This is a genomic window from Rhizobium sp. ZX09, assembly GCF_017357485.1.
Taxonomy (GTDB): Bacteria; Pseudomonadota; Alphaproteobacteria; order Rhizobiales; family Rhizobiaceae; genus Agrobacterium; species Agrobacterium pusense.
The window spans coordinates 2911429-2966457 of the sequence record NZ_CP031363.1 but is presented as its reverse complement, the minus strand read 5'-3'; the positions used below and the strand labels follow the sequence as shown (position 1 = coordinate 2966457).

General features: G+C 58.6%; 61 protein-coding genes (1 of these 61 only partly in view). 38 read left to right on the top strand and 23 right to left on the bottom strand.

The genetic code is table 11. The annotated features are described in order from the left end of the window. The 12 genes from queG to guaA form a co-directional block, all read left to right on the top strand. Window positions 1–711, top strand: the 3' portion of a protein-coding gene (gene queG / locus BTN45_RS14495; RefSeq protein WP_207589753.1) for a tRNA epoxyqueuosine(34) reductase QueG. It extends 441 nt beyond the left edge of the window; 711 of the gene's 1152 nt are visible here — the last part of the coding sequence; its start codon lies beyond the left edge, outside the window; it ends in the stop codon at window positions 709–711. Between the two features lie 3 nt (window positions 712–714). After that, on the top strand, window positions 715–1587 hold the full coding sequence (locus BTN45_RS14490; protein WP_207588420.1) for an SDR family oxidoreductase: 873 nt from the start codon (window positions 715–717) through the stop codon (window positions 1585–1587). 428 nt (window positions 1588–2015) lie between these two features. Then, window positions 2016–2381 (top strand): septal ring lytic transglycosylase RlpA family protein, encoded by a 366-nt coding sequence (locus tag BTN45_RS14485; protein WP_004439454.1) that lies wholly within the window; start codon window positions 2016–2018, stop codon window positions 2379–2381. Window positions 2382–2442: 61 nt separating this feature from the next. Next, window positions 2443–3732, top strand: a complete 1290-nt coding sequence (locus BTN45_RS14480; protein ID WP_006699706.1) for an RsmB/NOP family class I SAM-dependent RNA methyltransferase — start codon at window positions 2443–2445, stop codon at window positions 3730–3732. 154 nt (window positions 3733–3886) lie between these two features. After that, window positions 3887–5164, top strand: coding sequence for an imelysin family protein (locus tag BTN45_RS14475; protein ID WP_207588418.1), 1278 nt, complete (start codon window positions 3887–3889; stop codon window positions 5162–5164). A gap of 61 nt (window positions 5165–5225) precedes the next feature. After that, the gene (locus BTN45_RS14470) at window positions 5226–6749 is read left to right on the top strand and encodes a di-heme oxidoredictase family protein (protein WP_207588416.1); all 1524 of its coding nucleotides are present in this window, start codon (window positions 5226–5228) and stop codon (window positions 6747–6749) included. Beyond that, on the top strand, window positions 6749–7870 hold the full coding sequence (locus BTN45_RS14465) for an imelysin family protein (protein ID WP_022555474.1): 1122 nt from the start codon (window positions 6749–6751) through the stop codon (window positions 7868–7870). The genes BTN45_RS14470 and BTN45_RS14465 overlap by 1 nt, the downstream gene beginning before the upstream one ends. Window positions 7871–7874: 4 nt before the next feature. Next, window positions 7875–8969 carry a DUF1513 domain-containing protein gene (locus tag BTN45_RS14460; RefSeq protein WP_048902770.1) on the top strand — a complete coding sequence of 365 codons (1095 nt, stop codon included), beginning with the start codon at window positions 7875–7877 and terminating at the stop codon, window positions 8967–8969. A gap of 51 nt (window positions 8970–9020) precedes the next feature. Then, entirely contained in the window at window positions 9021–9473 is a 453-nt protein-coding gene (locus BTN45_RS14455; RefSeq protein ID WP_004439437.1) for a TspO/MBR family protein, read from the top strand. A 133-nt stretch (window positions 9474–9606) separates the two neighbouring features. Beyond that, window positions 9607–10056: a PaaI family thioesterase gene (locus BTN45_RS14450; RefSeq protein WP_003520131.1), complete on the top strand. Its 450-nt coding sequence runs from the start codon at window positions 9607–9609 to the stop codon at window positions 10054–10056. Next, window positions 10053–10691 (top strand): 5'-methylthioadenosine/S-adenosylhomocysteine nucleosidase, encoded by a 639-nt coding sequence (locus tag BTN45_RS14445; RefSeq protein WP_045533017.1) that lies wholly within the window; start codon window positions 10053–10055, stop codon window positions 10689–10691. The genes BTN45_RS14450 and BTN45_RS14445 overlap by 4 nt, the downstream gene beginning before the upstream one ends. 82 nt (window positions 10692–10773) lie before the next feature. Next, complete coding sequence (guaA, locus tag BTN45_RS14440) at window positions 10774–12351, top strand: glutamine-hydrolyzing GMP synthase (protein ID WP_022555471.1); 1578 nt, start codon at window positions 10774–10776, stop codon at window positions 12349–12351. 70 nt (window positions 12352–12421) lie between these two features. On the opposite strand, the gene BTN45_RS14435 is transcribed toward guaA, so the two are convergent. Then, a complete protein-coding gene (locus tag BTN45_RS14435) occupies window positions 12422–12910 on the bottom strand; it encodes a hypothetical protein (RefSeq protein WP_006699713.1) in 489 nt (162 codons plus the stop codon). A gap of 139 nt (window positions 12911–13049) precedes the next feature. Next, window positions 13050–13628 (bottom strand): TetR/AcrR family transcriptional regulator, encoded by a 579-nt coding sequence (locus BTN45_RS14430; RefSeq protein WP_207588413.1) that lies wholly within the window; start codon window positions 13626–13628, stop codon window positions 13050–13052. A gap of 414 nt (window positions 13629–14042) precedes the next feature. Between BTN45_RS14430 and BTN45_RS14425 the strand changes: the two genes are divergently transcribed. Then, complete coding sequence (locus tag BTN45_RS14425) at window positions 14043–14759, top strand: 2'-5' RNA ligase family protein (protein WP_022555468.1); 717 nt, start codon at window positions 14043–14045, stop codon at window positions 14757–14759. Between the two features lie 169 nt (window positions 14760–14928). Here the strand turns inward: BTN45_RS14425 and BTN45_RS14420 are convergent, their stop codons facing one another. Beyond that, a complete protein-coding gene (locus BTN45_RS14420; RefSeq protein WP_003503889.1) occupies window positions 14929–15096 on the bottom strand; it encodes a hypothetical protein in 168 nt (55 codons plus the stop codon). A 234-nt stretch (window positions 15097–15330) separates the two neighbouring features. Between BTN45_RS14420 and BTN45_RS14415 the strand changes: the two genes are divergently transcribed. The 3 genes from BTN45_RS14415 (at window position 15331) to BTN45_RS14405 (ending at window position 17493) form a co-directional block, all read left to right on the top strand. Next, complete coding sequence (locus tag BTN45_RS14415) at window positions 15331–15678, top strand: ArsC family reductase (RefSeq protein WP_207588411.1); 348 nt, start codon at window positions 15331–15333, stop codon at window positions 15676–15678. 12 nt (window positions 15679–15690) lie between these two features. Continuing rightward, window positions 15691–16167, top strand: coding sequence for a Cys-tRNA(Pro) deacylase (gene ybaK, locus BTN45_RS14410; protein WP_142182006.1), 477 nt, complete (start codon window positions 15691–15693; stop codon window positions 16165–16167). A gap of 87 nt (window positions 16168–16254) precedes the next feature. Next, the gene (locus tag BTN45_RS14405) at window positions 16255–17493 is read left to right on the top strand and encodes an aminopeptidase (RefSeq protein WP_207588409.1); all 1239 of its coding nucleotides are present in this window, start codon (window positions 16255–16257) and stop codon (window positions 17491–17493) included. Between the two features lie 6 nt (window positions 17494–17499). Here the strand turns inward: BTN45_RS14405 and BTN45_RS14400 are convergent, their stop codons facing one another. Beyond that, window positions 17500–18363: an EamA family transporter gene (locus BTN45_RS14400; RefSeq protein ID WP_207588407.1), complete on the bottom strand. Its 864-nt coding sequence runs from the start codon at window positions 18361–18363 to the stop codon at window positions 17500–17502. Between the two features lie 81 nt (window positions 18364–18444). Between BTN45_RS14400 and BTN45_RS14395 the strand changes: the two genes are divergently transcribed. From BTN45_RS14395 to BTN45_RS14385, 3 genes are all read left to right on the top strand, one after another. Beyond that, a complete protein-coding gene (locus tag BTN45_RS14395; RefSeq protein WP_207588404.1) occupies window positions 18445–18945 on the top strand; it encodes a MarR family transcriptional regulator in 501 nt (166 codons plus the stop codon). Between the two features lie 104 nt (window positions 18946–19049). After that, window positions 19050–19757 carry a FadR/GntR family transcriptional regulator gene (locus BTN45_RS14390; protein ID WP_004439405.1) on the top strand — a complete coding sequence of 236 codons (708 nt, stop codon included), beginning with the start codon at window positions 19050–19052 and terminating at the stop codon, window positions 19755–19757. Window positions 19758–19810: 53 nt separating this feature from the next. Further along, entirely contained in the window at window positions 19811–21013 is a 1203-nt protein-coding gene (locus BTN45_RS14385; protein WP_004439403.1) for a mandelate racemase/muconate lactonizing enzyme family protein, read from the top strand. Here BTN45_RS14385 and xseA read toward each other — a convergent pair whose 3' ends face one another. Then, window positions 21014–22612 carry an exodeoxyribonuclease VII large subunit gene (gene xseA, locus BTN45_RS14380; RefSeq protein ID WP_184285168.1) on the bottom strand — a complete coding sequence of 533 codons (1599 nt, stop codon included), beginning with the start codon at window positions 22610–22612 and terminating at the stop codon, window positions 21014–21016. A gap of 188 nt (window positions 22613–22800) precedes the next feature. On the opposite strand from xseA, the gene BTN45_RS14375 reads away from it, so the two are divergent. Both BTN45_RS14375 and BTN45_RS14370 read left to right on the top strand, forming a co-directional pair. Beyond that, window positions 22801–23043, top strand: a complete 243-nt coding sequence (locus BTN45_RS14375; RefSeq protein ID WP_184285167.1) for a hypothetical protein — start codon at window positions 22801–22803, stop codon at window positions 23041–23043. Between the two features lie 12 nt (window positions 23044–23055). Continuing rightward, window positions 23056–23427, top strand: a complete 372-nt coding sequence (locus BTN45_RS14370; RefSeq protein WP_048902645.1) for a hypothetical protein — start codon at window positions 23056–23058, stop codon at window positions 23425–23427. Here the strand turns inward: BTN45_RS14370 and BTN45_RS14365 are convergent. Then, window positions 23424–24407, bottom strand: coding sequence for a Gfo/Idh/MocA family oxidoreductase (locus BTN45_RS14365; RefSeq protein ID WP_022555462.1), 984 nt, complete (start codon window positions 24405–24407; stop codon window positions 23424–23426). The genes BTN45_RS14370 and BTN45_RS14365 overlap by 4 nt on opposite strands. A gap of 178 nt (window positions 24408–24585) precedes the next feature. Between BTN45_RS14365 and BTN45_RS14360 the strand changes: the two genes are divergently transcribed. The 4 genes from BTN45_RS14360 to BTN45_RS14345 all read left to right on the top strand — a co-directional run bounded on the left by BTN45_RS14360 (window position 24586) and on the right by BTN45_RS14345 (window position 27631). Continuing rightward, window positions 24586–25146, top strand: a complete 561-nt coding sequence (locus BTN45_RS14360; protein WP_048902644.1) for an isochorismatase family protein — start codon at window positions 24586–24588, stop codon at window positions 25144–25146. Then, the gene (locus BTN45_RS14355) at window positions 25146–26129 is read left to right on the top strand and encodes a GlxA family transcriptional regulator (protein WP_112556011.1); all 984 of its coding nucleotides are present in this window, start codon (window positions 25146–25148) and stop codon (window positions 26127–26129) included. Before BTN45_RS14360 ends, BTN45_RS14355 begins: the two co-directional genes overlap by 1 nt. Before the next feature lie 107 nt (window positions 26130–26236). Further along, window positions 26237–27187, top strand: a complete 951-nt coding sequence (locus BTN45_RS14350) for an aldo/keto reductase (protein WP_207588402.1) — start codon at window positions 26237–26239, stop codon at window positions 27185–27187. Next, the gene (locus tag BTN45_RS14345) at window positions 27188–27631 is read left to right on the top strand and encodes a GNAT family N-acetyltransferase (RefSeq protein ID WP_112766062.1); all 444 of its coding nucleotides are present in this window, start codon (window positions 27188–27190) and stop codon (window positions 27629–27631) included. Here the strand turns inward: BTN45_RS14345 and BTN45_RS14340 are convergent, their stop codons facing one another. Continuing rightward, window positions 27632–28522, bottom strand: a complete 891-nt coding sequence (locus BTN45_RS14340) for a LysR family transcriptional regulator (RefSeq protein WP_004439376.1) — start codon at window positions 28520–28522, stop codon at window positions 27632–27634. It abuts the gene before it with no gap. 116 nt (window positions 28523–28638) lie between these two features. Between BTN45_RS14340 and BTN45_RS14335 the strand changes: the two genes are divergently transcribed. Beyond that, window positions 28639–29640 carry an aldo/keto reductase gene (locus BTN45_RS14335; RefSeq protein WP_044459966.1) on the top strand — a complete coding sequence of 334 codons (1002 nt, stop codon included), beginning with the start codon at window positions 28639–28641 and terminating at the stop codon, window positions 29638–29640. Window positions 29641–29693: 53 nt separating this feature from the next. Here the strand turns inward: BTN45_RS14335 and pheT are convergent, their stop codons facing one another. The 6 genes from pheT to infC all read right to left on the bottom strand — a co-directional run bounded on the left by pheT (window position 29694) and on the right by infC (window position 35627). After that, window positions 29694–32117, bottom strand: a complete 2424-nt coding sequence (pheT, locus tag BTN45_RS14330; protein WP_207588400.1) for a phenylalanine--tRNA ligase subunit beta — start codon at window positions 32115–32117, stop codon at window positions 29694–29696. 24 nt (window positions 32118–32141) lie between these two features. Beyond that, the gene (pheS, locus tag BTN45_RS14325) at window positions 32142–33224 is read right to left on the bottom strand and encodes a phenylalanine--tRNA ligase subunit alpha (protein ID WP_004439367.1); all 1083 of its coding nucleotides are present in this window, start codon (window positions 33222–33224) and stop codon (window positions 32142–32144) included. Continuing rightward, window positions 33217–34095 (bottom strand): lipopolysaccharide kinase InaA family protein, encoded by an 879-nt coding sequence (locus tag BTN45_RS14320; protein ID WP_207588398.1) that lies wholly within the window; start codon window positions 34093–34095, stop codon window positions 33217–33219. Before BTN45_RS14320 ends, pheS begins: the two co-directional genes overlap by 8 nt. A 162-nt stretch (window positions 34096–34257) precedes the next feature. Continuing rightward, window positions 34258–34662 carry a 50S ribosomal protein L20 gene (rplT, locus tag BTN45_RS14315; protein WP_003493358.1) on the bottom strand — a complete coding sequence of 135 codons (405 nt, stop codon included), beginning with the start codon at window positions 34660–34662 and terminating at the stop codon, window positions 34258–34260. A gap of 40 nt (window positions 34663–34702) precedes the next feature. Continuing rightward, window positions 34703–34906: a 50S ribosomal protein L35 gene (gene rpmI / locus BTN45_RS14310; protein WP_003493355.1), complete on the bottom strand. Its 204-nt coding sequence runs from the start codon at window positions 34904–34906 to the stop codon at window positions 34703–34705. A 184-nt stretch (window positions 34907–35090) separates the two neighbouring features. Continuing rightward, a complete protein-coding gene (gene infC, locus BTN45_RS14305) occupies window positions 35091–35627 on the bottom strand; it encodes a translation initiation factor IF-3 (RefSeq protein ID WP_004439353.1) in 537 nt (178 codons plus the stop codon). Window positions 35628–35814: 187 nt separating this feature from the next. Here infC and BTN45_RS14300 point away from each other — a divergent pair, with 187 nt between their 5' ends. After that, the gene (locus BTN45_RS14300; protein ID WP_022555455.1) at window positions 35815–36603 is read left to right on the top strand and encodes an alpha/beta hydrolase; all 789 of its coding nucleotides are present in this window, start codon (window positions 35815–35817) and stop codon (window positions 36601–36603) included. A 118-nt stretch (window positions 36604–36721) separates the two neighbouring features. Further along, complete coding sequence (locus tag BTN45_RS14295; protein ID WP_004439350.1) at window positions 36722–37336, top strand: transglutaminase-like cysteine peptidase; 615 nt, start codon at window positions 36722–36724, stop codon at window positions 37334–37336. Window positions 37337–37393: 57 nt separating this feature from the next. Here the strand turns inward: BTN45_RS14295 and mbfA are convergent, their stop codons facing one another. Beyond that, complete coding sequence (gene mbfA, locus BTN45_RS14290) at window positions 37394–38377, bottom strand: iron exporter MbfA (RefSeq protein ID WP_207588396.1); 984 nt, start codon at window positions 38375–38377, stop codon at window positions 37394–37396. Between the two features lie 140 nt (window positions 38378–38517). Between mbfA and BTN45_RS14285 the strand changes: the two genes are divergently transcribed. Both BTN45_RS14285 and BTN45_RS14280 read left to right on the top strand, forming a co-directional pair. Further along, window positions 38518–38991 (top strand): truncated hemoglobin, encoded by a 474-nt coding sequence (locus BTN45_RS14285; protein WP_207589751.1) that lies wholly within the window; start codon window positions 38518–38520, stop codon window positions 38989–38991. A gap of 185 nt (window positions 38992–39176) precedes the next feature. Beyond that, window positions 39177–40280 (top strand): TRAP transporter substrate-binding protein, encoded by a 1104-nt coding sequence (locus BTN45_RS14280; RefSeq protein WP_004439343.1) that lies wholly within the window; start codon window positions 39177–39179, stop codon window positions 40278–40280. A 7-nt stretch (window positions 40281–40287) separates the two neighbouring features. On the opposite strand, the gene BTN45_RS14275 is transcribed toward BTN45_RS14280, so the two are convergent. Next, entirely contained in the window at window positions 40288–41382 is a 1095-nt protein-coding gene (locus tag BTN45_RS14275) for an AraC family transcriptional regulator (protein WP_207588393.1), read from the bottom strand. Between the two features lie 140 nt (window positions 41383–41522). Here BTN45_RS14275 and BTN45_RS14270 point away from each other — a divergent pair, with 140 nt between their 5' ends. Further along, complete coding sequence (locus tag BTN45_RS14270) at window positions 41523–42596, top strand: alpha/beta hydrolase (protein ID WP_207588391.1); 1074 nt, start codon at window positions 41523–41525, stop codon at window positions 42594–42596. Between the two features lie 18 nt (window positions 42597–42614). On the opposite strand, the gene BTN45_RS14265 is transcribed toward BTN45_RS14270, so the two are convergent. From BTN45_RS14265 to BTN45_RS14255, 3 genes are all read right to left on the bottom strand, one after another. Then, window positions 42615–43133 carry a GNAT family N-acetyltransferase gene (locus BTN45_RS14265; RefSeq protein WP_045533045.1) on the bottom strand — a complete coding sequence of 173 codons (519 nt, stop codon included), beginning with the start codon at window positions 43131–43133 and terminating at the stop codon, window positions 42615–42617. A gap of 19 nt (window positions 43134–43152) precedes the next feature. Further along, a complete protein-coding gene (locus tag BTN45_RS14260) occupies window positions 43153–43731 on the bottom strand; it encodes a helix-turn-helix domain-containing protein (protein ID WP_175477663.1) in 579 nt (192 codons plus the stop codon). 91 nt (window positions 43732–43822) lie between these two features. Next, window positions 43823–44224, bottom strand: coding sequence for a ketosteroid isomerase-related protein (locus tag BTN45_RS14255; protein ID WP_045533046.1), 402 nt, complete (start codon window positions 44222–44224; stop codon window positions 43823–43825). Between the two features lie 72 nt (window positions 44225–44296). Here BTN45_RS14255 and BTN45_RS14250 point away from each other — a divergent pair, with 72 nt between their 5' ends. The 3 genes from BTN45_RS14250 (at window position 44297) to lepA (ending at window position 47671) form a co-directional block, all read left to right on the top strand. Further along, window positions 44297–44905, top strand: a complete 609-nt coding sequence (locus BTN45_RS14250) for a GNAT family N-acetyltransferase (RefSeq protein WP_174150593.1) — start codon at window positions 44297–44299, stop codon at window positions 44903–44905. Next, window positions 44902–45771 carry a carbon-nitrogen hydrolase family protein gene (locus BTN45_RS14245; protein WP_173614955.1) on the top strand — a complete coding sequence of 290 codons (870 nt, stop codon included), beginning with the start codon at window positions 44902–44904 and terminating at the stop codon, window positions 45769–45771. The genes BTN45_RS14250 and BTN45_RS14245 overlap by 4 nt, the downstream gene beginning before the upstream one ends. Window positions 45772–45832: 61 nt before the next feature. After that, window positions 45833–47671 carry a translation elongation factor 4 gene (gene lepA / locus BTN45_RS14240; RefSeq protein ID WP_045533051.1) on the top strand — a complete coding sequence of 613 codons (1839 nt, stop codon included), beginning with the start codon at window positions 45833–45835 and terminating at the stop codon, window positions 47669–47671. Between the two features lie 101 nt (window positions 47672–47772). Here lepA and BTN45_RS14235 read toward each other — a convergent pair whose 3' ends face one another. Then, window positions 47773–48327, bottom strand: coding sequence for a hypothetical protein (locus BTN45_RS14235; RefSeq protein WP_173614432.1), 555 nt, complete (start codon window positions 48325–48327; stop codon window positions 47773–47775). Window positions 48328–48899: 572 nt separating this feature from the next. On the opposite strand from BTN45_RS14235, the gene BTN45_RS14230 reads away from it, so the two are divergent. Beyond that, complete coding sequence (locus BTN45_RS14230; RefSeq protein ID WP_173614954.1) at window positions 48900–49097, top strand: hypothetical protein; 198 nt, start codon at window positions 48900–48902, stop codon at window positions 49095–49097. A gap of 15 nt (window positions 49098–49112) precedes the next feature. Then, window positions 49113–49340, top strand: a complete 228-nt coding sequence (locus BTN45_RS14225) for a DUF2188 domain-containing protein (protein ID WP_207588388.1) — start codon at window positions 49113–49115, stop codon at window positions 49338–49340. 63 nt (window positions 49341–49403) lie between these two features. Here the strand turns inward: BTN45_RS14225 and BTN45_RS14220 are convergent, their stop codons facing one another. Further along, window positions 49404–50294, bottom strand: a complete 891-nt coding sequence (locus tag BTN45_RS14220) for an NAD(P)/FAD-dependent oxidoreductase (protein ID WP_173614952.1) — start codon at window positions 50292–50294, stop codon at window positions 49404–49406. A 152-nt stretch (window positions 50295–50446) separates the two neighbouring features. On the opposite strand from BTN45_RS14220, the gene BTN45_RS14215 reads away from it, so the two are divergent. Then, window positions 50447–50905, top strand: coding sequence for an Rrf2 family transcriptional regulator (locus BTN45_RS14215; protein ID WP_006699744.1), 459 nt, complete (start codon window positions 50447–50449; stop codon window positions 50903–50905). A gap of 77 nt (window positions 50906–50982) precedes the next feature. Here BTN45_RS14215 and BTN45_RS14210 read toward each other — a convergent pair whose 3' ends face one another. Both BTN45_RS14210 and BTN45_RS14205 read right to left on the bottom strand, forming a co-directional pair. Continuing rightward, window positions 50983–51300 (bottom strand): hypothetical protein, encoded by a 318-nt coding sequence (locus tag BTN45_RS14210; protein WP_004439319.1) that lies wholly within the window; start codon window positions 51298–51300, stop codon window positions 50983–50985. A gap of 73 nt (window positions 51301–51373) precedes the next feature. Then, the gene (locus BTN45_RS14205; RefSeq protein WP_207589749.1) at window positions 51374–52816 is read right to left on the bottom strand and encodes a PLP-dependent aminotransferase family protein; all 1443 of its coding nucleotides are present in this window, start codon (window positions 52814–52816) and stop codon (window positions 51374–51376) included. 104 nt (window positions 52817–52920) lie between these two features. On the opposite strand from BTN45_RS14205, the gene BTN45_RS14200 reads away from it, so the two are divergent. Next, the gene (locus BTN45_RS14200) at window positions 52921–53796 is read left to right on the top strand and encodes a DMT family transporter (RefSeq protein WP_207589746.1); all 876 of its coding nucleotides are present in this window, start codon (window positions 52921–52923) and stop codon (window positions 53794–53796) included. Window positions 53797–53809: 13 nt separating this feature from the next. Here the strand turns inward: BTN45_RS14200 and BTN45_RS14195 are convergent, their stop codons facing one another. After that, on the bottom strand, window positions 53810–54907 hold the full coding sequence (locus BTN45_RS14195) for a GH25 family lysozyme (protein ID WP_207588386.1): 1098 nt from the start codon (window positions 54905–54907) through the stop codon (window positions 53810–53812). Between the last annotated feature and the right edge of the window lie 122 nt (window positions 54908–55029).

The following is a 55029-nucleotide window of genomic DNA, read 5'->3' as shown; positions in this document are numbered from 1 at the left end:
ATGGAAAAACCGCTCGCCGCCGCCGCCGGTCTTGGCTGGCAGGGCAAACACACGAACCTCGTCAGCCGCAGCCATGGTTCCTGGCTGTTCCTCGGCAGCATGTTCACCACCGCTGATCTCTGTCTCGATGAGGCCGAGAAGGATCATTGCGGCTCCTGCCGGGCCTGTCTTGATGCCTGTCCAACGGCGGCCTTTCCCGCCCCCCATCAACTCGACGCCCGTCGCTGCATCTCCTATCTCACCATCGAGCACAAGGGGCCAATTCCGCATGAGTTTCGGCCGATGATGGGCAATCGCATCTACGGCTGTGACGATTGCCTCGCCGCCTGCCCATGGAACAAGTTCGCGGCCAGCGCCTCGGAAATGAAATTGCAGGCGCGCGAGGATCTGAAAGAACCGTCCATCGATTTCCTCCTGACATTGGATGATGCTGCCTTCCGCAGCTTTTTCAGTGGCTCTCCCGTCAAACGCATCGGCCGTAGCCGATTTATCCGCAATGTGCTGATTGCGGCCGGCAACTCCGGAAACCGGCAGTTCGTGGAACGATGCAAGGCTCTTGCCGAAATGGACCCTTCGCCGGAGGTACGCGGCATGGCCGCGTGGGCTTTATCGCGGCTTATGGACAGGCAGGAATTCCGTACATACTCTGCCACGCGCGCACCGGAGACTGATCCGGAGGCGGAAATGGAATGGCAATTGGCAGAGGCGTGAACCATGCATGTGATGATTTTTGGCGCGGGTTATTCGGGGAAAGCCATTGCCAACGCGCTGAAATCCCAAGCAGCAGGGATCTCCGGCACCACGCGCAGTCAGGACAAATTCTCTGGCCTCGCCAGCGCACAGATGACGCCCTTGCTCTTTGACGGCGTCCAGCTCAATGATGAGCTCGTCGCTGCAATGGACAATGTCACGCATCTCATACAATCCGTCGCGCCGGGCAAGGATGGCGATCCTCTCCTTCCGCTTCTGGGCGGCGACTTGAAAAAGCTCCTGCCCAATCTGGCATGGATCGCTTACCTTTCCACCGTGGGTGTTTATGGCGACCACGGCGGCGCTTGGGTGGACGAGACAACACCCTGCCGCCCCGTTTCCCCACGTTCTGTGGAGCGGGTAGCGGCTGAGGCCGCATGGACTGAAGCGGCCCGCGACGCCGACGCGCCGCTTTCCATCCTGCGTCTATCCGGAATTTATGGCCCGGGGCGCAATGCCTTCATGAATTTCGAGAAGGGAACGGCGCGGCGGCTGGTGAAGAAGGACCAGGTATTCAATCGCATCCGCGTGGAGGATATCGGCGCGGCGGTTGCCTTCCTGGCACAAAAACACGAAGGCGGCATCTTCAACGTGACCGATGATGAACCCTGCCCCCCGCAGGATGTGGTAAGCTTCGCCGCAGCGCTGATGGGAGTGGAACCACCACCCGAACAGGCCTTTGAAACTGCCGATCTAACACCGATGGCGCGCTCTTTTTATGGCGAGAACAAGCGCGTTTCCAACGCCAGAATTCGCGATCTGGGCTTCGATTTTCGCTTCCCGGAGTACAGGGTCTCGCTTCGACAATTATGGGAAAACGGCCTCTGGCGAGGCTGAAAAATGCCATCTCCAAAAGCGATGAAAAATCCTTCCAATCCCGCTTTTGCGGATGGTTTTCGTCTTATTTCAGCCAATTAGGATTTTATTAACCAAGCCGAAATCACTAAAATCGTAGTCATTAGAAAAATATTTCACTCACATTTCGTGAAGCGGATTCACGAAGCCGTGACTTGCAACAGCATTCCCATTGAGCATTGATTCTGCGTTATTTTTTCCGCTTCTTCAAACGGGCGCGGCAATGGCAGCTTCCGGCCGATGATCACGAATGTTACAGTCTGTAACGGTTCGTGATTTGAGATCAGCTTTTTTTCGCCATTTTTCCCTCGCCCTACAATCTCGCATCAAAAGGCGTTCAGGCCAGTTCATGGCCGTTTAGCAAGGGCACAATCAATCGGCGCGGGGCCGATTTTCAGGGAAGCACTGTTTTGAATATCCGTCGTATAACTTTCACCGCTGCAACTATCGCCGCCTGTTCCATCATCGCGCCTCTTCAGGCGAATGCGGCAAATGGTTGTGGAGGCGCATCGTGGTATGCGTTGACCTCCAAGACTGCTTCTGGCGAGCGTATGAACGCCGCCAACCTGACCGCCGCCCACCGCTCCCTGCGGTTCGGCACCAAGGTCAAGGTAACCAACGCGCGCAACGGCAAGGCCGTTGTCGTTCGCATCAATGACCGCGGGCCATTTATCAAGGGTCGCGTTCTCGATCTTTCCAAGGCTGCGGCCAAAAACATCGGCATGATCAACTCCGGCACTGCCAAGGTCTGCTACGAGGTCGTCAAAGCCGATTGAGCCTTGCCCTCGCCGCCATTCGCGTCTACCAACCGGACTTATCAGGAAAACGAGGTAGACAATGCGATTAGGCGGGCGTTTGGCCGGAGCAATCGAAGTATTGGCGGATATTGAGGGACGCAGGCGTCCCGTCGCCGATGCTCTGAAGGACTGGGGCCTTGCCCATCGTTTCGCCGGCTCGGGCGACAGGGCCGCGATCGGCAACATTGTCTATGATGCGTTGCGCATGAAACTGTCGCACGCCTGGCTGATGGATGACGACAGCGCCACCTCACTCGGCTACGCCGTTCTGTTGCGTCAATGGGGCAAGAGCTTCACGGAACTGGCAGCGGAATTCGACGGTGACAAATTCGCGCCTGCCGCACCGGACGCTGAAAGACAGCAGGCATTTCTCTCCCGTTCCCTTGCCGAGGCGCCGGCCCATGTTCAGGGCGACATTCCCGATTGGGTGCAATCTTCCTTCGAGACCGCATTCGGGGAGCGCTGGCTGACTGAGGCTCAGGCGCTCAATGAGCGCCCTACTCTCGATCTGCGTGCCAACACCTTGAAGGCGACCCGTGAAAAGGTTTTGAAGGTTCTTGAGGAAAGCGGCGCGGAGGCCACGCACATCGCCCGTCAGGGTGTTCGCATTCCCGCAGGCGAAGGCCCATCCCGCCTGCCGAACGTCACCGCCGAACTCTCCTTTCAGAAGGGCTGGTTCGAAGTGCAGGACGAGGGGTCGCAGATCGTCGCCGATCTCGCCGGTGCGCATGAGGGTGATCAGATCCTCGATTATTGCGCAGGCGGCGGCGGCAAGACGCTGGCCATGGCTGCCAGCATGAACAACAAGGGTCAGGTCCACGCCTTCGACGCCGACCGCAAGCGCCTTGCGCCGATCATCGAACGGCTGAAGCGGGCCGGCACGCGTAATGTGCAGGTTCATGACCGCGCATCGGGCCTTACGCCGTTTCAGGAAAAATTCGACCGCGTTCTCGTCGATGCCCCCTGCACCGGAACCGGAACATGGCGGCGGCGCCCCGACACCAAATGGCGGCTGACCGCGCGCAATCTGGAAGAGCGCGTGCAACAGCAGGGCGAGGCACTTTCGCAGGCCAAGGGATTCGTGCGCCCGGGCGGAGAGCTGCTCTATGTAACCTGTTCGGTGCTTCCCGAAGAAAACGAACAGCAGGTCCGTCGTTTCTGCGAGCAAAATCCAGATTTTGCCATTGGTTCGGCGTTGGAGCGGTGGCAAACGACTTTCGGTAGCAATGCCAACAAACCGCATTCTTCCGACGGCAAGACAGTGACGCTCACGCCTGCAACCACAGATACGGACGGTTTCTTCTTCTGCCTGATGAAACGCAGAGCATAAAAGCATTTTGCATCCAGGGATTTTACCTGGGAAATACAGCACGGGCTTGTTTCAAAGCATTCTAAACTAGAATGTTTGACACAAGTTTGTGATTCGGTCAGAACTCGCTTGCCGCAGCGTGAAGTTATTTCATGCCTGCTCAAGGAGAGGGATCATGATCCGCAAAACCATTCTCAGCGCTTCTTTCGCGCTTCTTGCCGCATCGGCGGCTTTCACCGCGGTTCCTGCAAAGGCTGCCACCGACGCGGCCGCTGTTGTCAAGCACTATGCCGATGTCGCACATGCGAAATACGAGGATTCGCTGATCACAGCGAAGGCGCTGGATAAGGCCGTCGACGCATTGATCGCCACACCGAGCGAAGAAACGTTAAAGGCCGCGCGGGAAGCCTGGATCAAGGCACGTGTTCCCTATCAACAGTCGGAAGTCTATCGTTTCGGCAACCCGATCGTTGACGATTGGGAAGGCAAGGTGAACGCCTGGCCGCTGGACGAAGGCCTGATCGACTACGTCGACGGTGCCTATGGTACGGAAAGCGACGAAAACGAGCTTTATGTTGCGAATATCATCGCCAACCCGAAGATCAAGATCAGCGGTGAAGAGGTCGACGCCTCCAAGATCACCCCGGAACTCATCGAAAGCCTGCACGAGGCGGGCGATGTCGAAGCCAATGTGACGACCGGATACCACGCCATCGAATTCCTGCTCTGGGGCCAGGATCTGAACGGCACCGGGCCGGGCGCAGGCAACCGCCCTTACACCGATTATGACAAGGCGAATTGCACGAACGGCAATTGCGATCGCCGTGCCGATTATCTGAAATCCGCCTCCACCCTGCTGATCAAGGATCTGCAGGAGATGGTCGACGCCTGGGCGCCGGAAGGCGAAGCTACCAAAACGCTGGAAGGCGATCCGAAGGCAGGCCTCACCGCCATTCTCACCGGCATGGGCTCGCTCTCCTATGGTGAATTGGCCGGCGAACGCATGAAACTTGGCCTTTTGCTGCACGATCCGGAAGAGGAACATGATTGCTTCTCCGACAATACCTATAATTCGCATCTCAATGACGCGATCGGCATCGCCTCGGCGTATACCGGCGACTATACCCGTGTGGACGGAACGAAGATGACTGGCGCGTCGCTCTCGGAACTGGTCGGCGCCAAAGACAAGGCGTTGAACGACGAGATGCTGGCGAAGCTGGACAAGACGCTCAATGCCATGCACGCGATGGAAAAGCGCGCTCAGACGGTTGAGGCCTACGATCAGATGATTGGCGAGGGCAACAAGGAAGGCAACGCCGTGGTTCAGGCCGCCATCGATGGCCTCCTCGACCAGACGAAGTCGGTCGAACGCGTCATTGCAGCGCTCGATCTCGGCAAGATTGACCTCGAAGGATCCGACAGCCTCGATAATCCGAACGCCGTTTTCAAATAAACGGCAAGAACGAGCCGCAGGGAGACTGCGGCCCGTTCCTCCCCACACGCGTTTGACTTTCATGGAAATGTCTCTGTCGCCGATCCGTAGGCCGTTCTTATTCGCCGGGGCAGCCTGCCTTTTGGCGACGGCGACGCTTGCCGCATCCTTGCGTGACGATCTGACGGAAAATGACAGAAACCGCGTTCTTGCCGTAACCGCTCCGGCGATCGATTTTACCGGCCCGGAGCCTTTCGAGGCCATGTCTGGCGGGGCGTCGACCAATACCAACAGAACTGACAGTAACGCGTTTTCCCAGCCTTCAGCCACCATGCCCCCGAAGCGGAGGCAGGATTTTAAGCTCGGCAACGCGCTGTTTCAGAAATTGTGGGTTTCTTCTCCTTCTTCCACGCAGGCTTCAGACGGTTTGGGGCCGCTCTTCAACGCCCGATCCTGCCAGACGTGCCACGTAAAGGATGGCAGGGGCCGTCCGCCTCTTGCCGGCGAAGACGCCGTCTCCCTGTTTCTACGGCTGGCAAGGCCGGCTCGAGACGAGGCGGAACGGACGGCGATAGCGCGCCATGAAGTGTTGAATTTTCCTGATGACACCTATGGACGGCAGCTTCAGAATCTTGCCATTCCCGGCCTTGAGGCCGAGGGCAAGGCTGTCATCACCTATACGGAAAAGCGGGTGTCCCTGGCGGATGGCGAGATGGTGACGTTGCGCCAGCCTGATTATGCCGTGGCAGAGTTGAAATATGGCCCGCTCAGCGCCGATACTTCGCTGTCAGCACGCATTGCCATGCCGACCCTTGGGCTTGGCTTGATAGAAGCTATCAGCGACACCGATATTCTGGCCAACGCCGATCCGGACGACAAGAATGGGGACGGCATTCAAGGGCGTCCCGCTTGGGTCAAGGATCATCGCACCGGCGAAACGAAAATCGGGAGGTTTGGTTGGAAAGCTCAGAACGCGAGCGTACGCGACCAGAGCGCAAGCGCTTTCTCCCACGATATCGGCATCTCCACACCGGATGCGCCGAATGCCTATGGCGACTGTACCGACAGGCAGAAAAAATGTCTCGCCATGCCAACGGGCGTGCAACCGCGGCTCGGGCCGGTGGAGGCGCCGGATCAGGTTCTCGATCTCGTGACCTTCTACACTGAAAACCTCGCCGTGCCGCAACGGCGTGATGTCGGTGAGCCGATGGTGCTGCGGGGCAAGCAACTCTTTTACGCATCGGGCTGCACGGCCTGCCACTCCCCCAAATTCGTCACCCGACGCGATGCCGCCGATCCGATGCATGCGTTTCAGCTTATCTGGCCCTATTCCGATTTTCTGCTGCATGACATGGGAGAGGAGCTTGCCGATGGCCAACAGGTGGGCGAAGCAAGCGGACGACACTGGCGGACCCAGCCTCTCTGGGGCATAGGTCTGACAGAACGCGTGAATGGCAATGGTTTTTACCTGCATGACGGGCGCGCGCGCAGCCTGACGGAAGCGATATTATGGCATGGCGGCGAAGGTCAGAAAGCGCGCGACGCCTTTGCCGTCTTGAAAAAATCCGACCGGCAGGCTTTGCTGGCCTTTCTGGAGTCTCTTTAATGAAAAAAGCCATGCGAAAAATCTCCGGCCTCATATCCATGCTGATGCTTTTGACGACACAGCCGGCCATGGCCCAGGATGTGGAACTGATGCCGCCGCCACCGCTCGACCCCGCACAGGTGCGCGGCGTCATGGAAAAGGCAGTGAACGGCTTCATCCGACCCGGCTACGACCACTTCCGACGCTCGGCAGAGACGCTGGAGGACAGCATGAAGGCTTTCTGCGCGGCGCCTTCTGCTACGACGGAGAAGACGGCGAAGGACGCCTTTGCCGATGCGGTCTCAAGCTGGTCGACCATAGAGATCGTGCGTGTCGGCCCTGTCATCGAACAGAACCGTTTCGAGCGCGTCCTTTATTATCCCGACAAGAAGGGGCTAGGGCTGAAACAGGTTCAGCGTTACCTTTCCGACAAGGATGAAAGCGTTACCACCGCCGAAGGCCTGAGTGGCAAGAGCGTTGCCGCACAGGGGCTGGGCGCCCTGGAATTCATTCTCTACGGCACCGGCGCGAACGAACTTCTTGATAAGAAGGGCGATTTCCGCTGCCGTTTCGGAGCCGCCATTGCCGGCAATATCGCCGATGTCGCGGCAGAGCTTTCCGATAGCTGGAACGCGGCCGATGGCGCACAGAAAAACTGGACGCAGCCGGGGCCTGATAACCCCGTCTTCCGCGACGAACGAGAGGCGCTGGTTGCCCTGCTCGGCATTCTGGTGCACGGCGCCGAGGCGATCCGCGACCAGCGGATCGAGACCTTTTACAAGGGGCCGGACAAGGCGACGTTTCCCCGCACCGCCATTTACTGGCGGTCTGGCCTGACATGGAGAAGCATCTCCACAAACATCAAGGCCATTCAGACACTGCTGCATACCGCCGATATGGCCGAACTCGTCCCCCCCGACCAACGCTCCATCGTAAATTCCATCGACTTCATTGCCAAATCGATGATCCGCGTGGCCGGGACAATCGATGCAGATGTGCAAAAGGCGCTGGATCAGGACGATCAGCGAGCGAAGGTGGATTATCTTCTGCTGAACGGCAAAGACCTTATCTACCGGTTAAACGATCAATATGGCGGCGCGATTGGCCTCAGTTCCGGCTTTTCTTTCGCCGATGGGGATTGAGCCGATGATCTCCGGCACCAGGCGGACACTGATAGATCGGCGCAGCTTCATCAAAGCGGCGGGAGTTTCCTTCCTCACCGCCTTGGCTCCCCGTTCACTTTATGCGCTTGAGCGGACAGACGCGGTCTTTGCTTCTGCCTTCCGCGCCCGTGACGGGTCCTACGGCATTGCGACGGTGAGCGAGGGCGGCGAGATCATCGACCGCGTCACGCTTCCTGCCCGCGCCCATGGAATGGCGACGAGCCGCGCGACCGGCATGACCGTGGCCTTTGCCCGCCGGCCGGGGACATTCTTTATGGCCTTCGACCCCGGGGGGCATCGCGAACCGATCGTGATGCACACGCCGGAAAACCGCCATTTCTACGGTCATGGACAGTTTTCGCCAGATGGGTCGATCCTCTATGCCAGCGAAAACGACTTCGACGGCAATCGTGGCGTTATCGGGCTCTATGACGCCAGAAACGGCTTCATACGCATCGGCGAATATGACGCGCATGGCGTCGGCACGCATGACATGACGGTGAGCGACGACGGGCGAACGATCATCATCGCCAATGGTGGTATCGAAACCCATCCGGATTTCGGCCGCACCAAGCTCAACGTCGACAGGATGCAACCTTCTCTCGTGCTGCTGGACGCAGCAACCGGCCATTTGATTCAGAAACACGCGATGCCGAACGGACTGCGGCAGCTATCCACACGTCATGTCGATATCGGGGATGACGGGCGCATCTGGTTCGCCTGCCAGTATGAAGGACCGCGCAACGATCTTCCGCCACTTGTCGGCCATTTCTCTAGGGGTGAGGATGTAACCTTTGTGGATCTACCGGAAGAAACAACGGTCCGCCTTGCCAATTATGTGGGTGCCATCGCCGTCAACCGACGCGATCAGCTGGTTGGCCTGACCTCGCCCAACGGCAACGCCGCCGTGACGCTGGATGCAAAAACCGGGCGTGTGGTTTCCGAGACGACAGTGCGGGACGCGGCAGGTGTTGCGCCCGCCTTAAGAGGCATCGCGGTTTCGTCCTATCAGGGGTTTTTCGGAACCCGGCGCAGCGATGTGGCATGGGACCAGCACATCGTGCGGCTATCCAGCTAAAATATTGAAAAAACAGGGGAACAAAAGCCCAGCCGGCGCATTGGACCGATCATGAGAAATCTTGCGATCTATATTGTCTTTGTGGTTGTCGTTGTTGCCGTAGGGGCGTTGATCGGCGTCAACAATGTACCCGGCGAATGGTATCAATCGCTGCAGAAGCCTTTCTTCAATCCGCCCAACTGGATTTTCGGGCCTGTCTGGACCGCGCTTTACGTGCTGATCGGCGTTGCTGGCGCGCGGACATGGATTCGCAGGCCGATGGGAACGCGCATGCGGCTCTGGTTCACCCAGATGGTACTGAACTTTCTGTGGTCGCCGATCTTTTTCGGCATGCAAAGTCCAGCTGGCGCATTGATTGTCATCATCCCGATGCTGATCAGCATCGTCGCCTTTATAGCGCTTTCCTATCGTCGTGACCGCATATCAATGTGGCTTTTCGTACCCTATGCCGTATGGGTCGCCTTTGCGACGGTGCTCAACGCAAGCATCGGCATGCTTAACTAAAGTGCTTGCGCATTTCCAAAGGAAAAGCGCGCTGGATTTTTCCTAATTTCTCTAATTTGCCGCATCGCCCTTGTCTTGCCTGCCGCCCCGCGCCATGTCAGTTTGCGATGAGGCAGAAGCAGGCAGGCAGGCCATGGAGATCACTGATCCCGGCGATTTTCGTCAGCGGATAGAAAGAAGCTTTGCGCGGCAGGGCGTGGTTCAGGCGATTAACGCCGAAATCAGCCGTATCGAACACCGGCTGGTGGAAATCGAACTCCCTTTTCATGAAAAGCTGACGCAGCAGCACGGCATACTGCATGCGGGTGTCATCGCCGCCGGTCTGGATACCGCCTGCACCTATGCCGCCTATACGATCATTGAGCCGGAAGCCTCGCTGCTGACCATCGAGTTCAAGGTGAACCTCATGTCGCCGGGACGCGGCGAGCGGTTTCTGTTTCGCGGCGAGATCATCAAGCCCGGCAATAATCTTATCGTCGCCGATGGTCGCGCCTATGCCCTGTCCGATGGGCCGGCAAAGCTGATCGCCTCAATGACGGGCACGATGATGGTGGTTAAAGGACGCGAGGATATTACCGGATGAGCTACCGGCTTATGCATGTCGCGGATAAATCACTCCTGTTCGTCATGGCGGCTTCCGCCGAATACGGTCCCCACCTGCAGGCACGCATCACACCGCTGATGACCGGTGTTGGACCCGTCGAAGCGGCTATTGCGGTCACGACCGTTCTTGCCGGTCTCGATACGGCGGGCCATCTGCCAGACCTCGTTGTGTCGCTCGGCTCCGCCGGTTCCCGCACGCTCGAACAGACCGCAATCTACCAGGCAGTGTCGGTTTCTTATCGTGACATGGATGCCTCTCCCTTCGGTTTTGCGAAGGGTTGCACACCGTTTCTCGACCTGCCGGCGGAGGTGGCCTTGCCATTGCGGATACCCGACGTTGCCGGGGCGCGGCTTTCCACCGGCGCCAACGTCGTTTCCGGCGAGGCCTATGGGCTGATCGACGCCGATATGGTGGAAATGGAGACATATGCAGTTTTAAGAGCATGCCAGCGTTTCGGTTTACCGCTGATTGGCCTGCGCGGTATTTCCGACGGCAAGGCCGATGTGAAAAACGTGAATGACTGGACCGAGTATCTGCACATCATCGATGAAAAACTGGCGGATGCCGTTGACCGGCTCTGTCGCGCTATCGAAGACGGCGCGATAGCCCTCTGAACCTTGCGATTTTCGCGATTTTCTACCGTTTGCCACCCGCTTCCGGGTTGCCTAAAGCCGCCATTTTCTTTAAAGGCTCGCCATGACCCAGATAGCCCATCCCGACAGCATTCTCATCATCGATTTCGGCAGCCAGGTGACGCAGCTGATTGCGCGCCGCATCCGCGAAGCCGGGGTCTATTGCGAAATCCACCCGTTCCAGAATGCCGCAGAGGCGTTTGAGAAACTTCAGCCCAAGGGCGTGATCTTCTCCGGCGGCCCCGCATCTGTCACGGCGGAAGGAAGCCCGCGCGCGCCGCAGGCAGTGTTCGACAGCAAGGTACCGATCCTCGGCATCTGCTATGGCCAGCAGACACTGTGCACACAGCTCGGCGGCGTTGTCGAGGGCGGCCATGCGGCGGAATTCGGCCGCGCCGATATCGACATCAAGAAGGCTAGCCCGCTGTTCGAAGGCTTCTGGGAGCAAGGCAAAAGCTACCCGGTGTGGATGAGCCATGGCGACCGCGTGACGAAGCTGCCGGAAGGCTTCGAGGTCATCGCAACCTCCGAAAACGCACCGTTCGCCATCGCAGCGGACGAGAAGCGCCACTATTACTCCACCATGTTCCATCCGGAAGTGGTGCATACGCCCGATGGCGGCAAGCTGCTGTCAAACTTCGTGCACAAGATCGTTGGTCTGAAATCCGACTGGACGATGGCGGCCTATCGCGCCGAGATGATCCGCAAGATCCGCGAGCAGGTCGGCACCGGCCGGGTGCTCTGTGCACTTTCAGGCGGCGTCGATTCTTCGGTTGCAGCTATTCTCATTCATGAGGCTATCGGCGACCAGCTGACCTGCGTTTACGTCGATCATGGGCTGATGCGGCTTGGGGAAAGCGAACAGGTCGTCGGCATGTTCCGCGACCACTACAATATTCCGCTTGTTCATGTGGATGCATCCGACCTGTTCCTCGGCGAACTCTCCGGCGTTTCCGATCCGGAAGTGAAGCGCAAGACCATCGGCCGTCTGTTCATCGAGGTTTTCGAGGCCGAAGCGGCCAAGATTGCCGCCGATGGCAAGGGGGCTCCGAACTTCCTCGCGCAGGGCACGCTCTACCCCGACGTCATCGAAAGTGTCTCCTTCTCCGGCGGCCCTTCGGTTACCATCAAGAGCCACCACAATGTCGGCGGTCTTCCCGAGCGCATGAACATGCAGCTCGTCGAGCCGCTGCGTGAACTCTTCAAGGATGAAGTGCGCGCTCTTGGCCGCGAACTCGGCCTGCCGGAAAGCTTCATCGGCCGCCATCCCTTCCCCGGTCCGGGTCTTGCGATCCGATGCCCCGGTGCGATTACCCGTGAAAAGCTCGATATCCTGCGTAAAGCGGATGCGATCTATCTCGACGAGATCCGCAAGGCCGGTCTTTACGACACCATCTGGCAGGCTTTCGCCGTGCTGCTGCCGGTCCAGACTGTTGGCGTCATGGGCGACTACCGAACCTATGACTTCGTCTGTGCGCTGCGCGCGGTGACCTCGGTGGACGGCATGACTGCGGATTTCTATCCCTACGACATGAACTTCCTCGGCCGTGCGGCAACCCGCATCATCAACGAAGTGCGCGGCATCAACCGTGTCGTCTACGATGTCACGAGCAAGCCGCCCGGCACGATCGAGTGGGAATAGGACCATACTCGATACGGTGAGGTTGCTGCCGCAACGCCACCGTATCTAAAGAAGAAAGACGACGCCGCGACTAGTTCGCGGCGTTTTTGTTCTGTCGGATGAGATAGATCATCTGGGCAGTCAGGCCAACCACGAGGATCGCCAGCAATCCTGCCTGGGCGCCGAGAAGCAGCGGCGATTTCAGGTCTGTCACTATCGGATGACCGTCGGGAACACGGCGCAGAATTTCACTCACCGTCGGGACCATCAACAGAAACGCGGTAATGCTGAGACAGATGGTTTCAATATATCTGGCGATACGCGTTGAACCCAGAACGCGTTCGATACCGTAGCCTGCAAGCAGGAACAGGATGGTCAGGACGCCAACGACGTAGCTGATTGGCTGATGCGCCACAAGAAAGACAGTTGCAGCGCCAATCAGCATGGACACAAAGTAGATTGCCCCGGGCGTGGATCGGGGGACGATGCGACCGTAACGGGTAAACATGAAAATGGCCGCGGGAATGGCGGGCAGACTGCCGAGCGTGTGGATCCAGCCAAGCGAAGAAATACCGAACATGCGAAATTGCCTTTCTCTTCCTGAAAGATGGGGTGGTCCGGAACGCAGATTGTCGCCGGCATGTCTGCCAGAGCAGCGTCATTAGTTGATCGGTCGGTCTCGTTTGGGTCATGCGTCGACGCCCCTCGCAAGATGCAGTTCAAGCGGTGATGCGCTCCAGCATCGGGCGGGTTATGGCGCCAAAGCTTGCGGCATCGCCATGTGCGCGCGCTGAGAGCATTGCGCCGTGCACGGTGGCCATGAACATCTCAGCAGTGACCCGCGCTGTGCCGGTTAGTGCAAGGCGCCCCTGGGAAGCGCCGCGCTCCAGCACGGCTGTAAGCCAGTCCGAGAGACTCCGAAAATGCGCACGCACCTCGAGAACGACCGCTTCGGGAAGAATCGGTATTTCGCCGGCAAGCAGCGCACAGACGCAGAAGGGGTGGGTTGCATCGGCGATGCAGCGCTCCCAATAGCCGATATAGGCGCGAAGCTGCTCCAGCGGATCTGGAATGTGCTGCTCCAGCGCGGCGATACCGGCTTCGGCCTCGTGCCTGTACTGTGACACCAGTTTCGCGACCAAGTCCGCCTTGCTGGGAAAATGGTGATGGATACTCGCGTTGCGAATGCCGACTACATGGGAAATATCGGCATAGCTAAAACTATTATAGCCCCCTCTCACAATCAGGGTCCGGGCGCACTGGAGAATGTCATCGGCTTTGGTTTTAGAGCTTTTCATGCTTTTACCTACCAACTAGTAGGTAGAATGTCAAACACGTTCTTCGCAGTGAATAAGCCCCAGCGATGGGATCCGGACGAGGATCGACCCCGACGATCACAGGCGGAGAACCATGAACTAAAGGCATGCCTCCGCCATTGCCCCGTCATTGCCTGGCCCCCATCGACATGCCACTCGCATTGGCTTCTCGGTTGGCCCTGCTTCCCGCCGCCTTGGCTAGCGGATTGCTGGTCCTGCGGACCAGCTGAGATCGTCTGTCCCAGACCGAGTTGCCGGGTTATACGGATTGCGTTCGCGAAAGGCCGTATCGGATATTTCCCGGCACATGGTGAAGTTTTGTTCGCTTTTTGTTCTTCCAATTTTCCTCGGCGATGATAATATTGCGGCCTTGAGCAAAGGCCGTGGAGCATCGTCGTGGGTTTCGAGTTGACGGATAATGGAGGGTCAGGGCAGCTTTTCCTCGAAGGCTTCGATCTGGAGAAGCAGCGACGGGTCAATCCGCGATTTGGCAACAAGGTCTTAATCGTGCTGAAGCCGCCCGTGGCCTTGGCGGAGAGAATTTTCACCGATGCATCGTGCCATGCCGCCGGGCGGACGAAGCGGGCAGCCCATCCAGCCGAGCTTCTGCATATCACCCTCCTTTGCGTCGGGTGTTTCGACACCGTGCCTCGCGGTTTCGCAAACCGGCTGAAAGCGGCACTGGGGGAAATAAGGGCGCGTCCCGTTCCGATTACGTTCGATGGCAGCTCGCTTTTCGGCAATCGCAGCTGTCTGGCGCTAAGCAGCCGCCGCGAGATGCTGGAGCTCAGAGCATTGGCGAAGATGGTGCAGCGCGCGCTTTGGCGGGCCAATCTGCCCTTTGTCGCCGCATCGTCGTTCACGCCGCATCTCACCGTGGTCTATGGCTGCGGGAAAATCGACATCATGCCTGTTGAAAAACCATATAGCTGGCTGGCGGGCAGCTTCGAACTCATCTTCAGCCATAATGGAGAGACGCGGCACGAATCTCTCGGGCGCTTCCCGCTTTCGGCGAAAGCGGACCGCTATGAGCAGCCGGAAAGTCAATTATATCTGCCGGAAAAAATATTCAGGCCGCAGAAGCGGTCGGCGCACAAGATGGCGGCACGATAACGCTTACGTGAAAAAGCACGGCATACATGCCTAGCATTAGCTGCCAAACTGCTGTTAGACGCAGAGGATGCGCCAACAAAAGCGCAGTTTGTAGCGCCCGCCGAGAACCAGGTGTTCCGGAATCCGGCGCGAGCGAGGCGGTGCCGCCTCGCCGGGAACGATAACCAGCTTAGAGCTGAACCTTGTCGAAAGCCTTGCCATCGATGCCGAGGGCTTCGAGATCGGCACGGGCGGGCTTGCGATGCGCGCGAACAGCGGCCGAAACCGAGAGCGCTGCACCGAGAACGGCGAAAGTTTCACCGAAGAAGTTACGCGATGTCTTTGCAACCTGACGCATTTTTCTCTCCATCTTTGATGCCCAGATAATGGGCATTTCCGCACCGTTCTACAACTCATGATGTAGCAGGGAAGCCATGCAGCTTTGCTCGCGCTCGTTCGGATATCAGCCATTGCGATTTCGCATGGCTCAGGCTTGGCGTCTTCAAAAGGACGCAGGGCGCCTCAGCCGGCGGGTTGAATAAGGCGGATATTTTGTTATGCCGGAAAGCTTGAAGACAAAGAGGCTGGCAGCATGACGATCACCATTTACGGCATCAAGAACTGCGACACGATGAAGAAGGCCAGAAGCTGGCTGGAAACCCATGGCGTCGACTATTCTTTCCATGACTACAAGGCCTCGGGCATTGACCGCGCCCATCTGGAGACATGGTGCGATGCCGCGGGCTGGGAAACGGTTCTCAACCGCGCCGGTACGACCTTCAAAAAACTCGATGACGGCCAGAAGGCTGGCCTGAGCCGCGAGAAGGCCATTGCACTGATGCTGGAGCAGCCCTCCATGATCAAGCGTCCGGTGCTAGAGGCGAAGGTCAAGATAACCGTCGGTTTCAAGCCTGAAACCTACCAGACTCTTTTTGCGTGACTGCAATCTGCCATGTCCAAAACAACCCGCGCCACCCAGATGCTGAACAAGGCGGGCGTCGCCTTCACCACCGTTACCTATGATTACGACCCGAATGCAGACCGCATTGGCCTGCAGGCGGCCGAGGCGATCGGCGAGCCACCGCATCTGGTGCTGAAAACGCTGATGGCGGAGCTGGACGGCAAGCCGGTCTGTGTCGTCGTCCCTTCGGATCGTGAGGTCAGCATGAAGAGGCTTGCGGCCGCTTTCGGAGGCAAATCCGCCAGCATGATGAAACCTGCCGATGCCGAGCGTGCCACCGGTTACCATGTCGGCGGCATCAGCCCTTTCGGGCAGAAGAAACAGGTGCCTACGGCCATCGAGGCCAAAGCGATGACGCATGATTATGTCTACATGAATGGTGGGCAGCGCGGCTTGCAGGTGAGGCTTTCTCCCCGAGATGCCCAAACGGCACTGAAGGCCATTGCCGCACCGCTGGTCGCCGATTGAGGCGCAGGGGCGCGCCTGAAAGCGTTTGGCTTTCAGGAGGAATGGGCTATGGTCGGCGCCTCCGATTGAAATAGACGAAGGCAGATCATGACTGTTTCCCCCATCGATCCCGTCAAACTCGAAAAACTGGCCGAAGTCGCCGTCAAGGTCGGTCTGCAATTGCAGAAGGATCAGGATCTGGTGATTACCGCGCCGCTGGCAGCGCTGCGGCTGGTGCGATTGCTGACAAAACATGCCTATATGGCGGGCGGCGGACTGGTTACCACCTTTTACTCCGACGAAGAAACCACGCTTGCCCGCTATCGCCATGCGAGCGACGCCAATTTCGACCGGGCTTCCGGCTGGCTTTATGATGGCATGGCAAAGGCCTATTCGAACGGCGCGGCGCGGCTGGCAATTGCCGGCGATAACCCCATGCTGCTGGCCGAACAGGACCCCGCCAAGGTTGCCCGCGCCAATAAAGCAAACTCCACCGCCTATAAGCCGGCGCTGGAGAAGATTTCCAACTTCGACATCAACTGGAACATCATCTCCTATCCGAACCCCTCCTGGGCAAAGCAGGTGTTTCCCGACGTGACGGAAGACGAAGCGGTCCGCAGGCTTGCCGACGCCATCTTCGCTGCTTCGCGGGTGGATCTGGCTGATCCGGTCGCCGCATGGGCTGAGCACAATGCCAACCTTGCCATGCGCTCGGCGTGGCTGAATGGCGAACGTTTCGCTTCACTGCATTTCACCGGCCCTGGCACGGATGTGAAGATCGGCTTGGCGGACGGCCACGAATGGCATGGCGGCGCCTCCACCGCCAAGAATGGGGTCACCTGCAACCCCAATATCCCGACCGAAGAAGTGTTCACGACACCGCACGCGTTGCGGGTCGACGGTTACGTCTCCAGCACCAAGCCCCTGTCGCATCAGGGAACGCTGATCGACGATATCCAGGTGAAGTTCGAGGGTGGACGTATCGTCGAAGCCAAGGCTTCGAAGGGCGAAGCTGTATTGAACAAGGTACTCGACACTGACGAAGGCGCGCGGCGTCTCGGTGAAGTGGCGCTGGTGCCGCATTCCTCGCCGATTTCGGCAAGCGGCATCCTGTTCTACAACACGCTGTTCGATGAAAATGCCTCGTGCCACATCGCGCTCGGTCAGTGCTATTCGAAATGCTTCCTCGACGGCGCGTCGCTGTCGCAGGATCAGATCAAGGCGCAGGGCGGCAATTCCAGCCTGATCCACATCGACTGGATGATCGGTTCCGACAAGGTGGATATCGATGGCGTGAGGCCGGATGGCTCCACGGTTCCTGTCATGCGCAAGGGCGAATGGGCCTGACGACACCTATCTCGGCAACTGGCTGCGCTGACTGAGCCAGATGCTGAAGAGCACCGCAACGAAACCTGCGATCTGCGCTGGCGTGAGGCTTTGGCCGAGCGCCAGCCAGCCGAGCAGGGTTGCAACGACCGGGCTTAGAAAACCAAGCGATGCGGCGGCGGAAGGTTCGATGCGGGCAAGTCCGCGGAACCACAGAAAATAGGTCAAGGCAGCGCCGATAAGACCCAGATAGGCCATGCCGAGAATATTGGCGGCCGTCGGCGTCGGCAGTGCGGGTTCAAAAAAATACGCGACCGGCAGCAGCAGGATACCACCGGCTGTCAGTTGCCAGGCGGTAAACGTCAGGTTCGACACCGGCGGACGCCATTTGCGGGTCAGCACTGTTCCAAAAGCCATGGACACGGCACCGGCAAGGCCTGCCGCCACGCCGATACCATCCATCGCAGCCCCCGGCGCCAGAACCAGAAGCGCCACACCGACAATACCCAGAAAACCGGCCGCGATAGCCAGCGGCCGGACCGGTGTCGCGAGAAACAGCCGGGAAAGGCCAATCACGATCAGGGGCTGGACCGCGCCCACCGTTGCCGCCACGCCGCCGGGCAGCCGATAGGCCGAAACGAAAAGCATCGCCCAGAAGAACGAGAAATTCAGCGCCCCGAGAATGAGGCTGCGTGGCCACCAGATACCGTTTGGCAGTTTTCTCACGAAAAGCAGCAGCAACACGCCAGCCGGCAATGCGCGCAGCATGGCGACATGCAGAGGGTATCCATGAGGCAAAAGCTCGGTCGTGACGAAATAGGTCGTGCCCCAAATAGCGGGAGCAAGGGCAGTCGTCAGCACATCGGCGGCATAGGCTGTATTTTTCTTCATTTCAAGAATCTCTATATCAAGACAAATGCACCCTAGGTGATTTTATCTTGACGTCAAGATACTAATTGTTATGCCTTGGTGATGAGCAAAGAACCACTTGACCGCGTCGATCACATTCTGGCGCAATGGCGCAGGGAGCGACCCGAACTCGACGTCGAACCCATGGCGCTGCTGGGGCGCCTGAACCGTCTCACCACCCATCTAGCGCGAGAGGTGGAGATCGTGCTGCTGAAGCACGGACTTTCCTCCTCCGCTTTCGATGTTCTCGCGACATTACGGCGTTCCGGATCACCCTACCGGCTTTCCCCCGGCGATCTGCTGGCGATGACAATGGTAAGCTCCGGCACCATGACCAACCGCATCGACCAGCTAGAAAAAGCTGGGTTTGTGAAGCGCATACATAATCCCGACGACCGGCGCAGCGTCTTGATATCGCTAACACAACCGGGATTTTCCATTGTCGAGGAAGCGGTCGGTGCACATGTCGAAAACCAGCAGCGCCTGGTCTCCAGTCTGAGCGAGGAAGAGCGCACGACGCTGAACCAGCTGTTGAAACGGTTCTTGCGGGATTTCGAAGCATAGGCATCTCCGCCTGGCAAACATAATGCTCTGTGATGCCGCTTGTTTCGCGCCCAAAAATCCTGTAAGCAATTTTCCGTAAACCTGTACTACAGGTTGGAGGAAAAATGTTAAGTGCCATTTCGCATGAATCCGGTCTCGTCAGCAGCACGATCGGCGCGATCACCCGTCATATCCGCGAAAACGAACTTGCGCCCGGCGCCAAGCTCCCGAGCGAACTTTCGCTCTCGCAGCAGCTCGGCGTTTCCCGCACCGTCGTCCGTGAGGCCTTCCGGTCCCTATCGGCCATGCGGCTGATCGATGTCAGCGCCGGCAAACGCGCTACGGTGGCGACGCTGGATCATGGTGCGATGTCGCTGATGTTCGAACATGGCATTCACACTGAGCAGATCAACATTCAGCAAATCTACGACGTACGACGCACGATCGAAGTCAGAACCGTGACGCTCGCGGCACTCAGACGAACGGATGCGGAAGCGCTCACCATTCTCGACCATGCCAACAACATGGAGCGGGACTTTGGCGACAATGACAAGGTCATGGAGCATGATCTGGCTTTTCACCTTGCTGTTGCAAGAGCCTCCAAGAACCCGGTTTTTGAACTCATTCTCGGCGCCTTTCAGAATGTAACGCGCCAGACGTGGCCGATCGGCTGGAAAAGCCGCACATCCGATGCACAGCGACATGCTGCAGGCGAACTTCACATCGCCATCGGACAGGCCATTGCCGCCGGTGACCCGCAAACCGCTTCAACGCTGATGGCGCGTCATTTCGATGAAAGCGTTCACGCGCTTCTGGCGGCCGGCATCGCCTGATTTTTTCAACGCCGTCCCAGACGGAAACTGACTGCCTCTGGAGGAGACACTTCATGAAAATCACCAAACTCGAGACCGTCCGCGTGGCGGAACGGGCAAACCTGCTCTGGGTTCTGGTCCATACGGATGAAGGCATTACCGGGCTTGGCGAAACCTTTTATGGCGCCGAGACGGTGGAGACCTATGTGCATGAATATATTGCACCCAGGGTCATCGGCCGCGATCCGCTGCAGATCGACCTTCTGGCGCAGGATCTCGTCGGTTATCTCGGCTTCCGCTCATCCGGTGCGGAAGTGCGCGGCAATTCGGCATTCGATATTGCGCTTTGGGATATTTTCGGCAAGGCCACCAACCAGCCGATAGCCCAGCTGCTCGGTGGTTTCAGCCGCAAGGAAATCCGTACCTACAATACCTGCGCGGGCACGGAATATATCAAGAAAGCCACCGGCCAGCAGACGGCCAATTACGGCCTCTCCGGTGGCAAGGATTATGACGATCTGAACGGCTTCCTGCATCGCGCGGACGAGCTTGCCCATTCGCTGCTGGAAGACGGCATCACGGCCATGAAGATCTGGCCTTTCGATGCAGCGGCGGAGAAGACGCGCGGGCAATATATCTCGATGCCGGACCTGAAGACTGCGCTTGAGCCGTTTGAAAAAATCCGCAAAGCGGTGGGCGACAAGATGGATATCATGGTGGAGTTTCACTCCATGTGGCAGCTTCTGCCCGCCATGCAGATCGCCAAGGCGCTCACGCCATACCAGACCTTCTGGCATGAAGACCCGATCAAGATGGACAGCCTTTCCAGCCTGACGCGGTATGCCGCTGTTTCGCCCGCACCGATTTCCGCGTCCGAAACGCTTGGCTCCCGCTGGGCCTTCCGCGACCTGCTCGAGACAGGTGCTGCCGGTGTGGTGATGCTTGATATCAGCTGGTGCGGCGGGATTTCCGAAGCGCGCAAGATTGCCTCGATGGCGGAAGCCTGGCATCTGCCGGTCGCCCCCCATGATTGCACCGGGCCAGTGGTGCTCTGCGCCTCCACACATCTGTCGCTCAATGCGCCGAATGCGCTGGTGCAGGAAAGCGTGCGTGCCTTCTACAAGACCTGGTATCGCGATCTCGTGACCGCATTGCCGGAAGTGAAGAACGGCATGATCACCGTGCCGCCCGGCGCTGGCCTCGGCATGGAGCTGCATCCCGATATCGAAAAAACCTTCACCGTCAGCCGCCGTTTTTCAGATGCGGCATCAATCTGATCAGAACAGGCTGCCCTGGTTGCCAGGGCCCGAAGAAGCCGGTTTTACCGGCTTCTTTTTCAACGCGACGGGCGTATCCGGGGACGGCGTCCCCTCTCCCGTTGTGATGGCGGAGACGCGACCGTCAGCAAATTCCATAGAGACAACAGCGCCTGACGCGATAGCCGCCGCGCGAGTCAGCGGCCGGTTCTCATCATCGCGGATCACCGCATAACCGCGATTCAGCACGTTCTTATAGGACAGCGATTGCAGGATACGATCATGGGCGGCGAGACCGGAACGGTTCTGCGCCATGCGATGCAACACGGCGGTATCGGCGCGACGAGACGCGGTGACGACGCGTTCCTTCTGCCGCTCCAGTTGGCCGAGAAGTCGGGCGGGGAGCGAACGCAACGCGGAATCGAAAGCATCAACGCGGCCCTGCCCCTGCAACAGGCGGCGTTCCACCAGGGTCTCGGCCCGGTGCATGCGTTCGGTGATCCGCTGCCTGTGGTGTTTGAGACCGTTCAACAGGGTTTCCGGCCTGAGACCCGAGGCAGAACGTTCGAAGGCACGGCGCTTGTTGAGGGCTGTTATTTCCAATCCGCGACCAAGACCACTCGCGGCCTCGTCGAACCGGCGGCGCGGCAAAGCAAGAAGCTGATCGAGCGAAGGCAGCGCGCGCACCAGCGCCCGCACACCTTGACGGCGATTGTCCATCTGTCGTGATACCGAGCCCGAAAGACGGGCAGCAAGGCCCGAAAGCTGCGCTTCGAGTTCCGCCCGCACCGGCACCGCCATTTCGGCGGCTCCCGTCGGCGTCGGGGCGCGCACGTCCGCGGCATAATCGATCAATGTCGTATCGGTCTCGTGTCCGACGGCGGAAATCAGCGGGATTTCGCTCTCGGCAGCGGCGCGCACGACGATTTCGTCATTGAAGCTCCAGAGGTCTTCGAGGCTGCCGCCGCCGCGCGCAACGATCATTACATCGGGGCGGGCAATCTCGCCACCGGGCTGAAGCGCGTTGAAGCCGCGAATGGCGTTCGCCACCTCCTCGCCCGAGCCTTCGCCCTGCACTTTGACCGGCCAGACGACGACATGGACCGGGAAACGATCCGAAATGCGGTGGAGAATATCGCGGATGACCGCGCCCGTCGGCGAGGTCACAACTCCAATGACGCGCGGCATGAAAGGCAGGCGGCGCTTGCGGGCCGGATCGAACAGCCCTTCCGCCGCCAGCCGCCGGCGGCGATCCTCCAAAAGCGCCATCAGCGCGCCGGCGCCGGCGGGCTCAAGGTTTTCGATGACGATCTGGTATTTCGAGGAACCGGGAAAGGTGGTGATCTTGCCGGTGGCGATGACTTCCATGCCCTCTTCCGGGCGGAATTTCAGCCGCGAGAAGGTGCCCTTCCAGATCACCGCATCGATGCGGGCGCGATCATCCTTCAGTGAGAAATAGGCGTGTCCTGACGAATGCGGCCCACGATAACCAGAAATTTCGCCCCGCACCCGCACCTGTTCGAACGCCGTCTCCACCGTGCGCTTGATGGAGCCCGACAGTTCGGAGACCGAGAATTCGGCAAGATTGCTCAATGCGGCGTGGGAGAAGATATCGCTCATGCCTGTTTGTAACCAAAAGCCGTCGATTCGGAAATGCCAGCGCCGGCCAGCGCTTTTTTAACCGCGATGAAACCATATCCTCAACTACAGAGTTAGGAAAATGGGGAATGGAGGAGAAAACAAGGGTTCGTTAGGGAAGACGGCGTTACGTCTGTCCCAGGCCCGGCAACCAAAGAGGAGGCGGCATCATGATTTTTCTTACCGCCACAGTGCTTGGCGTAACCGCAATTGCGTTACGTTCGGTTTTCAGCATCGTTTTCATTTGCATGATGATTATCGGTGCCTATGGCGTGGCGATTGCACTTTCTCCCACGGCCGTACCGCTGATGTCGCTGCTTCTGGCACTCGCCGGTTACAATTTCGGTGTCGTCGGTGTCATTATCAGCCTTCTCGTGCTGCAGCGCCCGCGTTCCACTCAGCCAACCCTCTAAAAGCCCCCGGCCTTGAGGCTTCCGCGCTTTGCCCTTACCGAGATTTGCGGGCTGGCCGCCGACATTATCGTTACCTGTCTGCTTATGTTCTATCTCGGCGTTGATGCGCTCGTCGCCCGCGTGCCCGGCGCGGCAACGGGGCTCGCAACAAGCTGGCGGCTGAACAGGGTCAATGCTGAGGCATCAGTTAGGCCGAACGGTTTCTTGATGAACGCCGTAACTTTTACAGCACGTATTGTCAGCGTCGGGCTTTTTGCGCTGCTGCAATGGCGCAACCCCCTGGTGCAACCGCTCGTGCCACTTGTCTTTTCAGCATTCGCGGCACTGGTGCTGGCGCTTTACGGCTATTGGCGGCTTCAAAGGCAACGGCAAGAGCGAGACTAAACCGTTTCCCAGCCGTCCTTTTCCGCCGCCCGGTAGATGGCGTCGATGAAAAGCTGGTTCTTCCTTGAGCTTTCCAACGTGACGACGTCGCCCTCACCTTTCGCCGCACGGGCAAAGGCTTCCGCTTCCAGCTTGTACTGACGGCTGTCCTGAAACCGGAAGATTTGCGAGACGTTATGCGTCTGATTGGTTAACTCGATCTCTTCCGCACCCCACCGATTGGCGTTGAAGGGCGACTTTACCTCGATGTAACCGTCCGTGCCATGGAAGATCATCAGCTGGCGGGAGGCGAGTTGTGTCGCCAGATAGAAGCTCAGTTCAAAACCGCCGAAATCGGCCCTGACGCTAGCGTAGATATCCGTGCCGAATTCACTGTCGCGTTCGACGGTCGCTTGCACACGTTTCGGTTCCGCACCGGTGGCAAAACGCGTCACGATCGTCGGGTAGACGCCGATATCCGGCAGGGCGCCGCCGCCCAGTTCGGGAATATTACGCATGTTACCGGGATCGCGGTTGAAGTACGTGAAAGCGCCCTGCACGTGTTTCAGCGAACCAATTGCGTCCGAAGCCAGCAGTTCTTTCACCTTCGCCCAGACCGGAGCGTAGGCCACCATGAAGGCCTCGGATACGATAACGCCGTTACGGTCGCGCGCGGCGATAAGGGCGTCTATCTCCTCGGCCTTTAATGAAATCGGCTTTTCGCAAAGAACATGCTTGCCGGCATCAGCCGCCCTGACGGTCCATTCCACATGCTGCGAGGTGGGAAGCGGAATATAAACCGCATCGATGACATCAGAAGCCAGCATTTCTTCATAGGAGCCAAAAGCGTAGGGCACTGAAAAGCGATCGGCCACCGCGCGCGCTTTGGCAGGATCGCGGCTGGCGATGGCGCTGACCACACAGTTCTGTGCATCCTGTATTGCCGGAATAATGTGGTCCTGAGCGATTTTCGCCGTTGAGATTATACCGAAGCGCAGCATTCCGTTCTCCCGTTCTGTCATTCCTGGAAACTTAGCACCGCCACACACTCTGGCAACCCGCGGCAGCGCGACTGATAAAGAATGGCCGGATTTGTCCGGTCATTGTCGGTCTGGCTGCTTTTATACGTACATCAAAAGGGAAATGATGCTAGACATGAACCCAACGGAGAACCGTGAAATGTCCTCTTCCAACACCGCGCTGCTTGTCATCGACGTTCAGGAATCCTTTCGTCACGCCCCCTACTTTGATGAGAGCGGCCTCACGCTTTATCTTGAGAAGCAGCAGGCGCTCATCGATGGCGCCAAAGCTGCTGGTATTCCCGTTGTGCAGATTCTCCATGTCGATGGTGACAAGGCCTTCTCAAAAGACAGCGGTTACATCCGCGCACTTGAGGGCGTAAGAATTACCCCAGATGTCACCTTTCACAAGAACCGCCATTCGGCCTTTGCCGGCACCGGTCTTGAAATCTGGCTGACTGAGAAGGGCATCAACCGATTGATCGTCTCCGGCATCCGTACCGAGCAATGCTGCGAAACCACGACCCGGCACGCTTCCGATCTTGGTTACAAAGTCGACTACGTCAGCGAAGCGACGCTGACTTTCCCGATGACACATGCTTCCGGCACCGTTTTCAGTGCGGAAGATATCCGCAAGCGAACCGAACTGGTGCTGGCTGGCCGCTTCGCGCGCATCGCAACTGTCAGCGACGTGCTTGCAACCATCAAAGAGGCCGCCTGATGGATGAGGGCGGCACCCGCGTCATTCCCTTTTATACGCTTGTGCCGCCACATGCGCTGTTGCTCGATATAGCCGGCCCGCTTGAGGTGATCCGTTATGCCAACGGGGAACAGCGCGACATCCATTTTGACTGCCGGTACATTGCTGCGAGCGACGAGCAACAAACTTCCATTGGCCTTGCGCTTGCCCGGCTTGAGAGCTTACCGGCGACGTTGCCGGAAAATGCTCTTCTACTGATCTCCGGGAGCACATCACGCTTCGACAGTGATCCGGGAACGCAGCGTGAGCGGCAGGCGCTGGCGACATGGCTGCGCCGTGCAGTGCGTCCCGACACCACGGTGATTTCCATTTGCTCCGGCGCGCTTCTGGCGGGCGAAGCGGGCCTTTTCGATGGACGCAACTGCACGACCCATGCCGACTGTATAGAGGGGCTACGCAGCATTGCGCCATTGTCACAGGTGGCCGAAAACCGCCTTTTCGTGGAGGACGGCAACCGTTTCTCCAGCGCCGGTATTTCCACCGGCATCGACCTGATGCTGCATGTGGTCTCCCGGCTGACATCGCCTGCGGTTGCGGCACGCATCGCCAAAACCATGGTGGTTTATCTCAGGCGTAGCGGTAACGATCCGCAAATCTCCCCCTGGCTCACAGGCCGCAACCACATCCATCCCGCCATTCACCGGGTGCAGGACCGCGTGATGGCCGAACCGGCGCAGGACTGGTCGCTGGAGCGGCTAGCGGATATCGCCGCGCTCAGCGAAAGGCATCTCTCACGTCTGTTTCGCGAGCATGCCGGCATCAGCGTCATCGATTATGTCAACCTGATGCGGGTCAACCTCGCCCGTGATATTCTCGCAAACAGCCGCCTTGATATGGAGGCCATTGCCGAACGGGCGGGTTTTGCCTCCGCGCGGCATTTGCGACGGGTCTGGCAGCAGCATAACCGTTATCCGCCCAGCCACTATCGCGGCTTTCACGCCTGATAATCTCGGACCTCCCGCAGCCTGATGATTGCCATCAAAGGAATTGAATGGTTATGCCGGCGGGCAGTTGCTAACCTTGCGATAAGACAGCAACAGGAGCATTCCCCGTGGAAAATCGAAGCCTCGGCCGCACCGGCCTCTCCATCGCGCCCATCGTCTTCGGCGGCAACGTGTTTGGCTGGACAGCGGATGAAAAGACGTCCTTTGCCCTGCTTGACGCCTTTTTTGATGCGGGGTTCAACGCCATCGACACGGCGGATGTCTATTCCGCTTGGGTGGATGGGCATGTGGGCGGTGAATCCGAGGCCATCATCGGCAAGTGGCTGAAACAATCCGGCGTCAGGCGCGAGGACGCGGTGATCGTCACCAAGGTAGGTTTCGACAATCGCGGCCAGAAGACCGGTCTCAGTGCCAAGTGGATCGCCGAAGCCGTCGAAGCTTCGCTGAAGCGGCTTCAGACTGATTATATCGACCTTTACCTCGCGCATAAGCCGGATGCCGACGTGCCGCTGGAAGAAACACTTGCCGCCTTCGCAAAACTGAAGGAACAGGGAAAAATTCGCGCCATAGGCTGCTCCAACTATTCCGCGGGCCAGCTTCAGGATGCGCTGGACACGGCAGAAAAAAATAATCTTCCGCGTTACGACGTGCTGCAGCCGGAATACAACCTCTATAACCGCAAGGATTTCGAAGGCCCGCTTGCCGAGCTTTGCCAGAAGGAAGAGATTGGCGTCATCAATTATTACAGCCTAGCGGCCGGCTTTCTGACCGGGAAATATCGTGCCAAGGCCGATACAGAGGGCGTCGCCCGCAGCTATCGCGTGGGCGAATATGTCAATGCCCGTGGCCTTGCCGTTCTGGGGGCCATGGATGCGGTGGCAGTCGAAACGGGGGCCAAGCTTGCAGATATTGCGCTGGCCTGGCTGTTGAGAAAGAAGGCGATAACCGCGCCCATCGCCAGCGCCACCAGCCTGTCCCAGCTCGAAAGCTTCAAACGCGCCGTCGAGTTGACCTTGACGGATGAGATGATGACGCTTCTCGACAAGGCGGGTGCATAAATGGAGCTTGTAATTCGCGATGCGCAGCCGGCTGACCGGGCGGACTGGCTGCGCCTGTGGAACGACTATCTCGCCTTTTACGATGTCGATCTCGCCGACGAGGTAACCGACCATACCTGGGAGCGCATTCTCGACCCCGCCTCGCGCGTTTCGATGCGGGTGGCAATGCTTGGCGACCGCATGGCCGGTTTCGCCATTCACCACTTCCATGATTCCACCTGGGTGAAAACGCCTGACTGCTATCTGGAAGACCTTTTTGTCGATGGCGAAATCCGCGGTAAGGGGACGGGCCGGGCGTTGATGGACGACCTTATCGCTATCTGCAAGGAAAAGGGCTGGTCTAGGCTTTACTGGAACACCGGTGAGGACAATCACCGCGCCCAGAAGCTCTACGACAGCTACGTGAAAAGCGACGGCCATATCCGCTATCGCATCACCTTCTGATCACCCCCGGAAGCGGAAGAAATCCACGAAGGCCCTCAGCGCCGGACGCATCTGCCGGCGCGAGGGGTAATAGATGTAAAATCCATCAAACGGCGCGCACCAATCCTCGAGAACGCGGATCAGCCTGCCCTCCCTTATATCGTCTTCGACACGCTGTTCAAAAACGAAGGCAAGCCCTGCGCCGTCTATCGCCGCCCGGCGAATGAGACTCTGGTCCGACAGGATCAGCGGCCCCTGAACGTCGACCACAAGCGCTTTGCCATTTTTCTCCAGCTCCCAGCGATAGATCAATCCACTCGCAAAACGCCGGCGGATGCAGCGATGCCGGATGAGGTCCCTCGGATCACGGGGAGGCGGATTTTCCGCAAAATAGGACGGTGCGCCGACAATCGCGCCACGCCAGGCCCCGCTCGCTTTCACGGCGATCATATCTGCATCGAGATGTTCCCCGAGACGAAGCCCGGCATCGAAACCTTTTGCGACAATATCTTCAAAGCGATCATCGGTCGAAATTTCGAGGGAGATTTCGGGGTAGAGCCGCAGGAATTCCCCCAGCCGGGGCACAATAAGATCTTCAGCGGCAAGTCTGGGGAGAGTGATGCGCAAAGGACCTGCGGGTCGACCGCCCTGTTCGGCAAGGGTATCGATGACGGCGTCGATATCGGCAAGCGCCGGACCCAAGGTTTCGAGAAGCCGCTTTCCCTCCTCTGTCGGAGAAACGCTGCGGGTGGTACGGTGAAGTAGCCGCAGGCCCAGGCTCGCCTCCAGCGACGAGACCGCATGGCTGACGGCGGAAGGGGCAATGCCGAGTTCGGCAGCCGCCTTGCGAAAGCTCCGGCCTTCGGCAACGGCGGAGAGAACGGCCAGTTGGGAGAGTTGCACACGGTTCATTGTTCTAAATTATAGAACAACCCACGCGGATTTGCAGTGATTATTTTTGCTGATCTCATTCGCTATGTTCCCATCACGCCCTGATGACGGGCGGTTCCTTATGGAAGGACGAACAGATGAAAAGCAGAACCCTTGGAGACAATCTGACCGTATCGGCGCTCGGCCTCGGTTGCATGGGAATGACCCATGCCTATAGCCCGACGGGCGATGAAAGCAGTGCGATCGCGACGCTGCATCGCGCTGTTGACCTCGGCGTTACATTTTTCGATACGGCGGAAGTTTATGGGCCCTACACGAACGAAATTCTCCTCGGCAAGGGCCTGAAGCCTTATCGTGACAGGGTGGTGATTGCCACCAAGTTCGGATTCAAGATTGATGGCAGCAAACCCGCGGGCCAGATGATGGTGGGAACGGACGGTCGACCGGAAAATGTTCGTGCCGTCGCTGAAGCCTCCCTCAAGCGCCTCGACGTTGACGCCATCGACCTCTTTTACCAGCACCGTGTCGACCCGGATGTGCCAATCGAAGAAACTGTTGGGGCGATGGCGGAACTGGTGAAGCAGGGCAAGGTAAAACATCTCGGCCTCTCCGAAGCCAGTGCCGAAACGCTTCGAAAAGCCCACGCCACCCACCCGATTGCCGCCATTCAGAGCGAGTACTCGCTGTGGACCCGCGACCCGGAAGAAAATGGCGTGCTGGATACCTGCCGTGAGCTCGGCATCGGTTTCGTACCGTTCAGCCCGCTTGGGCGCGGTGCGCTGACCGGAGCGCTGAAATCGCTGGACGGACTTGCAGCCGATGATTTCCGGCGTGGCCTGCCGCGTTTCCAGGGTGAAAACTTCGACGCGAACCTGGCGCTGGTCAGACTTCTGGAAGACATGGCTGCCGAAAAGGGTGTGACTGCCGGGCAACTTGCATTGGCCTGGGTGTTGGCGCAGGGGGATTTCATCGTACCGATCCCGGGCACCACGAAGATTGCCAATCTGGAGAAAAACGTCGCGGCCGCTGATGTGTCCCTGACGCCGGAGGAAGTCGAAAGCCTTGGCGCGTTGCTGGCTCCGTCCAAGGTTGCGGGCGAACGTTATCCCGAACGCATGTCACAGATGGCCAATCGTTAAAAAACAAAAAGCCGCGGTGGTTGCCGCGGCTTTTTTCAATCTGTTATCCGACGTCAGGCGCGCAGAACGCCGCCTGTCGATTTCTCGACATTGCCGACGATCTTGGCCGTCAAGGCTTCGAAATCCTCATCGGTCAGAGTCTTGTCGACCGGTTGAATCTGCACTTCGATGGCGACCGACTTGCGGTTTTCTCCGAGCGATGCGCCTTCGAAAATATCGAAGACATTGACGCCTGTAATCAGTTTGCGATCAGCGCTCGTTGCCGCCTTGATGATCGCCCCCGCCTCTACGGCCTTGTCGACCACGAAGGCGAAGTCGCGCTTGACCGCCTGGAAGGGGGAAAGTTCGAGCGCAGGCTTGGTGCGGGTGGCTTTCTTCTTCGGCTCCTGCATGGCGTCTAGATAAATCTCGAAACCGCAATAGACACCCGACACATCCAGCTCGGACAGTGTTTTCGGATGGAATTCACCGAAGTAACCAAGCACGACCTTCGGGCCCATCTTGATGGTGCCGGAGCGGCCGGGATGATACCAGGCAGGCCCGCCGGCCTCGATCTGGACATTGGCCATGGGGAGGCCGCAGGCTTCCAGCACCGTCAGTGCATCCGCCTTTGCGTCGTAGACATCCACGGGCTTGCCGCCGCCCTTGGACGCATTGGACCACATGCGGCCGCTGCCAGCGAGCGAGGCCGTGCCACGGCGAACACCGCCAGCAACACGGCGCTGCGTATCAGGCGTGTCGCCTTCATAGGTGCCGGAGACCTCGAAGATTGCGACGTCACCATAGCCCTTGTCGGCATTGCGCTGTGCGGCGGTCAGCAGGCCCGGCAGCAGCGAGGGCCGCATATCCGACATATCGGCCGCAATCGGGTTGGCGAGCTTGAGCGCCGGCGAGCCGCCGCCGAATAGCTTCGCCTGCGCTTCCGGGATGAAGGACCATGTGACGGCCTCCAGCATGCCGCGGCTTGCCAGCGCACGGCGCGCGGTGCGCGTGCGGACCTGCAGCGTGGTCAGGATGCGACCGTTGACGGCACCGAAGCTTTCCAGCGGCTCGGGTTTGATATTGTCAACGCCATGAATGCGCATGACCTCTTCAACCAGATCAGCCTTGCCGTCGACATCCGGGCGCCAGGACGGCACAGTGACGGACACGCGCTCGCCCGTTCCCTCGACCCCAAAACCCAGGCCCTTGAGGATGGCGAGGCTCTCTTCGGCCGAGACTTCGAGCCCCGTCAGCCGCTTCACTTCCGCAAGCGGGAAATCCACGACCCTGGGCTGATATCCCTTGTAACCGACCACCTTGGCTTCGCCGGCAACGCCGCCGCAGAGTTCGAGAACCAGTTCGGTGGTCCGCTCCAGGCCCGGAACCATGTATTCCGGATCGACACCGCGCTCGAAACGGTAGCGCGCATCGGTGATGATGCCGAGCGAACGGCCAGTCTTGGCAATGTTGATCGGGTCCCAGAGGGCGGATTCGATCAGCACGTCGACGGTGTTTTCGTCGCAGCCGGAATGTTCGCCACCCATCACGCCGCCGATAGACTCGAGGCCCTTTTCATCGGCGATGACGACATTGTTCGGGCCGAGCTTATATTCACGCTGATCGAGCGCGAGGATCGTCTCACCCTCCTTTGCGCGGCGAACGGTCAGATCACCCTTGACCTTGGCGGCGTCGAAGACGTGCATCGGCCGGCCCTGATCGAAGGTCATGTAGTTGGTGATATCAACAAGCGCATTGATCGGACGCAGGCCGATCGCCAGAAGACGCTGCTGCATCCATTTCGGGCTGGGGCCGTTCTTCACACCGCGCACGATGCGTAGCGAAAAGCCAGGGCAGAGGGCGGGATCGTCCAGTTCCAGCTTCACATCGACGGGCGTTGCGCCTTCCACCTTGAAGGAGGGTGCAGGCTTTGTCTTCAGCTTGCCGAGACCGGAGGCCGCGAGATCGCGCGCAATGCCGTAGATCGAGGTGCAGTCCGGACGATTGGGCGTGAGATTGATCTCGATGACAGGATCATCGAGGCCGGCATATGATGCGAAGGAAGTACCGACGGGCGCATCCGCCGGCAGGTCAATGATGCCGTCGTGATCGTCGGAAATGTTGAGCTCCTTTTCGGAGCACATCATGCCATGGCTTTCCACACCGCGAATCTTCCCGATGGCGAGCGTGACATCGATGCCCGGGACATAGGTGCCGGGACGTGCGAGCGCACCGACGAGCCCAGCGCGCGCATTCGGTGCACCGCAGACGATCTGCACCGGCTTGCCGTCACCGGCATCGACCATCAGCACTTTCAGGCGGTCGGCCTCGGGGTGCTTTTCAGCGGAAACCACCTTGGCAATGACGAAGGGCTTGTAGGCCGCCTTGTCGTCAACATCCTCGACCTCAAGGCCAATCGCCGTCAACCGCTCGCAGATCTCGTCCAGCGTCGCATCGGTATCGAGATGCTCTTGCAGCCAGGAAAGAGTGAATTTCATGTCTTTGCTCCTTGGCTAACCGGATTAAACGCTCAGACCGCCGAACAGCGTCGGCATGTCGAGCGGGCGGAACCCGTAGTGGTTCATCCAGCGGACATCGGCGTTGAAGAAATCGCGCAGATCGGGCATGCCGTATTTAAGCATGGCGATGCGGTCGAGACCCATGCCCCAGGCAAAGCCCTGATATTCATCCGGATCCAGCCCGCCGGCGCGCAGCACGTTCGGGTGCACCATGCCGCAGCCGAGAATTTCCATCCAGTCCTTGCCCTCGCCGAACTTGACGATGGGGCCGGAACGGTCGCACTGGATATCCACCTCGAAGCTTGGCTCCGTGAAGGGGAAGAAGGACGGGCGGAAGCGCATGACGACGCTGTCGACCTCGAAGAAGGCCTTGCAGAACTCCTCAAGAATCCAGCGCAGATTGCCGACATGCGCCTTCTTGTCGATGACAAGACCTTCGACCTGATGGAACATCGGCGAATGGGTGGCATCGGAATCCTGGCGATAGGTCTTGCCGGGGATGACGATGCGGATCGGCGGCTTCTGGCTCTCCATGGTGCGGATCTGCACCGGTGAGGTGTGGGTGCGCAGCACCTTACGCTCGCCTTTTTCGTCCGGCTGGAAGAAGAAGGTATCGTGCATCTCGCGGGCCGGATGGCCTTCCGGGAAGTTCAGTGCCGTGAAGTTGTAATAGTCAGTCTCGATGTCAGGACCTTCGGCGATGGAGAAGCCCATATCCGCGAAGATGGCAGTGATTTCGTCGACGATCTGACTGATGGGATGAATGCGGCCGCGCTCTGCCGGAGACTGGCGGACGGGCAGGCTGACGTCCACCGTTTCGGCCTTGAGACGCGCGGCGATGGCGGCGTCTTTCAGCGCGTTCTTGCGCTCGCCGATAAGGTCGGTAATTTCGGTCTTGAGCTGATTAATGGCGGCGCCGCGGGTCTGGCGCTCCTCCGGGCTCATGCTGCCAAGCGTCTTCAGAAGCTCCGAAACCGAGCCCTTCTTGCCAAGCGCGGAGACGCGCACGGCTTCGATGGCCGGTTCATCGGCAGCGGCGGCGATCTCCGACATCAATTGCGATTTCAAGGTATCAAGTTCAGTCATCTTTTCCTGCCTTGCCGGATTTTTTAACAGCGGCGTCGGTGTTCACAGCATTCATCAGATAGTCGGTCGCCATGATAAAGCGTCGCAGATCACTACCCATCCGCACGCGCCCGATCAACCGGGCAAGCGGTAAAAAACGCCCGAGAATGCGGGTCAAGCGGGTTAATTCTTCCAGTGCGCGGGGCGGAGCATTTTCGAGCCAGCGCGAAAAGGCGGCGTCGCGGGTTTTGGGGGCATCATTGGCGCGCGTGGCAACCTGCAGAAACAGCAGCCAGATATCACGAGCCTGCGCCGTTTCCAGCGGCATGACATCCTGAGGGCGCTCCTCGAAATCCATGAAACCGATACGGCCATCCTTCAAGAAGAAGTCTCGTACATGCGGGCGGCCGTGGCAGAGGCCTGCGGCATGCAGCTCGCCAAGTGCTTCTGCGGATTTAACAAGCAGGGCGTCATGCTCGATCGGATCGGAGGCCTTCAGGGCATCCATGCGCTCCATGAGCGTCGGGCCTACATCTCCCAGCACCACGGCCGTGCGGGATGAGTAGATCAGCGGCGGAACCGGGAAGCCGCGCTGCTGGAACTGCTGCAAGGTTTCGAGTTCCCGCTGCATGAGGCCCGCGCCATCACGCGGTTCGGAAGGGCGAAGAAAAGCGTAGGGCAGGAGTTTTGACAGCAGCTTCTGAATTTTCATCCACCACGTCACACGCTCCGTGCCCTGCCGTTTGATCCACACCGTCAGCTGCGAGAGTTCAACCTTCTGAATGCGACGGTCACTTTTCAGGAGGACACGCATCACGGTTGCGATGTCATCGTCGTCGAGATGAACGCGGAAACCTTCCGCTTCCACAACCTCACTTTTATTGACCTGCATTTCGTCCACCAAAGGTTTCGCTTCAAACGGCGTGAATACTCCAAGTCTTCTAAATTTCTAAATTAAAAAACGCCGATAGAAATGTATGGCAGCTGAAAAGAAAAAACCCGCGCCGGTTGCCCGACGCGGGTTCAAATGAACAACAGATTGTCCGCGCCGTAATTACTTTACAGCGGTTTCAAACTCGTTGGCCGTACCAGCATCCTTGAGGTACTCAAGCGCCTTCTTCGCTGCTTCGACGAGCGCGCCGAATGCTGCCGGCTCATGGATAGCCATGTCGGACAGAACCTTGCGGTCCACTTCGATGCCAGCCTTGTTCAGGCCGTCGATGAAGCGGCCATAGGTGAGGCCGAATTCGCGGACAGCAGCGTTGATACGCTGGATCCAAAGAGCGCGGAAGTTACGCTTGTTGACCTTGCGGTCGCGGTAAGCGTACTGCTTGGAACGATCCACGGCAGCCTTTGCTGCGCGGATGGTGTTCTTGCGGCGGCCGTAGAAACCCTTGGCTGCCTTGAGTGTCTTGGTGTGCTTGGCGCGGGAAGTTACGCCACGTTTTACGCGTGCCATGTCATGATCTCCTTAAAGTGTCCAAAAATGCGGAAAAGTCTCAGAGACCGTTCGGCAGGTAGTTCTTGACGACCTTCTTGCCGTCAGCTTCGGCGAGAACCATGGTTCCACGCGCGTCGCGAATGAACTTGTTGGTACGCTTGATCATGCCGTGGCGCTTACCGGCGGCGGCTGCAACAACCTTGCCGGTTGCAGTGATCTTGAACCGCTTCTTTGCAGCGGACTTCGTCTTCATCTTGGGCATTTTGCTACTCCGTTTTTGTATCGAAACAGGCAGACGAGGCCTATTTCAAGCTATTCAGGAACGGCCTCGGCATGCCCTGCCGGACCGTTCGGACGCGCGCTTATAACCGCAGTCGGTTAAAAGCGCAACGGGGAAAGCGAACTTCCCCGTGCGGCTCATTACGCCAGTTCTGTGGCGGTATAAATTATTTCGGCGCGAGAACCATCATCATCTGACGGCCTTCAAGCTTCGGCTCGGCCTCCACCTTGGCAATCGCCTGAGTGTCTTCCTTCACCTGAAGAAGAAGCTTCATGCCCAGTTCCTGGTGAGCCATTTCACGGCCACGGAACTTCAGCGTCACCTTCACCTTGTCGCCATCTTCAAAGAAACGGCCCATCGCCTTCATCTTCACGTCATAATCATGCGTGTCGATGTTAGGGCGCATCTTGATTTCTTTGACTTCGACGATCTTCTGTTTCTTGCGCGCTTCAGCGGCCTTTTTCTGGGTCGCGTATTTCAGTTTGCCGAGATCGAGGATCTTGCACACCGGCGGTTCAGCGTTCGGCGAAATCTCAACGAGATCGAGACCGGCCTCCTCCGCCAGTTTCAATGCCTGATCCGTCGGCATGCTACCGAGGTTCTGGCCCTCTTCATCAATAAGCTGAACTCTGGGAACCCGAATTTCCCGGTTGGAGCGCGGCCCCTCCTTGACGGGGGCATCGGCTTTGAAAGGTCTGCGAATGGTCGTATTCTCCTGATCTGTTTCTGGATCACGTCGGCAAAAAACAGCTTGTTTGGTACAAGCGGCGGAAATGTCGTTATTGCCGTGGCGAAGTCAATAGCATATCTGCCCGAAAAGATCACCTGTTGTCACGGTTTTTGCAAATACGCCGCCGTTGTTGCACTAAAATCAGGAGAATTGCATATACATGAGCGAACAAGCCGCCGAATTCCTGCGCGTAGGTCCCGATAACGACAGCCGCGAGATTGCCATTCTCCATCGTCCGGCGATTTCCGGCAAAAGCGCACCCATGCTGGTGTGGCTCGGCGGCTATCGTTCAGACATGACCGGAACAAAGGCGGTCGAACTGGATCGCTTTGCAGCGGAAAACGGCCTTGCCTGCCTTCGGTTCGACTATTCTGGCCACGGCGCGTCCGGCGGAGATTTCAAAAAAGGCACGATCTCCCGATGGCTGGAAGAGGCTCTCGCCGTAGTGCGTGCAAAGGCGCCGTCGAGCGTCATTCTCGTCGGCTCTTCGATGGGCGGATGGATCGCCTTGCGCATGGTTGAGGAACTACGCAAGACAGGTGGCGCCCCATCCGTCGCAGGCCTGATCCTCATCGCGCCTGCGCCTGATTTCACGGCGGAACTGATAGAGCCCAGCCTGACGGAGGCAGAAAAGACATCGCTGCTGGAGAGGGGCTATTTCGAGGAGCACTCGGAATACAGTCCCGAGCCCAACATCTTCACCCGCGCGCTCATGGAAGACGGCCGGCAGAACCGCGTGTTGCAGGGCATCATCACCACCGGTTGCCCCGTTCACATCCTGCAGGGCATGCGCGATCCCGACGTGCCCTATCAACACGCGCTGAAACTTCTGGAACACCTGCCAGCCGACGACGTGGTTCTGACGTTGATCCGCGACGGCGACCACCGGCTCTCCCGGCCACAGGACATTGAAAGGATGCTCACGGCGGTGAGAGCCCTTGCAACATAGGCATTTCCGCAACGCTCTTAACCATATTCAACGAGTCTTGCGCGCCATTGATTGCTAAAGATTGACTCCTGCCCCCCAACCCTCTTAACTTTTCATTAAGAATTAAGGGACGGGTTTCATGATGAACGCACCGCTGGCGCGTGCGCTGCTGTCTGCAGTTGCCGCCGGGCTAATGACTGCTGCCTCCGCCATGGCGGAAACCAAGGGAAGCCCTTCCATGGTGACGGGCGGGATCACCTCCCAGCCGATCGGCCATTACGAGTTCTGTCAAAAATATGCCGACGAGTGCAACATTCGCAGCAAGGCGACGCCGCCGCCACGCGTCACCGACTATGGCTGGGGCGTCATTCGCGAGGTCAACACCTCCGTCAACACGACCATCGTGGCGATGACCGACCAGGAAATCTATGGCAAGGACGAGGTCTGGGAATACCCGACAACCGCCGGCGATTGCGAAGATTTCGTACTGCTGAAGCGCAAGAAGCTGATCGAGCGTGGATTTTCCGTGGCCGACCTGCTGATAACAGTCGTTCGCAAGCCTGATGGTGAAGGTCATGCGGTGCTTACCCTTCGCACCACGGATGGCGACTATATTCTCGACAATCTCACCGACGACGTGAAGCTCTGGACCGACACAAACTACACCTATCTGAAGCGGCAGGCGTCCTTTAATACGGGCCGCTGGGTTTCCATCGAGGATGGTCGGGACGTTCTGGTCGGCGCGTTGCGCTGATCTGCATGAAATCGATTATATCGAAAAGCCCGCGGCACGCGCCGCGGGCTTTTGCCTTTAGCCATTGCCGATGATAATGCCGGCCGCCAGCACCAATGAGCCACCGAGGACCACCTGAAAGACGGCGCGCAGGAATGGCGTTTCCATGAAGCGGTTCTGAATGAAGGCGATAGCCCAGAGTTCCACGAAAACAACGATCGCGGCAATAGCCGTGGCTGTCCAGAAATGCGGGATGAGATAGGGCAGCGCGTGGCCGAGGCCGCCAATGGCCGTCATGATGCCCGATGCCAGGCCGCGCTTCAGTGGCGAGCCTCGACCGGAAAGCTTGCCGTCATCATGAGCGGCTTCCGTAAACCCCATGGAGATGCCCGCGCCGACGGAGGCGGAAAGACCGATGAGGAAGGTCTGCCAGGTATCCTGTGTGGCAAAGGCCGCTGCAAAGATTGGCGCCAGCGTCGACACGGAACCGTCCATAAGCCCGGCGAGACCCGGCTGCACATAGGTCAGGAGGAACTGACGCCTGGCGGTCTCCTCTTCTTCCGTTCTGCCGTTTTCATCGAGATGTTTTTCCTCGAGCATATGGGCGATATCCTCGTGGCCGCGCTCTGCCTCCGCCAGATCACCGAGCAACTTGCGCGTCGAGGCATCCGTGGTGCGCTTGACGGCTTCGTCGTAAAAACGGATTGCCTGCGCTTCCATCAATTCCGCCTGGGCGCGAATTTTTTCCAATGAGAGATTCTTCACCAGCCAGTCCGGTGTGCGTTCGTAGAAACCACGCAAATGTTCGCGGCGTATCAACGGTATGGTTTCTCCGAAGCGGCGGCGATGCATGTCGATCAACACGTTTCGATGCTGCTGCTCGACCTCGGCCATGTCGTCAAAAACCTTCGCCGATTGAGGATATTGCGCGCGCAGGTGATCGGCATAGGAGCGGTAGATGCGAGAGTCATCTTCTTCCGACGAGATGGCGAGCGCCAGGATTTCCTGTTCGCTGAGGGAGGAAAAGGGACGTTTGGAAAGCGAGAAAAGACTGTGGAACATGGCTGAAACCTTTTTAGAATAATTCTAAATACATCCGCATCACCCCGCGATCAAGCCATCTTAGAATAATTCTAATCAGTCAAAGCGCCGCATTGCCGGTGGCAGCGCAGCGGCGTAAATTCGTTGGGAAAGGATCGATGATGCAGAACCCAGCCTCGGCAAGAGCCGCCCACAGCGCAGAAATTCAGGACAGGGCAGAAAAAGCGATGGCGGCTATCGGTGTCGATGCCCGTTTCATCGATCTGCTGGTGGAAACATTTTACGGTCGCGTGCTGGAGCACCCCGCGCTCGGGCCCGTTTTCGATGCGCGGCTTGCAGGCCGCTGGCCGGAACATATGGCCAGGATGAAGCAGTTCTGGGCGGCCGTCGCGTTCAAGAATGGCGGCTATGGCGGCGAGCCGGTCCAAGCCCATCTTGGCGTAAAAGGCATGACCGCCGAGCTTTTCCCCCAATGGCTTGCGCTGTTTTCCGCCACACTCGATGACATTGCACCGGGCAGAGAGGCGCACGACTGGTTTATGGAAACCGCTGAACGCATCGCCAGAAGCCTGACGCTCTCGCTCTTTTACAATCCGGCGCTCGATGATCCCGCGTTGACGCGATCGTCGTCTTAACCGCAAGGCGCGGGGCCTGGGTACGGCACCTGATTGCAGAGTTGGAACTATGACTAAGCGCCGCGCAGGAGCGCGCAGGTTTCGAACATTCCCTCTTGATGGCCGCAAGGATAAATGTTTAGTAGCCGGCGGGAGGCGTACCGTGCGGTTCGCCTGTAATATGAAGCATAGCAGGGCTTATCGACATGGATCGCAGATCATTTATCCGCAAGGCTGGCGCCGTGGGCGCCGGTGTTACCGCAACGGCGCTGGCCGCTCCGGCCATCGCACAAGAAAATCCCAAGATTACCTGGCGCATGACGTCGTCCTTCACCAAGGGCCTCGACATTCTGTTCGGCGCGGGCCAGATCGTCGCCGATCACGTTAAGGAAGCTTCCGGCGGCAATTTCGTCATTCAGCATTTCGCGGGCGGAGAGATCGTGCCGGCCCTGCAGGCTGCGGACGCGGTGACGGCCGGAACCGTCGAAATGGCGCATACATGCGCCTATTATTACGTTGGCAAGGACCCGACCTTCGCGCTCGGGACCTCGGTTCCCTTCGGCCTCAATGCGCGCCAGACGAATGCCTGGTTCAACCAGGCCGGCGGCAACGAGCTGCTCAATGAGTTCCTTGCCCAGCACAATATCTACTCGATCCTGCTCGGCAACACCGGTGCCCAGATGGGCGGCTGGTTCCGCAAGGAAATCAACACCATCGACGACCTCAAGGGTCTGAAGATGCGTATTGCCGGCCTCACCGGCCAGGTGATGCAGAAGGTTGGCGTGACGCCGCAGCAGATCGCCGGCGGCGATGTCTACGCCGCGCTCGAAAAGGGCACGATCGACGCCACCGAGTTCGTCGGCCCCTATGATGACCAGAAGCTCGGCTTCTACAAGGTCGCGAAATATTACTATTACCCCGCATGGTGGGAAGGCGGCCCGGCCGTTCATGCCTTCGTCAACCTGCAGAAGTTCAACGAACTGCCGGAAAACTACAAACGCATCCTGAAAGACGCCTGCGCCGCGGGCAGCGCCAGCATGCTGGAACGCTACGATGCACGCAATCCGAAGGCGCTGAAGGAACTCGTGGCGCAGGGCGCCATCCTGCGCCCCTTCAGCCAGGAAATCCTCGATGTCTGCCACAAGGCGGCGCAGGAAACCTACGCGGAGATTTCGGCCAAGAACGAGAGCTTCAAGAAAATCTACGAGAGCCAGCAGGCCTTCAAGAAGGATGCCTATCTCTGGGCACAGATCGCCGAATACACCTATGACACCTACATGATGATCCAGCAGCGTAACGGCACGCTCTGATCGACAATCATTTCCCGACGATCTTCAGACGGTCATCCGGCATCTGCCGGGTGGCCGTTTTGTTGGGGGAGACCAGTTTCCAAACCTGCCGTTCCCGCCAGTCGACCGGGCTCATGCCGGTGACGCGGCGAAATTCCCGGTTGAAGTTGGACTTGGTCTGAAAGCCGGAAGAAAACATGATCGATGTCACCGATTGCTCCGTCTCCTCCAGCAACCGGCAGGCTTCGCGGATGCGCAGCTGGTTGACATATTGCGAGACGTTGACGCCAAGCGAACGATTGATCGCACCCGAAATCTGCCGGCTCGGCAGGCCGAGGCGTCTTGCTAGGCGCGACAGGTTGAGATTTTCGTCGCGGTAGAGCGCCTGCGACGTCATCAGGCGATCGAGGCCCACAACAATCTCGCGGTCCTGTTGTGATGGTTCCGAAGGAGGCGGCACCTCTGCCGGCGGCTCCGCGGCCGCTTGCGACGCCTTGCTTTTCCCGGCCATGGCCGCCATCAGCCCGATCAGCAGCAGGCCGAAAAGATTGGCGTTGCTGACGAGCGCCGCGACGTTCTCGCCATGTGCCCATTCGAAATCGAGAAACACCAGAAGATCGAACATCGCGGAAACGCACAGCGCCGCAGCAGCGATGATGAGCGCCTTGTGTGCCGAAGCGACGCTGGCGAATTGCGCCTCGTCCAGCCCATCAGGCCCTTTTCTTCCGAGTAATAGCAGAGCGGTGGCATGGCCAACGAAGAGGGCAATCAGGCCAAGATCGATAGCGACCGGGAATGTGAATTCCAGAAGAATGATCAGCAGAGGGGACAGGGCGAGGCTTGCCAGCATGGCCCTTCTGCTTTCCGGCCCCACCTTCATCAGGCCGCGAAAGGCAATGTACACAAGTGGTGGCAAGCAGGCGGCCAAAACCGGCAGCACGTATCGCACCAGGCTCACCCCATATCCCCAGCGCAGGCCGACGAGCACAGACTGCACGGCGCAAAGGGCGATAAGCGCCAAAAATACGCGGCTTGTCCGCACATCGTCTCCGCTTCGAAAGAAGACGATGAACATGACCACCAACAACAGCGCCACGACGAAAGGCAGGGGAATGAAAAGCACGATAACCATCCCGGAGCGAAACCTTGTCGCACTTCATGGACCAGATCGCGTTTCGGTACGACCTTTAACGCGATCAAGGACGCAAAAAATACGTGGCGGCGCAGATTGAGCACCGTTCTTCCCAAACACACGAGGTTTTCATGCGCCCTGTCACCACCATAGCGACCATGTTATTTTCCGCTTTCGTCACTCAACCGGTTTTTGCGGCGGACGCCGTCGGCATCAGCGAAACTACCGTTCATTCGCCAGCTCGCGGCAAAGACCTTGCTCTCACCGTCTGGTATCCATCTGACGGAAAGGGCACACAGGCGCCTTCCGGCGAGGACCGAATTTTTCAGGGCACGCCCGTGTTCAAGGATGGTGCGGTGAAAACGGGCCGTTTGCCGCTCGTGCTTCTGTCCCACGGCTCGGGTTCAAGAGTGTCCGGCATGGCATGGATCGCCGCGAAGCTTGCGAGCGAGGGTTTCATCGTCGCCGGCACCAACCATCCCGGCACCACCAGCGGCGATTCCACGCCCGCCGATACGCCGAAAATCTGGGAGCGAACGGACGATCTCTCAACGATCATTACTGTCATGACGGCAGAAGGCAAGTGGTCGAATGCGATCGACACGAAGAGGATCGGCGTTCTCGGCTTCTCGCTGGGCGGCAGCGCGGCGATGGAGATTGTGGGTGCGCGCGCCGATCTCGATGCCTATGCCCGCTATTGCGATTACTATTCTTCGATGATGGATTGCCAGTGGTTCGCCGGCGGCCGGGGTTACCTCAATGGCGAGCCGGTCAGCGTTCCGAAGCTGGATATCAAAACCCTCGACAAGGCCCATTTCGAGCAGCAGAACCGCGATCCCCGCATCCGTTCCGCCGTGCTGGTTGATCCCGGCCTGGCGCTGGCTTTCAAACCGGAGAGCCTGAAAGCGATCGATATTCCGCTGACCTTCATCAATCTCGGCAGCAAAGGTAAAATTCCGCCGGCCGTGCTTGCGGATAAACTCGCAGACGACGTGCCCGGCGCGACCTATCTGCGGGTGGACGACGCCAACCATTTCAGCTTCCTGCCCCTCTGCAAACCGGATGCCGATGCATTTCTCAAGTCCATCGGCGAGCATGATCCGATCTGCGAACCGGCCAGACCACGAGACCGCGCGGATATTCACGCACAATTGGAGACGATGATCCTTACAGCTTTCAACCGCACGCTGAAGCCGGGCCAGTGAGGCCGCAGTCTCAAAGGCCTAGCCGATCCGCTTATAGAACAGGGTCGTGCTGCAAAAGCGTCCATCCGGAAACAGGGCGTAATCCGGAATGACGCCGACCAGTTCCCAGCCGAGACGGGGATAAATCGCCTCGGCATCGCTGCCAGTTGCCGTATCCAGAACCAGAAGGGTACGGCCACGTTTTGCCGCTTCCTCCTCCACCCTTTGCATGAGCTTGCGGGCGACGCCAAGGCCTCGGGCGGATGGGTGCACGAGAAGTTTCATCAGATCGCCGCGATGTGGCTGGTTGGGTTTGGAGGCGAGCCCCACCTGCACGGTGCCGACTACCTTGCCATCCACTTCCGCTACCACATGAATAGTCGCACCCTGACCTGCCGCTTCAGCCACGGATCGCCAGAAGGGTTCGGCATCCTGCGGGGAAAAGGGCAACATGAAGCCGACGGAGGCGCCGCCGTTCACGCAGGCGGCGAGGACTTCGCAGAGTTCTGGCAGGGCATCGATGGTCTCTTGCCCGTTCAACATGCGGATGATGGTCATAAAAACTCCTGTGGGGAAATCAGCGCTGTCTTTGATCCAGCACAACGGCATAACGGGCAGGTTTTTCGGAAGGATTGTGGAAGACGTGCCCTTCTCCGACCGGCATGAAAAGGCAATCGCCCGGCTCCAGCCGGTGAACGTTTCCGCCGCTCGTCATTTCCAGCACGCCTTCGAAAAGCCAGACATATTGCGTCATGCCCCGGCTTGCCGCATGCGGCGGAAAACCGACGCGCGCGCCGGCTGGAAATTCGACTTCGACAATATCGACATCCGATCCCACGCGCGGCGGGGAAATGGCGCGGCGGACATAGCCTGTCTCGGGATCTTTCCAGAGCTGCTGGTCGCGCTTTCTCACCAGCGGAGAAACGGTTTCCTCATTTTCGGCGAAGAAACCGGAGAGCGACAGGCCAAATGCCGCGCAGATGCGGGCGAGCAGCGACGCGGTGGGGCTCGCCTCTCCCCTTTCAATACGGGAAATCATGGCGCGGCTGACGCCCGATTCGGATGCAAGCCTGTCCAGCGTCAGGCCGCTTTCAGCCCGCAACGTTTTGATGCGCTCGCCGATCGAGCGTTCGAGAATGTGATCTTCGTTTTCCATCATATGAGAATTTCACTCTCACATGATGGAGTCAATATCCTTCATAGTGGAATTGTCATTTTTCCGCCGGGTGCTTATCGGCAAATAGGCGTCAGGCGCCGACCTGGGCAATCCAGTCATTCAGATTATAGTAGTTCGTTACTCGACTAACCTTTCCATCTTTCAGGTCAAAAAAGGCGCCGGCCGGCAGCACATATGTCTGACCGTTCGCCTCGGGCAACCCCTCGTCAGTCTTGAGATATTCGCCATTGACAATGAATTCGGCGGACGCGCGCTTTCCATCCTCGCTCGCCATGATCACCATATCGGTAAGGTTTTCCTTATAGCAGCGGTTCATATGATCCATGAAGGACGCAAAGGCGGCCTTGCCGGTCTGGCGCTCGCCCTGATTAATGTCATGCACCACCTCATCGTGAAGCAGCGCCAGGAAGGCATGCATATCCTGACGGTTGAAGGCATCGTAATAGGCGCGGATGGTCTCGGCAGCGGTCATCGTCTTCTCCGTTCATGCTTGCGCGGGTGTTCCATGACGGTATAACCAGTGCAACCGAGAGTGAAAATGCCCATGACCGTCGAAATCAAGTCTCTTTCCGGCATTGACGCCACACCTTATTTCGATGACCTCGCGCGCCTGCGGATCGAGGTGTTTCGCGCCTTTCCGTATCTCTATGACGGCTCGCTGGAGTATGAGCGCAAATATCTTGCGACCTATGCCGATACGGACGGGGCGGTCTTCGTGCTGGCGCTCGATGACGGCAGAGTGGTCGGCATGTCCACCGGCATGCCGATGGCCGCCGAAACCGACGAGGTGAAAACGCCATTCGTGGAAGCGGGCTACGATCCGGACCGGATATTCTACTTCGGTGAAAGCGTGCTGCTTCCCGGCTATCGCGGCCACGGCGTCGGCGTGCGCTTCTTCGAGGAGCGGGAGGCACATGCAAAGCGGCTCGGCTTTAACCAGTGCACCTTCTGCGCTGTCGAGCGGCCTGCCGACCATCCCCGCTGGCCGATGGATTACGTGCCGCTCAATGCCTTCTGGGAAAAGCGCGGTTATCGCCACCACCCCGAGCTGCATACAAGCTTCATCTGGCAGGACCTCGACGAAAGCACCGAGAGCCCCAAACCCCTGTCATTCTGGATGAAGACCATCCTTGCCGGAGATGGAGACACATGACACGCCTCGCCGCCAGCCAATATGCCATCGAGCTGATCAAGACATGGGAGGCCTATACCGCCCATCTGTCCGCCGTTGTCCGCGAGGCCAAGAGCGAGGGCGCAGAACTGCTGCTGCTGCCGGAATATTCGGCTATGACGCTGACCGGTCAGTTGCCACCCGACATCCGTTCTGATCTGCACCGTTCCATCGAAGAGATACAGCCGATGATCCCCTCCTGGGTAGAGCTATGCGAGGAGCTGGCGCGGCAACATCAAATTCTGTTCCAGCCCGGCAGCGCGCCTGTGAAGGACCCGGACGGCAAATTCCGCAATCGCGCGTGGCTTTTCGGTCCGGATGGCCTGATCGGTTATCAGGACAAGCAGATCATGACCCGCTTCGAACGGGAGCAATGGAACATCCATGCCGGCGTCGAGGGCCTTAAAGCGTTTAATACGCAGATCGGCAGGCTGGGCATTCTCATCTGTTACGACAACGAGTTCCCGATGCTTGGCCGCAGGCTGGCGGAACTCGGCGTCGAACTGGTCCTCGCGCCCAGTTGCACCGATACCCTCGCGGGTGCCTATCGGGTCCGCATCGGCGCGCAGGCGCGGGCGCTGGAAAACCAGTATGCCGTCCTGTCATCGCCCACCGCCGGGGAAGCGCCATGGTCCCCGGCCGTCGATGAAAATCGTGGTCGCGCTGCCCTTTACGTGCCGTCGGACTACGGCATGCCAGCATCCGGCATCGTCGCGGAAAGCGAAAGTGATGCGGTGACGCAAAGCAGCCTTTTGATCGCCGATATCGATCTTGCCGCAGTGGCAAGGCTGCGCACCGAAGGACAGGTGGCCACCCGCCGTGACTGGCCGGAGCAATTTGCGATCTGAAAAGCCGATTTTAAAAGGCTTTTAACCAAATTCCCGCTTTGCGGCATGACAAGCCCCTGCTATAGCGCGGAACATGAGCACAAATTCGACCCGCACGCCCCTGGACCATATCCGCAACTTTTCGATCGTTGCCCACATCGATCACGGCAAATCGACGCTGGCCGACCGGTTGATCCAGTCGACAGGCGGCCTCGCCGAACGCGATATGTCGGAACAGGTCCTCGATTCGATGGATATCGAGCGCGAGCGCGGCATCACGATCAAGGCTCAGACCGTGCGCCTGCATTACAAGGCGAATAACGGCGAGACCTATGTGCTTAATCTTATCGACACGCCCGGCCACGTCGACTTTGCCTATGAAGTCTCCCGCTCGCTTTCGGCCTGCGAAGGTTCGCTGCTGGTGGTCGACGCTTCGCAGGGCGTGGAAGCCCAGACGCTCGCCAATGTCTATCAGGCAATCGACAATAATCACGAACTGGTCACGGTGCTCAACAAGATCGACCTGCCGGCGGCCGAACCCGACCGCATCAAGGAACAAATCGAGGAAGTCATTGGCATCGACGCTTCCGACGCCGTGATGATTTCCGCCAAGACAGGTCTTGGCATTCCCGATGTTCTGGAAGCCATCGTCCATCGCCTGCCGCCGCCGAAGAGCGATGTCGGCGAAAACGGGCCGCTGAAAGCGCTGCTTGTTGACAGCTGGTACGACACCTATCTCGGCGTCATGGTTCTGGTGCGCGTCATTGACGGCGTGCTGAGCAAGGGCCAGCAGATCCGCATGATGGGCTCGGGCGCGAAATACGGCATCGAGCGCGTCGGTGTCTTGACCCCGAAGATGGTCAATGTCGATAGCCTCGGCCCCGGCGAGATCGGCTTCATCACCGCCTCGATCAAGGAGGTGGCCGATACACGCGTTGGCGATACCATCACCGACGAAAAGCGCCCGACGGCGCAGGCCCTGCCCGGCTTCAAGCCCGCGCAGCCCGTGGTGTTCTGCGGCCTCTTCCCGGTCGATGCGGCCGACTTTGAAGATTTGCGCGCGGCGGTGGGCAAGCTTCGCCTTAACGACGCCTCCTTCTCCTTCGAAATGGAATCGTCTGCCGCTCTCGGCTTCGGTTTCCGCTGCGGCTTCCTGGGCCTGCTCCATCTCGAAATCATTCAGGAACGCCTCGAGCGCGAATTCAATCTCGATCTCGTCGCGACAGCGCCTTCGGTCGTTTATGAAATGACGCTGACGGATGGCACGGAAAAGGAACTTCACAACCCGGCCGACATGCCCGACGTGGTGAAGATCAAGGAAATCCGCGAACCGTGGATCAAGGCGACGATCATGACGCCGGACGAATATCTCGGTGGCATCCTGAAACTCTGTCAGGACCGGCGTGGACTGCAAACCGAGCTGACTTATGTCGGCAACCGCGCGATGATTACCTACGAGCTGCCGCTCAACGAAGTGGTGTTCGATTTCTACGACCGTCTGAAATCGATCTCCAAGGGTTATGCCTCGTTCGACTACAACATCATCGACTATCGCGAAGGCGATCTCGTCAAGATGTCGATCCTCGTCAATGGCGATCCCGTCGATGCGCTTTCCATGCTGGTCCACCGCTCGGCGGCCGACCGGCGCGGGCGCGGCATGTGCGAAAAGCTGAAGGAACTCATTCCGCCGCACATGTTCCAGATCCCGATCCAGGCCGCCATCGGCGGCAAGGTCATCGCCCGCGAAACCGTGCGCGCGTTGCGCAAGGATGTAACGGCGAAGTGCTACGGCGGCGACGCCACACGCAAGCGCAAACTTCTGGACAAGCAGAAGGAAGGCAAAAAGCGCATGCGCCAGTTCGGCAAGGTGGAAATTCCGCAGGAAGCCTTTATCGCCGCTCTGAAGATGAACGACGAGTGATGCATCTGTAATGCTGCAAGGGCGTGGCGCGACAGCAGGCAGCGCGCTACGCTTGTTTAACCTGCGCCTACTAGAAGTAACCTGAAAATCCGCCGCTAACACTAATCAACAATTGCCATAGCACGTATCACGTTCGCTATCCTTGACGCCTCTGATTGAGTTAGATCGTGAGGTATCCCCTGCACATAAACCGTCAAATCAGCGCGAACTGGTATCGGCAAAATCAACGTGGCAACCGGCGGCGGTGTTTGAGTGTTTAGTGTCGGTGAAGAAGCAAGCGGCGTAGTATTTTCTTTTTGCGCTCTATTGGCTGGTCGTGAATTCTCACGTGCTTTTTTGCCGTTGCCTGTGCTTGGCCTAAATGCCATCGGATTTTCAACATAACTAAGAAAATCATCGATAGCAGACCTCACCCTACTCTTATAGGTGGCCAAGCTGTCGCCGGTATATTTCATTCCATTTAGGTTCTGAAAACGACGCATCACATCGTCCAGATCGATCATGGACACATCTTTCGCCTCCTCGTTGTCCAGAATCCCCAGAACATTGTTAACGGCCGCCTTTCTTGAGGAGGCTGTTGTCTTGTTCATGAGTCCCTTGCGAGCGAGATAGTCGAGAAAACCAAGCAACGCGTCTTTAGATTTTTGACCAGTCATCTTCCGACTCCTATTTATCTTATTATTACAGAGCGACTCAAACGCGTCAACGGCTCTAGTGACCCGCCATCCATTGGGACGAAATCTGACTCAGACAACAAGGATGACTACAGAAATCCACAAACAGACAGACATAAACATCGTAACGCATTGTATAATATCAGTTTTTTATGAAAAATTCACGTCTATCAGCATATTAAAGATTGACATAGACAAGTTGATCTCGTGATTTTTTTGTCTGAATTTTTAAAAATCACGCATTTATCGCCGTGAATGGATTGACTCCACAGAAGTACCGATCAAGTATTGTTGCAAAGGAGAATCACATGGAAAGAATTGCACTAGCTGACCGCAGCAACGAGCACCGTCGCGATTGGCAATAACAAAAAGGGCCACAAAGCAGGAAAGGCTGGCACCCGACCTGAAATGTGACCCATGGTGTCAGCGGACAAGCCCAAATCCGTTGGACGGAGTGACTGGAATTGCCGATATCTGAAGCACTTAACACTTCAAGAATCGCATTTTCCGGTCTCCGTTTCAAGAGGGCATTCCGTCGTAGTCAGGAGAATATAATGACCAACGACAATATGCCGAGCTACACGCTCACTTTTGATGATGCCATCCAGATTTGGCTTCGCCACTGGAAGGGTGAATTCCAGAACCGGATTGCAGCGAGCTTCGACGTCAATCCGGGCCGCGTTAACGATGTCCTTAAAGAGCGGAAACATGTCGGCAGCCGTGAAGCCGCGCTTTCCCGGCGCGCCGCGTGACGAGAGGTTCTCAACATGACGAATAAACGTAATCAGCATGTTGTTCCTCATCCCGATGGCTGGGCCGTAAAAGGCGCCGGCGCAGAACGGGCAACGAGGGTGGTGGAAACCCAACGTGAAGCAATCGATATTGCCCGCGGAATCGTACAAAATCAGGCAACGGAAATGCTGGTTCACGGAGAGAACGGTCGCATCCGCGAGCGTAACTCTTATGGCAATGATCCGTTTCCGCCCAAGGGCTGACTGATCTTTTTACTGGTGCTGGTGGCCTCCCAAGGCCACCAGTTTTATAAATTCCTTTTATTCTCATATCTCCGGAAACAGGATCGACCGATGCGCCGCCGCACCGGCCATTGCGCCGTCACCAACCGAAAGGGCCACAGAGCCGGCAGCCCTTGCCACATCGCCGCAGGCAAATATGCCGGCAATGGTGGTCTGTTTCATCGGATCGGTAACGACGGTCGATCCCATTGGTCCTTCCTCGATGGCGCAGCCGAGTTTTTTTACCCAGTCTGAGGCGATACGTAATTTCGGCTGGGTGAAAAGGCCCGCCAGCGCAATATTACGCCCATCCACCAGAGCGATATCCGCATGTCCGGCGATTTCCCGGATATGCGTATTTTCCACATGGACCCCGCGAGCAGACAGAAGCGCATCCTGATCAGCATCCGGCTCGAAGACGCCATTGGTAAAGAAGGTCGTCTCCCCCCAGTCCAGGAGCATCAGGGCATGATGTATGGCCAGAGGTGAAGCCGCGATAACTCCGATCTTTCCCTGATCCAGTTCGTAGCCATGGCAATAAGGGCAGTGGAAAACAGAGGACCCCCAGCGGTCCTTTAGCCCGACTATATCCGGAAGTTCGTCGGTGACGCCCATGGCGAGAATGAGACGGGCGCCGCTTTCACGGCGACCGCCATCGATTTCAACCTCAAAGTCACCAAAAGTCCCTTCCGCATCCGTTACCCTGCCACGCGCCCACTCGATCGTCGGGTAGCGCTCGATCTGGCTGCGCGCCTCGCTCACGATTTCGCCGGGCGCCTTGCCGTCCTGCCCAAGAAAACCATGAGAGTGGCTGGCAAAGCGATTTCGTCTTTCGCCTGCGTCCACCACCAGAACCCGCTTCCTTGCGCGGCCCAGCTGCAGGGCGGAGGATAACCCGGCGTAACTGCCGCCAATTATGATCACGTCGAATTTCATGATGCACCCATGGTTTGAGACCGCCCGTAACCGCGGTCCATGTCATGCTACTTATATTGTTACATGAAAGATCGAGTCAATGGTCATGCAACTTATATTGTTACGTCAGCCGGAGGGTGGTAAGCGTGAATGCAAACAGGCGGGCTTCAACAATGAGACACGACACACGACTTTCCCGGGTGCTGCATATTTTGATCCATATGGAAAAACATGAGGGCGCGGCGACTTCGGAAAGTATCGCAGCCATGTTGCAGACCAACCCCGTGGTGGTGCGCAGGACGATGGCGGGCCTGCGCGAGCAGGGATATGTCTCTTCCGAAAAAGGACATGGCGGAGGATGGGTTCTGGCGCGCCCACTCAATGAGATTACATTACTCGATATCTACAGAGCGCTTGGCGCACCCGAACTGTTCTCTATCGGGCTGGCAGGTGACAATCCGGATTGTGTTATTGAACAGGCAGTCAATGCTGCACTTTTCGAGGCCATGACCGAGGCGGAGAGCATTTTGTTATCCCGCTTCGGAAATATTACGCTTTCGGCGCTGGCGGCAGAATCGATCACCCGCTGGTCAAAAGTCTCCAATCATCCTTCCGCCATGGACCAGCTCTGAGCGAGTGAACCAGCGATTGCTCAAACGAAAAAACCGCCTGCTCGGAAGCAGGCGGCTTCATCATGTCCAGTCAGCCATTAAGGCTGGGTCTGGGTTCCACCCGTGTTCGGACTTGCCGGGGCGGCGTTATTTGCCGGCGGCGTTGCCGGGGTAGTCGGTGCCATCGGTGCCGGCGCCTGGTCCGTCGCAGCGGGTGGCGTAGTTGACGACGTCGTGGCCGGATCGGTGGTCGGGCCGCTCATCTGCGACCAGGCGAAGACGCCCACCAATACGACGACGATGATTGCCAGCCACGGCACCCAGGACGACGAGGTGCGGGCACGCGGTTCGTTGTTGATATTCAGTTCCGGACGAAGATCGCGGTCCGGACGCGGGTTGTTGGGATCGAATGTCATGGTGTTTCCTCCTCTTCATTCTGCCGAGAAAACGACGTTCCCGCGATTTTGTTCCGATCAGTCGCCCCTGCGGTCAGGACGAAGGTGAAACGGGCGGCTGACGAAGAGCGTCTGCAAGCACGGTCATGACGTGTGGACCACCCATTTGCGACACGTTGAAACGCATGAAACCGGACGCGCTCTGCGAGGAACTGAACACATTCCCCGGTGCGAGCACCAACTGCTGCGCGAGCGCGCGGCGCGCCACATCGGCAGCATCCACGCCTTCCGGCAGGCGGCACCATAAAAACATGCCCGCCTGCGGTTCGATCCACGGTACGCATCCAAGTGAGACGAGGCGCGCCGCCGCCTCCGGCATCGCCGCCGCAAGCCGCAGACGAAGCGCCTCGACATGTTTGCGATAACTGCCATCCGTCAGAAGCGACAGGACCAGCGCGGCTGAGAAATGCGCTCCGCCAAAAGCGGTGGCGATCTTGAGGTCGGTCAACGCTTCCACCCACGCCAGGGGCGCTGCTATGAAACCGCAGCGCACGGAAGCCGACAGTGTTTTTGAAAAACTACCGATCTGGACAACGCGGTTCAGGCCGTCGAACGCAGCCAGACGCGGGGCGGCCTGAGTTTCGAAATCGGCGAAAATATCATCCTCAATGATGGTCAGTCCCGACTGTTCGGCCAACATCAACAAACGGTGGGCATGAACGGCGGAGAGCCGCGCGCCAGTGGGATTATGGATCGCGGAATTGGTGATATAGAGCCGCGGCCGGTGCTCTTTCAGCGCCTGCTCGAAAATCGGCAGGTCCGGCCCTGTCGGTGTATAGGGTACGCCGATGGCCCTGACGCGGTGCGCGCGCAAAAGGGCGTGGAAATTGAAATAACATGGATCGTCGACGATTACCGTATCTCCAGGCTGCAGCAAAAAGCGGCACAGGAGATCGATTGCCTGGGTACCGGAATCGGTCAACATGATCTGGCTGGCCCCGGCCTGAACCCCGTGATCGGCCAGCCTGCGCGACAGGAGCTGCCGCAGCGGCAGAAGCCCCATCGGGCTCGCATAATCCGTCAGCAGGGCGGCATCCGCGCGCGCAAGCCCCCTGATCGCCCGCCGCATTGCCTCTTCCGGCATCCAGGACGCGGGAAGCCAGCCGCAACCGGGCTTGGCAAGGACGGACCCTTCGTCCAGCGCCTGACGGGATACCCATAGCGGGTCCACCGCCCTGTCCAGCCGGGGCTCGATATCGGCGAGAGACAGGGGCGCAAGCGGACCGGCTACAAAAAATCCGGAGCCCGGCCGCGAGCTTATTGTGCCATCGGCCACCAGCCGGTCATAGGCTTCGACAACAGTGGAGGTGGAAACCTGCATGGCTTTCGCCAGCCCGCGCACCGAAGGCAGGCGCGCGCCTGGAACGAGGCTGCGCGCAGCAATGCGCTGGCGAATGCTCGCCATGACCTTTTCTATGCGCGTACCGGGTTCGATCTGCGCGAGGTTTGAAAGCCGCCCGTCCACAACTCTCTCCATCCGTACTGGAACACCAACCATAACAGTTTCTTTAAATTGTACATGACTGTCGCTGTTGCCGCCAGCAATTCCGGAGGAAGAAGGACAAAATGCAGGAGATGACGATGGACAAGGCGACAAGCGGCTGGCTGAACGGTATGACGGGCGTGGTGATATTTAGCGGCTCGCTGCCTGCCACACGCATTGCGGTGACGGGTTTCGATCCCGTGTTCCTCACTGTGGCCCGCGCCAGCATTGCGGGTCTATTGGCGGTGGCGCTGCTGCTTGTTTTCAGGCAAAAGCGCCCGGCGCGCCATGATCTGATATCGCTCTTCATCGTCTCGCTTGGCGTTGTCGTGGGCTTTCCGCTGTTGACGGCGCTTGCCCTCCGACACGTTACCTCGGCGCATTCCATTGTTTTTGTCGGGCTGTTGCCGCTGGCCACCGCAATTTTTGCTGTTCTGCGCGGAGGCGAGCGCCCGCGCCCGGCTTTCTGGCTGTTTTCCTGCGCGGGCAGCACCCTGGTGGCGGGCTTTTCGATGTGGAATTCATTTTCGACCGGGCTTGAGGCCTCGCTTGCCGGTGATCTCCTGATGCTCGGCGCAATCATCGTCTGCGGACTCGGTTATGCAGAGGGCGCCGCCCTTTCCCGCAAGCTGGGGGGCTGGCAGGTCATTTCCTGGGCGCTGGTTCTCTCCCTGCCGGTGATGCTGCCGCTCGCGTTTTTCACAGGGCCGCAAACGCTTGCCGGCATCGATCCCCAGGCTTGGGGCGGCCTTGCCTATGTTTCCCTGTTCAGCATGCTGATCGGCTTCATCTTCTGGTATCGCGGCCTGGCGCAGGGCGGCATTGCGGCAGTCGGACAATTGCAGCTGCTGCAGCCGTTCTTCGGCCTCGCGCTTGCCGCAACCCTGCTGCACGAAGAGGTAAGCCCTGCCATGATTGCCATTACGCTGGTTGTGGTGATCTGCGTCGCGGGCGCCAGAAAATTCGCGCGCTGACACGGGCGATCCTTCAGCTGGAACGGCGATCCACCCAGCGGTGCCACGCATCTTCGCTGCCGTTGAAGACATTGAGATCGATGCGGCCATCGACGCCATGTGACAGGCCCGAGCCGGAATATTGCCAGAACAGCCATTTGCGACCGGGATAGACCACCGATGGGTGCTGGGCGACGGCGCGCAGCCAGAAAGGATAGTCCTGGAACTCGCCGGTCAGGTTATCCTTGTAAAAATCCGGCGCGGTATAAATGATAGGCCGCTGCCCGTAATGGCGCTCGAGCTTGTTCATGAAGACGCGCATCTTTTCCAGAACGCGCTCACGGGAATGGCGCATCTTGCAGCTCGACTCGCCGTTATATTCCACATCGATCACCGGAGGCAGCGCGTCGGGATCGCGTGGCACGTTGCGAATAAACCAGTCTGCCTGCTCGCTGGCCGAACGGCACCAGTAGAAGAAGTGATAGGCGCCACGGCGAATGCCCGCGGCCTTTGCACCCTGCCAGTTGGTGCGGAACATCGGATCAAGGTGATCGCCGCCATCCGTGGCCTTGATGAAGGCGAAATTGGCCCCGCGGGTGCGCAGCAACGGCCAATCGATATTGGCCTGCCAGCGCGACACATCCACGCCGTGCACCTGGAAATGCCGCGGCTGAACCCGGCCGAAATTGATCGGTTTCGCATCGCTGAAGCTGGAACGGAAAATGCGGGAGCGGATCTGCGCACCGGCGCTCGCCGCCGGAGCCGCCGCCATGGCCAATTGGACCGGACGCTCCATCGGCCGTTCGGCCGGCCGTATCATCCCGGCCTGCGGCGGGACCGGCAAACGGATTTCAGGCGCATCCTGCGGCAGCGACGCCCTCGGCGTGACGGCGGAAAAAGCCTTGGGCTCTTCCGGCACCGGCCCACCCCAAGCCAGTACTTCCTGCCGGGGTTGAGCCGTTATCGGCTGTGAGCCGACGCTTGCCTGCGGCACCGGCGCTGATGGCGTGACAGAACTCGTGGTTTCCTTCGACGGCAAGCCGGCAACCAGGCCTTCCGGACCGGAACTGGACGTGCAGCCGCCAAGCAGAAGGCAACCGAAAAGAAGTGCTGGCACAGCCGAAGAACGCATGAGAACCCGTACGCAAAACAAATCGGGGACGCACTGGCGCCACCCGGAGACCTCGAAATACAAATGCTAACGGAAGATTATCAAAAAAGACTGAATCTTATCTTTACGCCGGCACCCACCAA

Excerpts from the sequence above, each read along its gene's own strand:
- BTN45_RS14235 (WP_173614432.1), bottom strand. The coding sequence starts at position 48,327 with ATGACTGGTCAAAAATCTAAAGACGCGTTGCTTGGTTTTCTCGACTAT.
- BTN45_RS14225 (WP_207588388.1), top strand. The coding sequence starts at position 49,113 with ATGACGAATAAACGTAATCAGCATGTTGTTCCTCATCCCGATGGCTGG.
- BTN45_RS14385 (WP_004439403.1), top strand. The coding sequence starts at position 19,811 with ATGAAAATCACCAAACTCGAGACCGTCCGCGTGGCGGAACGGGCAAAC.
- BTN45_RS14295 (WP_004439350.1), top strand. The coding sequence starts at position 36,722 with ATGATGAACGCACCGCTGGCGCGTGCGCTGCTGTCTGCAGTTGCCGCC.
- BTN45_RS14405 (WP_207588409.1), top strand. The coding sequence starts at position 16,255 with ATGACTGTTTCCCCCATCGATCCCGTCAAACTCGAAAAACTGGCCGAA.
- BTN45_RS14300 (WP_022555455.1), top strand. The coding sequence starts at position 35,815 with ATGAGCGAACAAGCCGCCGAATTCCTGCGCGTAGGTCCCGATAACGAC.
- BTN45_RS14390 (WP_004439405.1), top strand. The coding sequence starts at position 19,050 with ATGTTAAGTGCCATTTCGCATGAATCCGGTCTCGTCAGCAGCACGATC.
- BTN45_RS14195 (WP_207588386.1), bottom strand. The coding sequence starts at position 54,907 with ATGCGTTCTTCGGCTGTGCCAGCACTTCTTTTCGGTTGCCTTCTGCTT.
- BTN45_RS14255 (WP_045533046.1), bottom strand. The coding sequence starts at position 44,224 with ATGACCGCTGCCGAGACCATCCGCGCCTATTACGATGCCTTCAACCGT.
- BTN45_RS14335 (WP_044459966.1), top strand. The coding sequence starts at position 28,639 with ATGAAAAGCAGAACCCTTGGAGACAATCTGACCGTATCGGCGCTCGGC.
- rplT (WP_003493358.1), bottom strand. The coding sequence starts at position 34,662 with ATGGCACGCGTAAAACGTGGCGTAACTTCCCGCGCCAAGCACACCAAG.
- BTN45_RS14480 (WP_006699706.1), top strand. The coding sequence starts at position 2,443 with ATGCGATTAGGCGGGCGTTTGGCCGGAGCAATCGAAGTATTGGCGGAT.
- BTN45_RS14285 (WP_207589751.1), top strand. The coding sequence starts at position 38,518 with ATGCAGAACCCAGCCTCGGCAAGAGCCGCCCACAGCGCAGAAATTCAG.
- BTN45_RS14445 (WP_045533017.1), top strand. The coding sequence starts at position 10,053 with ATGAGCTACCGGCTTATGCATGTCGCGGATAAATCACTCCTGTTCGTC.
- BTN45_RS14460 (WP_048902770.1), top strand. The coding sequence starts at position 7,875 with ATGATCTCCGGCACCAGGCGGACACTGATAGATCGGCGCAGCTTCATC.
- BTN45_RS14395 (WP_207588404.1), top strand. The coding sequence starts at position 18,445 with ATGAGCAAAGAACCACTTGACCGCGTCGATCACATTCTGGCGCAATGG.
- BTN45_RS14455 (WP_004439437.1), top strand. The coding sequence starts at position 9,021 with ATGAGAAATCTTGCGATCTATATTGTCTTTGTGGTTGTCGTTGTTGCC.
- mbfA (WP_207588396.1), bottom strand. The coding sequence starts at position 38,377 with ATGTTCCACAGTCTTTTCTCGCTTTCCAAACGTCCCTTTTCCTCCCTC.
- BTN45_RS14360 (WP_048902644.1), top strand. The coding sequence starts at position 24,586 with ATGTCCTCTTCCAACACCGCGCTGCTTGTCATCGACGTTCAGGAATCC.
- BTN45_RS14250 (WP_174150593.1), top strand. The coding sequence starts at position 44,297 with ATGACCGTCGAAATCAAGTCTCTTTCCGGCATTGACGCCACACCTTAT.
- guaA (WP_022555471.1), top strand. The coding sequence starts at position 10,774 with ATGACCCAGATAGCCCATCCCGACAGCATTCTCATCATCGATTTCGGC.
- BTN45_RS14415 (WP_207588411.1), top strand. The coding sequence starts at position 15,331 with ATGACGATCACCATTTACGGCATCAAGAACTGCGACACGATGAAGAAG.
- BTN45_RS14365 (WP_022555462.1), bottom strand. The coding sequence starts at position 24,407 with ATGCTGCGCTTCGGTATAATCTCAACGGCGAAAATCGCTCAGGACCAC.
- BTN45_RS14400 (WP_207588407.1), bottom strand. The coding sequence starts at position 18,363 with ATGAAGAAAAATACAGCCTATGCCGCCGATGTGCTGACGACTGCCCTT.
- BTN45_RS14340 (WP_004439376.1), bottom strand. The coding sequence starts at position 28,522 with ATGAACCGTGTGCAACTCTCCCAACTGGCCGTTCTCTCCGCCGTTGCC.
- BTN45_RS14230 (WP_173614954.1), top strand. The coding sequence starts at position 48,900 with ATGACCAACGACAATATGCCGAGCTACACGCTCACTTTTGATGATGCC.
- BTN45_RS14470 (WP_207588416.1), top strand. The coding sequence starts at position 5,226 with ATGGAAATGTCTCTGTCGCCGATCCGTAGGCCGTTCTTATTCGCCGGG.
- ybaK (WP_142182006.1), top strand. The coding sequence starts at position 15,691 with ATGTCCAAAACAACCCGCGCCACCCAGATGCTGAACAAGGCGGGCGTC.
- BTN45_RS14260 (WP_175477663.1), bottom strand. The coding sequence starts at position 43,731 with ATGGAAAACGAAGATCACATTCTCGAACGCTCGATCGGCGAGCGCATC.
- BTN45_RS14320 (WP_207588398.1), bottom strand. The coding sequence starts at position 34,095 with ATGCAGGTCAATAAAAGTGAGGTTGTGGAAGCGGAAGGTTTCCGCGTT.
- rpmI (WP_003493355.1), bottom strand. The coding sequence starts at position 34,906 with ATGCCCAAGATGAAGACGAAGTCCGCTGCAAAGAAGCGGTTCAAGATC.
- BTN45_RS14420 (WP_003503889.1), bottom strand. The coding sequence starts at position 15,096 with ATGCGTCAGGTTGCAAAGACATCGCGTAACTTCTTCGGTGAAACTTTC.
- BTN45_RS14205 (WP_207589749.1), bottom strand. The coding sequence starts at position 52,816 with ATGGAGAGAGTTGTGGACGGGCGGCTTTCAAACCTCGCGCAGATCGAA.
- BTN45_RS14215 (WP_006699744.1), top strand. The coding sequence starts at position 50,447 with ATGAGACACGACACACGACTTTCCCGGGTGCTGCATATTTTGATCCAT.
- BTN45_RS14465 (WP_022555474.1), top strand. The coding sequence starts at position 6,749 with ATGAAAAAAGCCATGCGAAAAATCTCCGGCCTCATATCCATGCTGATG.
- xseA (WP_184285168.1), bottom strand. The coding sequence starts at position 22,612 with ATGAGCGATATCTTCTCCCACGCCGCATTGAGCAATCTTGCCGAATTC.
- BTN45_RS14430 (WP_207588413.1), bottom strand. The coding sequence starts at position 13,628 with ATGAAAAGCTCTAAAACCAAAGCCGATGACATTCTCCAGTGCGCCCGG.
- BTN45_RS14245 (WP_173614955.1), top strand. The coding sequence starts at position 44,902 with ATGACACGCCTCGCCGCCAGCCAATATGCCATCGAGCTGATCAAGACA.
- BTN45_RS14475 (WP_207588418.1), top strand. The coding sequence starts at position 3,887 with ATGATCCGCAAAACCATTCTCAGCGCTTCTTTCGCGCTTCTTGCCGCA.
- BTN45_RS14435 (WP_006699713.1), bottom strand. The coding sequence starts at position 12,910 with ATGTTCGGTATTTCTTCGCTTGGCTGGATCCACACGCTCGGCAGTCTG.
- BTN45_RS14355 (WP_112556011.1), top strand. The coding sequence starts at position 25,146 with ATGGATGAGGGCGGCACCCGCGTCATTCCCTTTTATACGCTTGTGCCG.
- BTN45_RS14270 (WP_207588391.1), top strand. The coding sequence starts at position 41,523 with ATGCGCCCTGTCACCACCATAGCGACCATGTTATTTTCCGCTTTCGTC.
- BTN45_RS14200 (WP_207589746.1), top strand. The coding sequence starts at position 52,921 with ATGGACAAGGCGACAAGCGGCTGGCTGAACGGTATGACGGGCGTGGTG.
- BTN45_RS14490 (WP_207588420.1), top strand. The coding sequence starts at position 715 with ATGCATGTGATGATTTTTGGCGCGGGTTATTCGGGGAAAGCCATTGCC.
- BTN45_RS14345 (WP_112766062.1), top strand. The coding sequence starts at position 27,188 with ATGGAGCTTGTAATTCGCGATGCGCAGCCGGCTGACCGGGCGGACTGG.
- BTN45_RS14375 (WP_184285167.1), top strand. The coding sequence starts at position 22,801 with ATGATTTTTCTTACCGCCACAGTGCTTGGCGTAACCGCAATTGCGTTA.
- BTN45_RS14220 (WP_173614952.1), bottom strand. The coding sequence starts at position 50,294 with ATGAAATTCGACGTGATCATAATTGGCGGCAGTTACGCCGGGTTATCC.
- BTN45_RS14210 (WP_004439319.1), bottom strand. The coding sequence starts at position 51,300 with ATGACATTCGATCCCAACAACCCGCGTCCGGACCGCGATCTTCGTCCG.
- pheT (WP_207588400.1), bottom strand. The coding sequence starts at position 32,117 with ATGAAATTCACTCTTTCCTGGCTGCAAGAGCATCTCGATACCGATGCG.
- BTN45_RS14265 (WP_045533045.1), bottom strand. The coding sequence starts at position 43,133 with ATGACCATCATCCGCATGTTGAACGGGCAAGAGACCATCGATGCCCTG.
- pheS (WP_004439367.1), bottom strand. The coding sequence starts at position 33,224 with ATGACTGAACTTGATACCTTGAAATCGCAATTGATGTCGGAGATCGCC.
- BTN45_RS14450 (WP_003520131.1), top strand. The coding sequence starts at position 9,607 with ATGGAGATCACTGATCCCGGCGATTTTCGTCAGCGGATAGAAAGAAGC.
- BTN45_RS14280 (WP_004439343.1), top strand. The coding sequence starts at position 39,177 with ATGGATCGCAGATCATTTATCCGCAAGGCTGGCGCCGTGGGCGCCGGT.